A 57671-nucleotide genomic window follows, 5' to 3' on the forward strand; every position below is an offset into this window, starting at 1 on the left:
AGACCGTACCCGAGTCATAGACGGTGTCCGGCGTCTGGTCGCAGATCTGGCGCGGCGGGCACGGCGGCGCCGGAATGATCACCATCTGCTCGCTGCCGCCGATGCTCACGATCGCCGTGGCCGAGGTGGACACGGTGCTGGTATCGGTGGCCGCCGGAGCCGACGAGTCGCCGGGCTCTTCCACTTCGTACAAGCGCCCCAGCGCGTCGGCGCACGTCCGCCGCGCTTTGCCCGCTTCATCTTCGGCCAGCGTGCAGTTGTCCTGGTAGGTGACAGTAGCGAAGCTTCCGTCCTGCTTTTGCACCAGCACGGGACGGTCCAAAGCGTCATAGATGTTTTGCGTCACGCCGTAGGTGGCATCGCTGGTGTTGAAATACGGGTTGGTGACCGACGCCACGCGGCCCGCGGGGTCATACACGGTGTCCACCGTTGCCGTGCCGCCGGGCATGGGATGCTGGCCTTTGTTTCCGCGGCCCAGACCGTCAAACATGCTGGTGGCTGAATCAGTGAGCGCGCTGGTGATGGTCCGGGTGCGGGTGACCGACCAGGGCAGCGACGTAGTGGAGTAACTAAGACTGGTGGTTGCGCGCAGGCCGCCGTTGGCCGCGTCCACCGGGGCTTGCGCCGAGGTGATGCGGAACATTCGATCGTATTCGTAATTGCTGGTCTGGCCGTTCTGGTCGGTGAAGCTGGTTAGCACGCCGGTGTTGAAATCATAAGCCGCGATGACGCAGTGGGTGACCGTGCCTGCATTGGTGGTGGGCGAGCAGGTCTGGGTGACGTACGCGCCCACGTAGGCCGAATCGTAACTGAGCGTGGTGGTATGCCCCAGCGGATCAATCTTCTGATACGGTTCGCCGGTGTCATACCAGTTGGTGTGGCTGGAGACCAGGCTGCTCGCGTTGAGCCAGTGGCTGACGGTGGTCGGATTGCCGCGTACCGCAGCCGGAGGCGCGACGTGCTGCGTGGTGATCAGCGGCGAGGGCGACGTAAAGTAGGCTGCCTCGTCGTACAAATATTCCGATTGGGCTATGCACGACGCGGTCCCGCCCGTCGCGTTGATCGGGCAACCAGACTTGGTGTTGTTGGCTGCAACCGGATCAATCACCACGGTGGAGGCCGGCAGGTCCACCATGTTCGCCGTCAGGTAATTGCTGTTCTTCTGCCATTGGTAGACAGTGTCGGTCTCGCGCAGCAGCACCCAGGGGACGTTGGGGTTGGGGTCTTTCCAGTCGTAGACCAGCTCCTTGACCGTATTTCCGAAAATGGGCAGGCCCGCTCCCAGGCCGGGGTCGGGATCTTTGTGGACCTTCTTGACCTTGGTGGCCGTTCTGTTGGTGTAGAGCGTGGTCAGCACCTCAGTGGCAAAGACGTTGGTCAAACCCGGTGCGCTCGTGCTACCGGGGCCGCCATTATCAAGTACAGCGTTGGTGGCGACGTAGGTGGTGTCTGAGCGCTGCATCGGCTGGTTGGCGCTTTGAGCGCCTTGATACTGCACGGTGGCCGTCTCATAGAAACGGCACACCGGCGTCAAACCGGCGGGCAGCGCCACGCTGGAAATCTCAGAAAAAATGTGCTTCGTATCATTGCCGAGAGGATCGGTGACCACGTTGGTCTGTTGTCCCCCGGAGGGAGCTCCCCAACTGTAGAACCAGGTGGACGAGCGTCCCTGGCCGTCGTTCAGCGTGCGGCTGGCGACTGCCCGGCTCCGCTGCGTGTTGTTTTGGGGATCGCAAGCATTGAAGTCCACCGTGGTCCAGGCGTAGCTGATGGAACCGCCGGTAGGGAGAACGACCGAACTAAGTTCGCCGTAGCTGTCATAGTCGAACGTCCAATGACTGCCGTCGGCAAGCACCACAGAAACCACGGGAAAGGAATCCTGTGACGCTTCCTGCACGGTGATGCTGGTGTTGTACGGGTTGGGTTGATTGAAAGCCGTTTGCAGGTGGATAAGCGCGTTACATAGTTTGATCTGGCGGGTTACGCCGTTCGGATCCTGATAGAAATAGAGGGTCGCTGAAGTAATGGTGTGTGCGCTGGCGCAGCCGGTGTAGTCCGTGGTCGAGGTGCCGGTGAATAGCGGGTTCCTGCCCAACGTGTCCACCGTAGGATTCAGGTTCATTGGGCCACGGATTGATACCTGGTTCCCGTTGCTGTCAGTGACCAGAGAGGCAAAGGCGACTTGCGAGCAGTACTGATCGCCGGCGAGCGTGTCATCAAACAAGGGTGGATGGTTGCCGGGGGCGGAAAGGCCGGTAAGCGATGGGTGTCCGCAGCCGGTGGTAGGGCCGAAGCTTCCCTGGTATACGGTGCCGGAGCGATCCGTCACCGTGAACTGATCGCGTATGTTGGGATAGTCGCCGTCTGGAACGCTGAGGGCAAGGTGATATCCGGAGAGGTCAGCCGTATCAAACTGCGTGGCTTCGCCGTAAACGTCTTCCGTGCCGGCTGCGCCGTGCACCGGATGAGACGCGCCATCAGCATCAATGACTGTGTAGCCGTAAGCGGCAAACGTGGTGGTGCCCTGGCCGCTCATGTATTGTTTGTTGATGGTGCGATGGACGCTCAGGCTGGGAGTGATGTGAATGCTGACACCAGTGCCACCCTTTTGCCATTTGCATCCGATGGCGCCGCCAGGAAGTGGCCCGCAGACAGCCTGCCAATCCTTGGAGCTGCCATACAACGAGTAGCTGAAGGTAAGCGCGCCGCGCCCTGGTGCGCCCGGAATCAGCGGCGCGTGAAACATCAGGTTGCCGTTCATCACGTTGACCGTGTCCAGATGGCTGCCTTCATAGGACCCGAACGGCTTCCAGCCGTTTTCGAGGTTCGGTGGGGTCTGGGCCAGGCATACTTCTGCTACTAGACTCATCAAGATTGCCAATACGAGCTTTTTCACACACGCCTCCGCGATCTTCGGACACACATGGGTTGACGACAGATGGGCCTATCGCACAGCAACTGCGGCGTCCAGCAGCGGTACTGGACGGCTGACAAGGGGGTATCAGTACAGTTAAGAATTAAACTTCACAGGCTAGGACAGCTTATAGCAGCGGAGGATGAGAAAGGCAATTGTCCTTTACATAAAGTTGGTACATGAACCCAGCATGCCGCCTTGGCCGCCGGCGGTCATGATTTTGCTCTAGCAAAAGATAACGCTGCCACATCGCCCAGTGACCCCACCGGACTTCCTTTATAGGTCGCTCCATGCGCGCTGCGCGCCATCTTCAACCACCAATCAGGCCATGTTCGCGCGCCAGCTCCGGGATGGTGTCTATATAGCACGGCCAGCCCGGCAGATGTTAGCCGCGCTCGCCGTGATTCCGGAGAAGGGTTCCCGGTTCCTGGGGTAGCGCTCTTTGCATCACACCGCTCAATCCCAGACACGTATAGCGTCGGTGTTTCCGACGCTCCGTCGATTTGGATCGGGAGGGGCGTTCCAAAAGCCTCGGCTCAACGACGCTGCTAAGTGACTGAGTTTATGCTCCCCACGCAGGACATTATCTCCGTACCAGAATCAGCTGCGGAACGAGCATTCGGAGTCAGATCATTCTCTTTCTACGTTACAGAAACAGAATGCCTTGCCTGGTTTTCCACAGGCTGAGCTCGGACTTCACAATAATGGCCTCAAACGTCGACCATATATATAGAGGGCATAAGGTCGCGCATTAGGTGGGAGCCAGATTCCCCGCGCGGGCCCTTAACCGATTCTAAAACGAAACGTCAGCCGTCTCGGAAGAGACGGCTTTTTGTTTCCGGGACCGCTGTGTTCGGCCAAGAGCCGCCCTATCCCATGGAATCACCTCCAAAACCAAAAACTCACTATGGCTAAGTCAAACGGGAAGCCATGCTGAGCCTGCAAAAATGCCGATTGCTTCTCGGCATGGATTGCGAGCTCACCGACTCCCAAGTTGAGCTACTCAGAGAACAGCTCTACGCTCTGGCAAATTGCACTCGACGCATTTCACCAGGTCACTGAAACTCCATTCGATAGTGAACGGCAGCCGTCAGAGGTTCCTATAAGACATCGGCAGGAATCCGACGAACCGGTCACTACCAATCCTGGAGCTCCAAACGCCAATGCTGAAAGAAACAGCCGAGCGCGAAGGCACCGATTGTGTTCGACCCAAAAGCACGATTCAAGAAACATCCCTTGAATCGTCGCTAAGGGCGTGCCTTCAACGTGATACACACGTGAAGTGTGTCTTGCGAACGCGTCAGTAAGGCGCACCTGAGCGCAACAGGCTCACAATTTCTAGGCTGACAAGAACGCAAGTTGGGCTTTAGTGAACGGTCTACACCTCGGCAAACGCGCTATCGAGTGTGGCGCCATTGACATTGGTTCCTTGGTATGAGATAGGTATATATCACATGAAACAGCATTCAACCCGTGAAGCCGCAAGAATTCTCGGTGTGAGCATGGCCACGATTAACCGGTACGTCGCAGCTGGAACTATTCCCCTGCCGCCTTTGACCCGAGTAGGAGGCGTGACGGTTCGTCTGTGGAACCTTAAGGACATTGCGAAAGCCCAAGCAGTCATACGGGGCTTTACGGATGGCAGGAGAACCCGGCACCGCAAGACAGAGGTCTCTAACACGAGATCTCAGAGGTAAGCGATGGCAGAAAGAGTCGTTGTCTACACCCGCGTATCGACCGAAGAACAGGCCAAGGACGGCACAAGCCTTGCTGCTCAAAAAGCGGCATGTTTGGAATACTGCGAGCGGCAAGGCTACAGGGTCGCCAAGATTTTTGTGGAAGAGGGCGAATCGGCCAAGACCGCGAATAGGACGCAACTCAAGGCGCTGCTGGCTTACTGTCGCACCGAGAAAGATATTAAGGCCGTGTTGGTGCACAAGCTAGACAGATTTGCTCGCAACGCAACTGACCACACGCAAATGCGCGCCTTGTTGTCGGGGTTCGGCGTACACCTTCGCTCTGTCACGGAGCCGATTGACGACAGCTCGACCGGAAAATTCATGGAACACGTGCTGGCTGCGGTCGCTGAGTTGGACAACAACATCCGTACCGAGCGCAGCGTAAAGGGAATGACTCAGCGATTGAAGGACGGTCGCTGGACATTTTCCCCTCCCCTCGGCTATCGGGCTGGACGAGACGCGACAGGTGCTAAGACAATCATTCCGGACGAGCACTCTGCCCCATTGATTACCCAGGCGTTTGAGGAGTTCGCTACAGGACTGCACACGAGAGAACAGGTGCTCCGAAAGCTCACTCTGCTTGGCCTGCGGACAAAGAAGGGCAAGTTCCTCAGTTCGCAGACGTTCTCCCAAACACTGAGAAAGCCCGTGTACGCCGGTCGAATTGTGGTTCCCGAGTGGAACATTGATGTTCCCGGCAAGTTCCAACCTTTGGTGACTCAGGCTGTCTTTGACAACGCGCAAGCGATTCTCAGTGGCAGGGCTGTATCCATCACCCCGCGCGCCCGCAATCACGCCGACTTCCCTCTGCGCGGTTTCGTGAAGTGCGGATATTGCACTGAGCCCCTCACGGGAAGCTGGTCGAAAGGACGCAGCCGCTATTACGCCTACTATCACTGCGAAGATGGATGCAACCGCGAGACAAAGGATGTGATGGAGGCAAAGTTCGAGCAGTTCATTCGTACCCTGGAACCAAATGCCGCGTACATGCGCCTGTACCGTGAGATCGTGCTTGATGTCTGGCGCAAGAAACAGGGCGACAGCCAGCAGATGCAAGGCGTCGTTTCCCGCAAGATTAGCCAATTGCGCGAGAACAAGACAAAGCTGGAAGAGGCATTCGTTTATCAAAAGGCGATTGACGCAGACACGTACAAGGAAATGCGGGCAAATCTGATTGAGGAGCTGACCCTCGCGGAAATGGAGCTACGGGATGCCCAGGCCGAAGAGATCGAAATAGAGACCGTCCTGGATTTCGCAGACATGGTGCTAACGAACGCATCGAACCTCTGGAAAGCCGCTCCAGTAGAGCAGAAACAGCGTTTGCAGCAGGTTCTATTCCCTGAGGGTGTCACCTATTCTGATGGAAAATATCGAACCGCTGTAACCTGCTTACTTTTCAACGGAATGGGAACAAACAAGATCAAAAATGAACGTTTGGTAGCGCTACCGGGAATCGAACCCGGGTTTTAAGATTGAGAATCTCACGTCCTAACCCCTAGACGATAGCGCCACACATTTTTTCAGCGGACGAAGAAAAGTATATCAAAGGAATTTCGCGCTGCGAAGCCGCCGCCAGGCTCGTGTGGCACAGCCGGGGCCCCCGACACTCGTTTCGCGTGGTGGGGTGGAGGCGCCCTCTCGGCTGTGCGGACTTCTTTTTGCTAGACGACCGCTCCTGTGCCGATTTCGGGTGAAATTTACCACTACCTGCCGTGCCGGCTGGTCCGCGCCGGCGAAAGTTTCCCGCGCTCCGTCGCTCAGCAAGACCCTAACCCCTTCGTGCGCCCCGGCACGCGAGTCACGTTACCGTCGTACCCGCCAAGTCACGTCTTTTTTGCGCTGCGCGCTCCCCAACGCCCGCGGGATTCTCTATAATTCCTGATGACAGTGCGCCCACTCGTCGCATCATAATTTTGCAGGAAAGGGCAGGGGCACCAAGCTGTATGTCAACTAAGAATTCGGGCGCCTTCCGGAAGAATGCTTCCCCGGGAAAATCCAAGGGACAGACCAAGACCGTCACCCCCATCAACGCGGGAACGTCCACTACCTTTAATTTGACGCAAATTTATCCTGAAATCGTGGATGAAGTCCGCGTGCGCGCCTATGAGCTCTACGAGCAGCGCGGCCGCCAGGATGGCAATGACCAGGATGACTGGATCCGGGCGGAGGAAGAGGTCCTTTCCCGCTATCAAAAGGCAAAAAGCGCTTAGCGCCATTATGAAACAGGCTCTCCTGTTGGATGACAACCCAGCCCAGCTCACCATTCGTGAGCTGGTTCTCCGCAAAGCCGGCGTAGAAAGCCACGTGGCCACCAACGCGCGCACCGCGCTGGCCCTGCTGCGCAGCGCGATGGGAAGAGAAAAAATCGGCGTGGTCATCACCGACCATTTCATGCCGGAGATGGATGGCGTGGAGTTTGTGCGCCAGTTGCGCGCCTTTGCCCCGGAACTCCCGGTCATCCTGATTAGTGGGCAGCCCGACGCGGATTCCGAATATGCCGGCCTCAACATCATTTTCCGCTGCAAGCCTTGCGAGCCGGATGACCTGATTGCCACAGTCCGGTTTGCGCTTTCTGATCGTCCCCAACGGGCCTTTGCCTGATTTGCCGTATTGCAGTCCCCGGCAAAAAATACTAAGCTCAAATGATGCCATTATTAGGAAGCTTTTGTCTTCTATTTGCTCTGGCTCTTTCCGGCTACTGTTTCGTGGTCGGGGTGGTGGGAGCGGTGCGCAAGGACTTTGTCGGATACCGCCTGGCGGAAACCGCGCGGCGGGCCGGCATGGCCTCCTTCGCGGCCCTGACTCTGTGTGCGTTCGCGCTGGTCTGGTCGGCCCTGAACAACGATTTCACCGTTTCCTACGTCATGCACCACAGCAACATTGCCCTGCCCGTGCCGTACAAAATAGCCGTTCTGTGGTCCGGACAGGAAGGCTCGTTGCTGTTTTGGTCGTGGTTGCTGGCCTGTTACGGTTTTGTTTTGCGGCTGCGGCACAAAGTGGACCAGCGACTGGTGGCCACCAGTTCCATGGTTCTTGCCGGCATTCAGGTCTTTTTCCTGATTCTTAACAATTACATCGCCAACCCTTTCGGCATTGAACCCGGCCCCATGGCCGCCGATGGCCGCGGCTTGAACATCCTGTTGCAGTACCCCGAGATGGTGATCCATCCGCCCATGCTGTACCTGGGCTACGTGGGCTTCTCGGTGCCGTTCGCCTTCGCTCTGGCTGCGCTGATCATGCGCTATCCCGGCGAAAAATGGATCCACATCACACGCCGCTGGACCATGGTTACGTGGCTCTTCCTGACCGTGGGGATCTCACTGGGAGCGCACTGGGCTTACGCCGTTCTCGGCTGGGGCGGCTACTGGGGCTGGGACCCGGTAGAGAACGCTTCCCTGCTGCCCTGGATCACCGGCACCGCTTTCCTCCATTCCGTGATGATGCAGGAGAAGCGCGGCATGATGAAGATGTGGAACGTCTGGTTGATCTTCACCACGTTCATGCTGGCGATTCTCGGCACCATGTTGACGCGCGGCGGCGCTGTGAGCTCGGTCCATGCGTTCGCGCAGTCAGCCATCGGCACGTGGTTCGCCGGATCAGCCGGCTGGTCGGGCGCTCCGTGGCGGTCTCTGCCTTACTTTTATCCCGGCTTCCTGGAACTGGTGTTCGTGGTCTGCCTTTACTTCTTCATCAGCCACCGCGACCATCTGAAGTCAGACAACCTCCTGGAATCGATGGTTTCGCGCGAGTCCAGCTTCATGTTCAACAACCTGGTTCTGCTGGCAGCGACGTTCGCCGTGCTGTGCGGAACGCTCTTCCCCATTTTGTCGGAGTGGGTGCGCGGCTACAAAATTACCGTGGGTGCGCCGTTCTTTAACAAGGTTGTCATCCCCATCGGCTTGTTCCTCATTTTTCTTACCGCGGTAGGACCTTTGCTGGCCTGGGGCAGCACTTCCTGGGGAAGCATCAAGCGCAATTTCGCGGTTCCCGCCCTGCTCTCGGCCGTGGTGGCCGGCGGGCTGGTTGCGCTGGGCATGCGTCCGTTCTCGGACATGGCCCATTTCTATTCCTGGCTCACGTTCTCTCTGAGCGCGCTGGTGATTGGCACCATTGCTTCTGAATTCTTCCGCGGCGGACGCGTGCTGCAGGGCAAGCTGAACACCAACATAGTCGCCGCCATGTATCACCTCACCCGGCGCAACATGCGCCGTTACGGCGGATACGTGGTCCACTTTGGCATGATCGTGCTGTTCATCGGCCTTGCGGGACAGGCCTTCAACCAGGAAAAAGAAGTGCAGATGGCCATCGGCGATAAGCTTCAGATCGGCCACTACACGCTGACCATGGTCGCCGACAACCGCGATGACAACGCCAACTACGATTCCAAAGCCGCGATACTGGAAGTCCAGAAAGACGGCAAGCCTTTGACCACCATGTATCCCGAACGCCGTTTCTACAAGGCCCAGGGCGGACAACCCAACACTATTGTCGCCAACCACATTTCGCCTGCCGAAGACCTCTATGTGATCTATGAAGGCCCGGATGGAGCGCAGCAAGGCCCTCCCATCATCAAAGCGATCATCAACCCGCTGGTGATATGGGTGTGGATTGGGGTAATCATCGTGGTATTCGGTACAGGCCTGGCCCTGGTGCCCAACCTGGCCGCCGTCAAGGTGCCGGTGGCCGCGTCGGTGGCAGTCGCGGCGGTGGAGAAACAAAGCATGTATCCGGCGGGGGTGCGTAAATGAAGCGCCTGAGTGAAATTCTTCTGCTCTGCTGCGTCGTCGTCCTGCTGATGGGCGCGGACGCGACGCAAGCCCGCTTTGAAAACCTGGGCGGCAAGATCATGTGCACTTGCAGTTGCGGGCAAATGCTGCTCAAGTGCAACCACGTGGGCTGTCCGAATTCCGCCAAGATGATCGGCCAGTTGCACGCCCAGGTGGCGCAACAATCTGACGACGAAAAAGTCTTGCAGTGGTTTCGCGAGACCTGGGGCGTCACGGCGGTTGTCGAACCCGCCACCCACGGATTCGAACTGCTGGTTTGGGTGGTGCCGCCAGTGGTGGCAGCGCTGTTCCTGGCGCTGGTGATCGTCATTATTATGGTCTGGCGGTCGCGTGTGCCGGCGACGCTGCCGGCAGACCGCGTCCCCGACCCCCACCTTGATGCCCTGCGCGCCCGTGCCCGTCAGGAGACCGAAATATGAACCCGCAAACAGCCAGCGTGTTGTTCCAGATTTTTTGCAGCGTGTTTGCCGCCGTCGCCCTGATCTACGTCTTCCTGCCCCCCAAAGACACTGATACCGGCACGGAAAAGACGCGGCTCATCTATCTCTACGAACGCAAAGAAGTGGTCTATGAGAATTTGCGCGACTTGAATTTTGAATTTAAGTCCGGCAAGTTTACCCAGGCCGACTTTGACGGCATGCGTGTGGGCATGGAGTCCGAAGCCGCTCGCATTTTAGACGAAATTGAAAAGTTGGAATCCGCGCCAGCCTGAAGGAGCATACTCATTTTGAAGCGTACCGCCTTGGTTGTTGTCCTAGTTCTGTCTGCCACAATCTATGCATCGGCCCAGACCAGCACGCTCAAGGGCCTGGTCAGCAACGGAACCACGCGTAAACCGGCTGCCGGAGATGAAGTCATCCTGCTGCGTCTTGACCAGGGCATGCAGGAGGAAGCCCGCACCAAGACCAACGGCCAGGGTGAATTCACGTTTAGTCTCAAAGACGCCGTGCCGCGGCTGGTCCGCGTGCGCCATCAGGACGTGAACTACCATGAGCAGGTACCGCCGGGCTCCCAGAGCGTCCAGATCACGGTCTACAATACCGCCGCCAAGCTGCCGGATGTGAAACTGCTGGACCAATCTGAAGTCTATGAGGCCCAAGGGACATCTGTGCGCGTGATTGAGCTCTTCCGCTTGAGGAATACCTCGCGCCCGCCCATGACGCAGCCGACTTTTGAGTTTTATCTGCCGGAAGGCGCCACCCCGCAGTTGGGCCAGGCGGTTGCCGGCGGTATGCCCGTCAAGACCCCTCCCATCCCGCTCAAAGAGAAGAACAAATACGCATTTCTATTTCCGGTGCGTCCTGGCCTGACGCAATTCGAACTGGTCTATACCATGCCGTTCACCGGCTCTCTTCCCGTCAAGCCGAAGTTTGGGACGGTGGCTGACACCTTTTACGTTGTGCTCCCCAAGAGCATGACGTTTGCCCCGTCCGACAACGCAGCTTTCAAGCCCTTGCCGCAATGGCCGGTGGACACCTCGGTTACCGGCGTCAACGTCTATGCGGCGCAGAACTTCAAGCCGGCGCAGAATCTGGGATTCTCTCTCTCCGGCGAGGGCCTGCTGCCCGACGAGCAACCGGCGGCGTCCGCTGCTCCTCCGCAGGGCGGAGCCGAACCGCGAGGCGGTGTGGGCGGCGGCCTGGGGACCCCCAATGACCGCCCTGATCCTTTGCACTCCGGCCAGTGGCTCTTCTTGGGAGTTCTGTCACTCTTCTTGGCGGCTGGAGGCGTTTATGTCTACACCACCAGTTTACCGGTCGCCGCGGCCGCAGCTCAGGCAGCCGCCACGGGAGCCAAGCCAAAGAAGCCGCAGGCCGGCCCTGGCTTGCTGCTGGAAGCCATGAAGGAAGAGATGTTCCAGTTGGAAACCGACCGCCTTCAGGGCAAGATATCTCAGCCGGAATACGAAAGCGCCAAGGCGGCGCTCGACAAAACCCTGCAGCGTGCCATCCAGCGCCAGAAGTCAGGCAAGTGACGCCGCGCCTGCTGGCGGCCTTTCGGTATACTGCTGAGCAGAGCGTGCGCTGAATCACCAGCGCACAATTTTCCTCAGAGATATTGCGCACCTCATGGGCCTAATCGTTCGTTCTTCCCATCTTCATGGAGCAGGTGTGTACACCCAGGCGGCCATCGCCAAGGGGACCCACGTCCTGGAATACACTGGTCCGCGCATCAGCAGGAAGGAAAGCGAAGGCCTCTACCTGGACAGCGAGGTCACCTATCTTTTCACCATGGAAGGCGACCAGAGCTTCATTGACGGTTTTGGCATGGCCGCTTTCGTCAATCACTCCTGCGATCCCAACTGTGAAACCGACCAGTTCGGCGATCAAATATGGATCATCGCCATCCGCGACATCGCCGCCGGCGAAGAACTCACCTACGACTACCACCTTTGGGACGCTGATCCTGAGGACAAAGCGGATTGCTACTGCGGCGCGATCCACTGCCGCGGGACCATGTACTCAGAAGAAGAAATCGCCCGGCAGAAGAAACTCTTGCGACGCAGAGCGCTAAGGCGGAAAGCGAAGAAGACAAAAGCAAAAAGCAAGCGGCGTTAGTACGACAGGCTGGGGCGGAACCCTAAAGTTCCCGTCGCCCTTCCATGGCCTTGAGCATGGTCACTTCGTCGGCGTATTCAATGTCGCTACCGGCAGGGATACCGGTGGCAATCCGCGTGACTTTGAGTCCGGGGCGCTTGGTCAGTCCGGTCAGGTGGACGGCGGTGGCCTCGCCCTCAATCGTCGGGTTGGTGGCGATGATGATTTCGTCCACGGCGCCGCTCTCGATGCGCTTGAGCAATGACGGAATCCGCAACTGCTCCGGACCAACTCCGTGCAACGGCGAAAGCGCCCCGTGCAACACGTGGTAAACGCCGTTGTAGACCCTGGTCTTTTCCACCGACGCAATGTTGGTGGGTTCTTCCACCACGCACACCAAGCGCTGGTTGCGCGTGGCGCTGGAACAGTAGCTGCACGGATCAATATCCGTGATGTTGTTGCACACCGAGCAGAGATGGAGCTTTTCCTTCAGGTTGCGGACGGCGCCGGCCAGCGCCTCGGCGTCTTCCGTGCTGGCGCGCAGGATATGGAAGGCCATGCGCTGCGCGCTCTTGCTGCCCACCCCGGGGAGTTTTTTCAGTTCGTCAATCAGTTGAGCCATCGGCTCGGCAAATTTGGACACTTTTCTTTAGGCTCCCGGAATTCCCAAGCCACCCAGCATTCCGCCCACGGTGGACTGCACGGCCTCATCCACCTTTTTGCTGGCGGCGTTAAACGCTGCGGTGACCAGGTCTTGCAACATCTCCACGTCGCCGGACTTCACGGCTTCAGGTTCAATGCGCGTGGCCAGGACCTGCTTCTGTCCGTTCATCTTGATGGTGACCGTGCCGCCGCCGGAGGAAGCCTCCACCACGGTCTGCTGCATCTTCTCCTGCAGGTTCCGGGCCTGTTTCTGGGCCTGCTCCAGCATCTCCTGTAACTGGCGTGTATCAAAGCCGCCCATGCCTTCTCCTAGTTCTTGTCACGGTGATCAATGACCGTGCGGATTTCCGCTCCAAACTTTTCTTGCATGCGTTTCACCACCGGATCTTCCGCCGCGCGGGCGCGGGCGCTGGCGCCGCTGCCATTGCGGGCTTGCCGGACGGCAGGTATTGGCGACGATCCGTTGCCCGCCGTTGCCGCCCCGCTGCGAACATTTACCTTGATCGGACGTCCTGCGGCCGAACTGGCTGCCGCGTTGGCGATTCGCTTGGGCTCCGGGCCCATCATCACGTCCAGCACCGCCGCTGACTGCGCGACGGTGATGAGCAGCTCGTTCTCCTGCAAAGTTGCGCTGCCGCTTTCCAGTGCGGAGGCCAGCGTCTTGTGCCCGTTGTTCTCCAATTCGTTCAGCACATGACCCAGGATTTTCGCAGGATCGCCCGTCGGCTCCGCTTCAGCGACGGCGACTGCGCTGCTTACCGTCGCAGACTGTGCTTCCGGCTGGCCGGCGCTCGACATTTCAGGATCGTAGCCGCGGCCTTTGCGCTCGCGGTCGGCTTCAAACGGCGAAGTAAATCCCGGCTGCTTGTTGGCGGCAGGCGCCTGGTTTGCGGCAGGCGCCACGACAGCGGATGTGGTGGGCGTGGAGCTAACTTGCCGCGGCGAAGCAACATTCTTCGGCGACTCGACTCCCGCCTGGCTCAACATCTGCTCTAAGGGCAATAGCCGTTGCGCGTGGACCAGCTTAAGTACGCCCAGTTCCAGATGAAAGCGTTGCTCCTGGCGATATCCCAGCTCATCGTGCGTGCGCAGCATGATCTGCATAAAGCGCGCCAAGTCCTCTTCAGAGAACTTTGCTGCCACTCGGGCCGCGCGCGTGCGCTCGTCAGAGGAAATCTGCAACAGCGGCGACGCGTCGCCCGCCAGCCTGGCCACCAAAACGTTGCGCAGGAAGCGCACAAATTGTTTGGCGAAGTGCGCCGGGTTCTGGCCTTCGATCATCAAGCGGTCCAGCAAGCGCAAAGCCTCTTCACTGGAATTGTGCTCCACCGCACCCATGATCTCTTCCAGCACTTCTGAGCCAACGGAGCCCACCAGTCCGCGGACGGCGGCGCCTTTGATTTCCGTGCCGCAGCAGGCAATGGCCTGGTCCATGATGGAGAGCGCGTCGCGCATGGAGCCATCGCCGGCCTCGGCCAGGACGGCCAGGGCTTCCGCGTCCACCTGGATCTTTTCTTTGCGCGCGATGTCGCCGAGTTGTCCCACGATCTCGTCAAACTTCACCGCGTGGAAGCTGAAGTGCTGGCATCGCGAGCGAATGGTCTGCGGGATGTCTTCCGCCTGCGTGGTGGCCATCATGAAAATAATATGCGGCGGAGGCTCTTCCAGGGTCTTCAGCAGCGCGTTGAAGGCCGCGTCAGTGATCTGGTGGGCTTCGTCGAGAATGTAGATCTTGTAGCGGTCGCGCGCTGGACGATAGCGCGCGGCGTCGCGCAGTTCCCTGATCTCGTCAATGCCCCGGTTGGTCGCGGCGTCAATTTCAATTACGTCCACCGCGTTGCCCGCCCGCACTTCCACGCAGGAATCGCACACGCCGCAAGGCTCAGGCGTCGGCTTGTCCGATTTTCCATCAACGCCGCGGCAGTTCAAGGCCATGGCCAGGATGCGCGCAATCGTCGTCTTGCCGATGCCCCGGTGCCCGCTGAAGATGTAACCGTGCGCAATGCGCTGCTGCTCAATGGCGTTTTTCAGCGTGCGGGTCACGTGGTCCTGACCAATCACATCAGAAAAACGCTGCGGACGGTATTTGCGCGCCAGAACCTGGTAGGCCATGAGTTGAATCTCGATTATACCGCTAGAGGACAGGCGAGATTTTCACAGGGACCAGCAACCCGAAGCGGACGCCGGCGGAGAGACCAGTGAAAGACAACTATTGTTTGATCAGAGTCGCCTGGCCAAAGCCGCCGGAACATGTTCCGCTGGAAACTGCGAAGTTGGCGTTCAGGCGCTCACCTGCCGGGCCGGAAAGGTGCGAGGCTATGATCTGTGTTTGTCCTGAATCACTGGTATTCAACAAAATGTCCACTTCCAGGCCGCGCGGACTCCCGCCGGCGACGACGCCGGATGCAAAGCACGAGAGCCCGGTAAAAGTGAAATTCCCCGTCACAGGGAAGAACCCATGCGCGTCAGGCCCGGTCTGGGTGAGAGTAGCGGAAATTGTTCCGGTCAATCCGTTGGTGAAAGGGCCGCTCCAAGTTCCGCTCAAGGGCTGCGTGAAGAGCAAGGTACTCATGCCGCTGCTCGCGCACGTGCCACCCGTTAGACTCCATGTACCGGTGAGCCCTTGCACCGTCCCGGCAACCAAGGCCGGAGTCGCCGTGATGGAGAGCACCTGCCCACGAAGTGATGCAGTGTTCAAGGTAAAGGTATTTCCAACTACCGTTCCGCTTACGATCAGGTCGTCCAGGTTGTCATCGAAACACAGCGACCCTTGCGTATGAAGAATGCCAGAAATTGCCGTGCCGCTTTGGGAGAGCGCTCCGTCCACCAGGAGTGAAGAGCCTGCCGGGAATGGCGCCTGCGCCACCAGCGCCATGGCCCAATGACCTGGAACAAGGGCGAGTTGAGCACCAGGGAAAGGCGGCGTGCTCCCGGCGGAACCTCCGCACCCGCACAAACACAGGAGAAATGCTACAGCGACTACCAGGCATAGGAAACGCATCGGGACCTCCGGTCACACAACCATGGTAGAAACAATAGGAGCCTTATAGAGATTCGCATCAATTCTACTCTTCTCAGCATGGCTGAGGTACGGCAAACTACGACAGCCTTCCTTGTCGCACTTTGCCGCTTGGCGAACTTCAAGCCGCTGCTTACGCTGAAGCGCATCTATGCTTGACAAAAACTATCGAGCCACCCATGCCTTCCACGGCGGCCGCTTCTTTGACGCCATTGGCGCCGACTTTCGCAACCTTGAGCGCGCGCAAGACGTGATCAGCGCCGACGTGCTCGACGCCTGGTTTGATCCTTCACCCCGCGTGCTCGCAGCGCTGCGCGAGCATCTTCCCTTTCTGTCTCGCACTTCCCCGCCGGCGTATGCGGACGGATTAATCCGCGCCATCTCCCGAGCCCGTAACATTCCGCCGGCAAACCTGTGCGCTGCCGGAGGATCGTCGCAGCTCATCTTCACATGTCTTCCCATCCTGGCGTCAGAGAGAAGCCGCGTGCTGATTCTCGACCCCATGTACGGCGAGTATGCCCACGTTCTGGAGAACGTGTTGCACTGTGACGTCCACCGGCATTTCCTTCGCGAAGAAGATAGTTTTCGCGTGGACCCGGAATCGCTTCTGGAAGAAGTTCGCCGCGTGCAGCCGGACCTGCTCATCATCGTCAATCCCAACAGCCCGAGCGGCCAGCATTGGCCGAGGAAGGAACTCAGCCAATTTCTGCGCCGCATTCCTCATGTGCTCTGCCTGGTGGACGAGACTTACATTGACTATGTTTCCACGGACGAGTCACTGGAATCCGCGATTTGCGACTTCCCCAACCTGATGGTGATCAAGTCCATGTCCAAGGTGTACGCGCTGAGCGGACTGCGAGCTGCCTATATGGCAACCTCGGAAGAGTTAGTGCGCCAGGTTGCGCGCCGGCTGCCGCCCTGGTCGGTAAGCCTGCCCGCGCAAGTGGCCGCGATCGAGGCGCTCGCCGACCCGGATTACTACCAGGCGCGATACCAGGAGACGCACTCTCTCCGCGATGAAGCACTGCAGTCTTTGTACGATCTGCCCGGGATCAAAGTGTTCGATTCATGCGCCAGTTTCTACATGATCAAGAGCACGCAGCAGAGCGCATCTTCCATCCAGCAGCAGCTCGAAGAGGAGAACATTTTCGTTCGCCATTGTGAGTCTATGAGTACGCGCTTTCACGACAATTTCTTGCGAATTGCCGTAAAGTCCGAAGGGCAGAATTGCAGGATTGTGGCCGCGCTGACCGCGGTGCTTTCTCGCAAACTGGAACACGTCGGGTGAATTCTTGGCGAGCCATGATGCACAAGAAAAAAGACGCCGACGATGGCGTCTTTTATCCCTTGAAGCAAAGAAAGGTCACGGCGCTTCGATCAACTCCATCTTTCCGTCTTTCTTCCGGTGTAACACTTTGACTTTGCCCTGATGGTCGCGGAAGACGAAGACTTCGCGATCGCGGAACTCCGCTTCTTTTACCGCCTCTTCCACGGTGAGCGGCTTGTAACTCACCGAGTCCGTACTCTTGACGATGTGGGCCTCAGTAAACTTCACGGTATTAGGAAATGAATGCACTTTGACCGGCACGGCTGTGGCCCGGTCGCCGCCCACGGCCAGGGCCAGGGAAACTTCTTCCGGAACCGGCGCATTGGCCTGCCGTTTGTGGGCCTGGCGTTTCTTGCTCTTCCATTTGGTCTTGTATTTCACCGCCTGGCGCTCAATGCGTTCCAGCGCGTTGCTGATGGCCGCATTCATGTCCACGGCCTCCGCCAGCGCGACAATCGGCGGATAGTTGCGCACCGTAACGCTGATTTCCACCTTGTGGCGGCGCTTTTCCACTGAGAGGACCACGTGGGTCTCAAACTGATTGCCTAGGATTTTTTGGATTTTCTGGAGCCCGCTTTCGACCAGCCTGCGGCTCGTGGGAGTAACTTCAAACTGACGGCCAGTGTATTCGACGTTCATTGACTCCCTCCTCGAAATAAGATCGGCTTGCTGAGAGTTCGTCTGATAGTGCCCGGAAGAAACGGCATCCGGCATCCGGCACCGTTCAATGCGGCTTGTCTCATTTTGTTTCTTTCGCGAAGCAGCGGCCGATGCTGGCGCTTCCGCATCGCGTTAGCTCTTGGTCCTCCTTTGATGGGTACTGGGAATCTTCATGTCTTCGCGGTACTTGGCCACGGTCCGCCGCGTAACCTGGATGCCCTGCGATTGCAGGATCTTGGTGATCTGTTCATCGGTCAGCGGATGCGCCGCGTCTTCTTCTTCAATCAGCTTCTTCACCCGCCGTTTCAGGATCAGCAATGACGTGCCGGCGCCTTCCGGGCCTTGCACGCTCTCAGAGAAGAAGAAACGCAATTCGAACACGCCCTGCGCGGTATGCACGTACTTGCCGGCGACCGCCCGGCTCACCGTGGAAGGATGCACGCCAATCTCTTCCGCCACTTCTTTGATCATCATCGGCTTAAGCAGGTCAATGCCGTGATCGAGGAAGTCGCGCTGGCGTCCGATGATGGCGTAGCAGACTTTCAGAATCGTCTGGCGGCGCTGTTCGATGTTCTTGATCAGTTGCACGGCGGACTTGTACCGCTCCTTGACGTAGGTGCGGACTTCTTTCTCCACACCCTGGCCCTGGTTCAGCATCTTGCGGTAGGTGGGACTCACGCGCAACTGGGGCACGTCTTCGTCGTTCATCAGGACCAGAAATTCGTCGCAATGCTTCACAAAGGCCACGTCCGGCTCAATCAGCTTGGGTTCGGTCTTGTTGTAACGCAAGCCGGGTTTGGGATCGAGCGTGCGGATGAACTCATGCGCCTGGATCACCGACTCCATGGGCCGCGCGATGGCCTTGGCAATTTCTTTGTAAAGCTTGTTCTGCAGGAGGTGCAAATGGCCGTCCACGATGCGCAAAGCATCTTCCACCACCTGGTCATTTTCAGGATCGTCGGAGCCTTCCAGGTCGCGGGTCTTGAGAAGGTACTCCAGTTGGGCCATCAGGCATTCGCGCAGGTTGCGCGCGGCCACGCCCACCGGATCAAACTGCCGGATCAGGCCCGTGGCTTCCCGCAGGTCTTCACGGGTGAACTGCAGGACGGGCGAAAGCTGGGGCTTGGGCGGGACCGCTGCCGGCTCCGGCGAAGGCGTATGCGAAACCACCAAATGCAGCGGCTCAGGACTTTCCACGTCCAGCTCTTCCGTTGCGTCTTCCGTCGTTGGATCTTCGATTACCGCTGAGGGCGCTGCGTCGGCCAAGTCAGGCGCGTTTTGCTCGGCTTCAGCGCTGGCCAGGCCGAGCAGTTCGTCTTCCGACGCCGTGAGATAACCTTCGTCGTTCAGGTTGCCGATGACCAACTCCGCCGCGGCAATGACTTCCGGCCGCACGCTGACCGAGCCAAGTTGCCACATCAGATGATCGGTGAGGGTCCCGGGCTTGGAGAGAAAATTCTCAAACGACGGCCGGTCAATCTCTTCCAGGTCCGCGGAGTTGCGGTAGCCAGGGTCCAGGTAGTCGCGAAAGAACGAACCAAAATCAATTTCGTCAAACGGGTCTTTCTTTTCCGCCTCCGGCGCCGCAAGTTCTTCTTTGCTGGCTTCCAGCCGCTCCTGGCGCTCCTGCGCTTCGCCGCGCTCGCGCGCCTCTTCGCGCCCGGCCACTTCGTCCAGCAGCGGGACGGAGGAATCCAGTTCTTCCAGAACAGGGTTCTCCACCATCTCAGTGTTGATCATCTCGCGCAGTTCAAGCTTGTTGAGCGCGAGCACGCTCACCATCTGGACCAGCCCAGGCGTCAGGATCTGCTTCTGGGAGACCTTCAGGTTCAGTCTGTGTTGGAGTAATACCATCTGTTCTTTTTATCGCGTAGCAGAGCTTTTCCTGCTATTCCTACTTGTAACATTCCCGGGGACACGCTCTAAAGAGTACCCTGGTAATTCTGTTTACTGTCTTCCAGTGCCTTGCATTAATCACAATTTAATGATCGAGGCCGGAAGCAAAATGTGCGTCCGGCGGCCCTCAAACAAACGAAAAACTCTCTCCCAGATAGACTCTTTTCACTTCCGGGTCGTTACCCAACTGTTCCGGCGTGCCGGTACGGAAAATTCGTCCTTCGTTGATGATGTACGCGCGATCGGTCACCGACAGCGTTTCCCGGACGTTGTGGTCGGTGATCAGGACGCCGATGCCGCTTCCCTTCAAATCAAAAATGATCTTCTGCAGGTCCAGCACCGCGATGGGATCAATCCCGGAGAAGGGCTCATCCAGCAGAATGAATTTTGGGGCGATGCACAGAGCGCGGGCGATCTCCACGCGCCGCCGCTCGCCACCGGAGAGCGCATAGCCCATGTTGTTGCGAATGTGGCCCAGTCCCAGTTCATCAATCAAGCGGTCACGTTTGGCCCGCCGCTCCTGCCAGGTGATGGGCTGCACCTCCAGCACGGCCATAATGTTCTCTTCCACCGTCAGCTTGCGAAAAACCGAGGCTTCCTGCGGCAAGTAGCTGATTCCGTAATTGCGCGCCCGCAAATACATGGGCACCGTGGTGATGTCCTGGCCGTCCACCAGGACCTGCCCGCTATCAGGAGGCAGCAACCCTACGATCATGTAGAAAGTGGTGGTCTTGCCGGCGCCGTTAGGCCCCAGAAGTCCGACTACTTCAGCTTGATTGATGTGGAGGCTGACGCCATTTACCACCCGGCGGCCGCGGTACGATTTAGCGATGTCGTCCGTTGCCAGGGTTTGCATTACTTCTTGCTCGCGTCTCGGTTCCTAGTTTGGGCTTGGTGGGAGGATTCTCCGCTACCTACGAGCACCCTATCATCGTGGGTAAAGAAAGTCAACGAATCGCCCGAAATTTGACCGTGTTCGGCATCAAAAATGCTAGGGAGTTTCCCCGGAACGCCCGTCAGGACGAACTTCTCCTCCCCCGCGGTATAGACGGCCTGGCTTGCCGTGGCCCGTCGCTGAGGCTGCTGAATCCGTATATCTCCTTGTGCCACAATACGATCCAGTTGGCTGGCTGGCTGCGAGCCGGCCTGGCTGCCACGCGCAGTCAGCAGGATCTGGACGGTGTCCGCATCAATGGTGGAGTCTTCGACTTTGGCCGTCACCTTGCCAGTAAACACCGCTTTTCGCTCGGAATCCACATATGTGAGCTTGTCCGCCGTCACGTTGACCGGGGTGGATTTGCCCTTTTTGTCGGTTGTGACGAAAACCGTGGTCACCCGGGAGGTGGAATCGCCCTGGGCCAGCAGGCTGCGGTGCAGCTTGTCAAAGGTAATGGCCGGCGCGTCCACGATGTTGGCTCCCTGCCACAGCCGGGCATGGGCGTATTTTGCCACTCCTGCGCTGCGGCTGGCCGTAGCCGAAGTTCCGGTCACGTGGACCGGCTCCCCGGAAGCCAGCATCCCGCCAGCTTGCGGTTTCAAGTCGTTGTAGGTGGTCTTAACGTGGCCCGTAGCGACGGCGCTCTCGGTCTTGCGCAGAAGCTGGATGCTGTCCGCGGTGATGGTGGCCCCGGAATCCACCACGCGAGGCGAACCAATGAGGGTAAAGCTCTCGTCCGCCGGATTGTAGCGGCCGCGGTTGGCCGTTGCCGTGCGCTGGCCTTGCTCAAAGTGAAAGTCGCCGGTCAGGTCGCCCGCAGTGATTTCACCTTTATCGTTAAAACTGGCGTTGAGTTCGCGGCTGGTGGCCACCTGGTCGGGTTGTCCCGGGCTTGACGAAACGATTCGCGCGTCAGGGCTGCCAACGATGGACACCGGGCGGTTCTGGCTATTGAATCGCGCTTGCAGCCGCGCCGCGCTGATGGTGGTGACGGATGCCCCTTTGCTCAGGATGATCTTTCCCGGGCCGTCGGACGTGGTCGCCGACTGGATGAGCTTGCCGTCTTTGATCGCCAAATCCACTGCCGCAGCTTGAATCTGCCGCGACTTGCCCTCCGCTCCCTCTTTCAAATCCACCGCGTCTTCCGCCCGGGCTGAGGTCACACGGTTTTTGGCGCCAAAGGTGAGCAGGACCCGCCCGGCTTTGCCTTGCGCCGGCGCGTCACCGCGGCGCTGAAAGTCCACGCCGCCGGAGAGCGTCCCGGAACGGAGCTGGTTTCCCGCAGCCAGCACCAGTTCGCCTTGGGGCGCGGTCACATCAAAGCCCTTCGGGCCTCCCACGGAACTGCGTACGTGACCCGAACCGAGAATTCGTTCCACCGTGTTGTCCTGGGTCAGCACCACGGTGATTTTGTCCGCCAACAGAAGGCGCGGCGGTTGATCAATCCTGGCGCCGTGCAGAACAATGTTGCGCGGCTCCTTGCTGATGGTGGCGCTTTGTCCGGTGATGCTGGCTTTTTGCTTGTCCGTAGTGTCAATTTTCACGGCGGACTTCAGTGTAAGGACGCTGCTGTGCGAATCGTAAGTAGCTCCCATGGCCGAACCGCCGGCTTCCGGCACACGAAACTCGATCTTCTCTTTGGTCTGCGCAATTCCGCTGTTGCGGTTGAAGGTGAGACCGCGGGTCTTTACGTGGATCAGGTTCTGGGTCTCCCGCGTGGCGGCTTGATTGGGCTGAGCGACGACTTTGGTGTTGGCGTCCAGATCTATCTGTACTTCGCCCTCAGCGCTGATGTCTCCCGACGCTGGATCAAAGACGAAGAGCGATCCGTAGATGTGGTCTGAACGGTCTTCGTCGCGCCCGTAGATCACAATGCTTACGTCGTGCAACTCACCACGGCCGGAATCTTTGTAGCGCAGAAAGCGGGAGGCGTGGACGGTGAACAGCGTCTTGCCGCCCTCCGATTGGGCAAAAGTGAAGCCTTCCGCGCTCTCGGCCGTATTGGCCGGCAAGTTGGTGACAGGCCGCTGCACGCCATGGCCCGACTTCAAGATCCCGCGGACGTAGAACCCCGCTGCCACCAGCACGGCGATTACCGCCCCGGCGGCGAACAATCTTCGGAGTTTGTTGGTGTCCCAGGCCACTTAGTCTTCATCTTAAATGATGGGCTGGGGAATCGCCGGAATCGCGCGTGATCGCCGACATCCCACCCCAGCCAGCGCAAAACCGGCGCGGTCCGGGGACCCCGATCGCCGTGATCAGCGGTCTTCCCTTGACCAACTCTCGAGTGACAGATTAGCGGATGGGAACAAAGCGGATTGCCAGGGATTGCCAAAATCGCCGGAATTAATATCGCTGTAAAGACTTACGTGTAAACAGGAACCGCTGCCGGCGACGATTTCTTGAAATCCTCCAGCGTCAGTTCCAGCCCGCCAAACTCCGGATGCAGGTTCATGGTGATGGTGTAGGCCAAGTCCAGCAGCTCGCCGGGCAAGTAGGCGTCCGCCTGGAGCCGCTGTGCCATCCGCCAGCCGACCGCCTCATAACTAAAGCCGGCTTTGTCCGGCCGCTTTTGGTTCACGCGCAGCTTGATGTGCTTCTCTTTGATGATCCTGGGCGGGACCAGCAGGCTTACGCCCTGGCTGGCAAACACCGGCTCAGGATTGCCTTGGCCGAAAGGCTCCAGCTTGCCGACCTGCTCCAGCAACGCAGGCGTGACGTCACCTAGCGGAAGCTCGGCGTCTATATCAATCGACGGCACGAAATCATCTACTGTAAGAATGTTTTGTGCAAATTGGTTCAAGCGTTGCTTTAAGTCTGGCAAGCGATCGCTGGGAAGAGCAAATCCTACCGCGTGCGCGTGGCCTCCGAAGCGGGTAAACAGATCGTGGCAGGATTCCAGAGCTTCCAGCAGATGAAAGGCCTTGATGGACCGTCCTGACCCGTGGGCTTCTTCGCCTTCGCGCGCGATCACCAATGCCGGACGCCCGGTCTTTTCCACCACCCGTGACGCTACAATGCCCACCACGCCACGATGCCAGCCTTCGCCGTCAAGCACCATGCAGAACTTGCCGGAAAGATCAGGTTCCGCGGCAAGCTGGGCATCAATATCGGTCACGATGCGCGCCTCTTCATTCTGCCGCTCGGTGTTGAGCTCGTCCAACTTCGTGGCGATTTCCCGGCAGCGCTCCACGTCTTTCGACGTGAACAGCTCGATCACGTCGCGCGCCACGTCCATGCGCCCGGCGGCGTTGATGCGCGGACCCAGGCGGAAACCGACGTCGCCTGCGCCCAGCGCCCGTCCCAACCCGGACAGCCCGGCCACTTCCATCAGCGCTTTCAGCCCGCCGTTCACCGGGCGACGCAGACCTTCCAGCCCCAGTTTGGCGATGACCCGGTTCTCGCCCTTGAGTTCGACGGCGTCGGCAATGGTGGCCATGGCCAGCATCTTCAGAAACGATGGAACCAGCCGCGCCTGGTCGGATGAATCTTTGAATTTCGCAAACAGCGCTTGCGCCACTTTGAAGGCCACGCCGGCGCCGCACAGCGCTTTGTTGGGATAGTCGCACCCCTGCTGGTTGGGGTTGAGCACCGCCAGCGCATTGGGCACGCCTTCGTGCGCTTCGGGCAGATGATGGTCGGTTACGATCAGGTCCACGCCCACGCGCCGCGCGGTGTCAGCGGCCTGGAATGCGCGGATGCCGGTGTCCACGCTGATCACCAGCTTTACCCCGGCGGCCGCGGCACGTTCTATCACGTCATCCTTGATGCCGTAGCCTTCCTTGATGCGGTGCGGGACGTGGAAGTCCGCCGAGCCGCCGCACAACTCGATGGCCGTCTTGAGGATGACGACGGCGGTGGTGCCGTCCACGTCGTAGTCGCCATAGATAAGGATGCTTTCCTGGTTGGCGATGGCCGCGCTGATTCGCTCGACCGCCTCGGTCATCCCGCGCAGGAGATAAGGAGAGTGCAACTGGTCTAGCGATGGAGTAAGAAACTTGTGAGCTTCGGCCGCGGTGGTCACGCCGCGCAAGACCAGCAGACGGGCGAGAATGGCGGAGACGCCGGCTTCAGCGCGCAGTTTCTCGAGGACTGCCGGATCGGGATTGAGGTAATTCCAACAAGAGCGCATGTTTGTTTCAGGGGCTGAAGCCCGATCTTTTCTAAAACGCAAACGGGACGGCTGAAGCCATCCCCTGATACCTACAGGGGCTGAAGCCAAAACCAAATCAAACCCTGGTTTTCAACTCTCATTCTTCTTCCGTGTCCGTATCGTCAATCAGGATGCCGTCGTAATCGTCGGCCATGTTTTCCAGGCGCTGGTAGCTCTCATACCACGCGGTGGAGACTTCGTAGAGGAAGACCACACCCTGGCAGGGGAAACCGAGTTGGACGAATCCTAGCTTGCCGACAAAATTGCGCAGCCAGCGGGCCTCTTCTAGGTCTTCTTCACTCATGTACTCGATTTCCTGGAGGCGGTTCACCAGCAGGTCAACATCTTCCTTGTCCAGGTCAACATGGTGCATGGTGACAAAGGCCACGCCCGCGGCCTTGGCCAGTTCCACAAAATCTTTCCAGGCGTCGGGATGGTCTTCGTCAGCGGTCCAGGGGACGTTGGGGACTTCGTCGCTGATGAAGGCGTTGAAGCGGCGCAGGCCGTGGCCTTCAATGAAGGCCACCATGTCATCTTTCAGATTGTGCAGGTCTTGATCCATGAGGTAGAGAACATATGATAGCGCGTTCCTGAGGGAAAAGAGAAAAGCGAGCAGTGGAGAATCCGCTGCCGAGTAGAGCTGCTGAAACGAACCGGATATCGAGCGCCTGCGTTCTTTGGAGAGGCATCGCTGCGCTCCCGTTGGAAAATATCAGTTTTCTGCCCAGAGCAAGATGTACCACAACTCTGATTTGTCAACCCTTCTGGGGCTACTTTAGGTTAGCAATCTATTGAAATACTCGATTACCGCCATCGTGACTCGAAGAATAAAGTCCGCATCAGCTTTCTTGAAAACGTGCGCTGGCCCCGAGTGCAGTTGTGGACTTGCCACGTCCCAGATCAGTTGCATTTGGCCAGAGAGCAGCTTGGCTTCTTCGTTATCGATCGTCAAATTATCCGCGATAAAGGTCTCAACGCGTTGCCTGAACTTAGCAGCTTGGCCTAGAGATGACGGTCTGGAATCCAATATTGTTTCTATTGCTTTCCTGCAATGCACTGCGGACTTGTCGAACTGACCTCCGGACAGGCACTTCTTGGCTTCCTGTATTTCTTTTACAGATGCTGGGAGTGCCTGAGCGATGAGCCCGGCTCCGTAGCGGACTTCAAGAACCTCCAAGCCCTGGTATCCGAGTCCCGGCAAAAGGTGATCGACCCATTGGGACCGCGGGATCACAAAGTTTAGGCCATCAACGCGGCCAGAATGAAAGCTGGACAATCCGTTGTTCGTGTGTAGTGCGAACAGCAGCTTAAAGGTGAGCTGTATTCGGAGATCAGCCCCGGCGCGGTCGTCCTCAATTCTTGTAAGGGTCGTCAGATCAAGAGGAATTTCAAATGTGACTTGTGTTGTCCTGGGAAACTTTTCGTCATAGGCATCCAGGAGAATGTCTTCCTGGAATCGGGCCACAACTCGTTGTTCTGGTGAATGTAACTGGCCCATCGCGCGAATAAGGGAAATGGGTCTCAAGCGGATTCCCTCTTGGGTGTATTCTCGCCAAGGATGTAGCGCGATGTTAGTGCAAATTCTTAACAACGGAAAATCAGGTCCACCTGACGCATTGATATTTGTAAGCTCGAACTTCATGGTCCCCAGCTGATCGCTGAGGCTGCTCATGTAAATGTTGCCCTCTGGCATTCTGTCCACCCTCCGACAAGCCCGTGAGCTATTGTGCCGTTGAGCTTTGAATTCTAAAGATACCAATAGTCGGCTGGAATGTCCTGTGGCGTTTGGCCCTCTGAGTGACCAACCCACATTCGGTCGTTCGTCTGATTCCGGAAGAAGTGGCCCAAGCAGAAATTGCACCGGCGACACGATTTTGCTTGCGATAGCGAATGGAATACGATATACTGCGCTGGATTATTTGTCTTGGTGGGCAAAACTACGCTGCGGCACATGGAGCGCGCATCAGGCCTTGACAGCGATTCGCATGAACCTCCAAATTTGGCTGCGATTCTTAATAAACTATTCACAATCAATCGTTTACGATAAAACTGTACCTTCTAGTAAACACTTGGGTGACCGTTGGGTCGAATGCAATAACCCTTTTATTTTCAGTGCAAGCCTTAGGGGAGGGGTACCCCCTGGGTTATCGAAGTGGTTGATGACTTCTAAGTAAATCCCGAATCCGCCCAGGCGGTGAAAAGAAGATCTTTGAAAACTGATGCGGGTTCCTGCGAAGAAACTTCGACAGAGGCAGGAGTGCCTCCACCCCGCCACGCGAAGCGCGCGCCGGGGCCCCGGCGCCTGTGCCACACGGTTCTCCACGATCGCGGCATCTCGTGCTTTATCCGCGGTGGCTCGCCCTGCGGTATTTAGTACGGAGAATAGCTGACCGGCAAGGCGATCACGGCCTCGCAGCCGGTGCGGTCGGTGCGGTTGGCCAGTTGCAGAACGCCGCCGTGGGCTTCCGCAATTTGCCGGCTCAGGATCAGTCCAATGCCGCTGCCGCCGTGCTTGGTGGTGAAGAACGGGACGAAGAGGTTGTCACTGTTCAGGAGGCCCAGGCCTTCGTCGCGGATAAAGACCTCAACGCTGCGGGCGTTGGTCCGCCAGCCGACTTCGACTGAGCCGGGATGCTTCAACGACGGGTCCAGCGACGCGTCCACGGCGTTGCGAACCAGGTTGATGAGGACTTGCTGGAGTTGGTCGGGATCGGCGTCAATCATCACCGTGGGGCCTTCCAGCACGCGCACCGGCAGCCGCCTTTCCAGCGACGCTACCAGCGCCACCAGCGGGCCGATCTCAATCCGGCTGCGCGTGGGCGCGGGCATACGCGCCAGTTGCGTGTAAGCCTGCATAAAGCGGTTGAGCGATTCCACGCGATTTTCAATCACCTTCAGCCCCTGCTGCATGTCCTGGCCAACTTCCGCCGGCAGACCGGCGCGCGCGGTGAGCGACGCCAGCGTGCCGACGATAGACTTAATGGGCGCCAGCGAATTGTTCAGCTCATGCCCCAGGACGCGAATCAGGCGCTGCCACGCCTGGCGCTCTTCTTCGCGCAATGCGCGGCTCAGGTCAGAGACGATCAGCAACTGGTGCGGCACGCCGTTCTCGCGAAATGACGTCTGGCTGATGGCCCAGCGGCCGTGCTTGCCGGGAAAAGTCATCTGCAGCGTCTGCGGCCCGGGCGAGTTGAGAAATTCCTGGAGGCCAAGTTCCTCGGCGGTGAGTCCCAGCATACGCGGAGCGATGCGGCCCATGAGCTGTTCGCCGGCGCGGTTTACGATCCGCAGGCGCTGTTGCTGGTCAAAAGTGAAGACCGCAACGTCAATCTCCATCATCACTTTCTTCAGCAGGGCGGTGGCTTCCAGCGCGCTGACTTTTTCCACTTGCAGGCGGTTGGCCAGCGCGTTGATCTCAAAGATCAGGTCAGCCAGCGAATCTTCCCGGCTGCCGCCGCGCAGGCGAAAGGAGAAATCATCTTCGCGAATGGCGGCCACCATGTTGGAGAGAGTTTGCAGCGGGCGGATCACCTGGCCGTGCAGAGCGGAGGTCCCAATCAGCCATCCTACGGCGATGAACAACGTGATGGTCCACTTCAGTTCCAGGGAATGGCCGCCGAACCACAACAGCAGTTCCGCCACCAGCACGCCGGGCAAGCTGATGAGCAGCGCCATCAGAGTCATGCGGGTATCAAACTTCAGCCTCTGTTTTACCGGGGGGCGGGGCGGGCCGGTGACGGAGATGGATTCGAACTGCGGATCAGAGGCCATACTTTTGCATGCGGCGGTACAGAGCGCTTCGGCTCAAACCAAGCGCCTCGGCTGCATGGCTGATGTTGCCTGCATGACGCGTGAGCGCTTTGCGGATGAGCAGGCATTCTACTTCTTCCAGGCCCATATCTTCTATTTTGGCCGATCCGGCGCGCTCGGCTTCCAGGCCCAGGTCTCCGGGGAGAACCTGGTCGCCCACGCTCATCAGCACCGCGCGTTCAATCGAGTGGTCAAGCTCGCGCACGTTGCCGGGCCAGGGATGCTCCATCAGTTTCTGCAGCACGGCAGGCTCAAACCCCTTGAGCGGCTTGCGATAACGCTGGGCATAAAGTTTGAGAAAGTGCGCCGCCAGCAGAGGAATGTCTTCCTTGCGTTCACGCAAAGGCGGAATATGCAGCTCCACGGTGTTGAGGCGGAAGAGAAGGTCAGAGCGGAAGCGGCCCTCGGCGCATTCCAGCTTGAGGTCAGCGTTGGTTGCGGAGACCACGCGCACGTCAACCTTGTGGGTCTTGGACGACCCCACGCGCTCCATCTCGCCGATTTCCAGCACGCGCAGCAGCTTGGCTTGCTGCTTCAGGGGGACGTTGGCGATCTCATCGAGAAACAGCGTGCCGTGGTCGGCCAGTTCGAAGCGGCCAACGCGGTCAGCCCGCGCATCGGTGAAGGCGCCTTTCACGTGTCCAAAAAGTTCGCTTTCAAACGTGCCTTCCGGCAAGCCGCCGGTGTTGACGGTGATCATGGGCCGTCCGGAGCGGGAAGACAGCGCGTGCAGCGTCTGGGCGACAACCTCTTTGCCGGTCCCGTGCTCGCCTGTGATGAGCACGTTGGCGTCACTGGGGCCGATGCGGCTGATCAGCGTGAGCAACGGCTGCATGGCGTTGGACTCAGCGATGAATGTGGGACGGTTCTGCGCGCGGAGCAAACTGTTTTCCGCTTCCAGGCGTTCGGCCCGGCGCATGGCGCGATAGAGATCAACCTGGGTACGAATGATGGTGAGCAGCCGGGGATTGTCCCAGGGTTTTTGGATGAAGTCGCGCGCGCCGCGACGCATGGCTTCCACGGCAAGTTCCACGCTGCCCCAAGCGGTCATCACCACGATTGGGAGCCGGCTGTCCGCCGATTGCACCCGGCCCAGCAGCTCCATGCCTTCCTGGCCGGACGTGGTGTCACGCTGGTAGTTCAGGTCCATGAGCATCACGTCAAACTCGCCGCTCTGGACCGACTCCAGCGCCGCGGCGGGGTTGCTGACGGTCTCAATCGCGTAGCCTTCGGCTTTCAGCAGCAGGCGCAGGGCTTCGCGCACGTCGGCCTGGTCGTCCGCGATCAAGATGCGCGCCGGGCCGGCCTTGGCGACGGCCGGAGCGAATTCAATTTCCTGTGCTTTGGTTGGCACCCTTGACACTCTCCAAATTCAAACTGCTAATTCGTTTGCGACATATGTTTCTAAGCGGTGGCGCTGTCTGGCGGAGCGGACGTGTCCGAGACAATCCAGCCGTCTTTGAGCTGGATGACGCGGTTGCCGTAGGCCGCGTTGGCTTCCGAGTGCGTCACCTGAATGATGGTTGTCCCGGCGTCATTCAATCTGCGGAAGAGTTCCATGATCTCTTTGGCTTGCGCCGAATGCAGGTTTCCCGTGGGCTCGTCGGCCAGGATCAGTTTGGGATTTCCAGCCACGGCGCGGGCCACGCCCACCAACTGCTGCTGTCCGCCGGAAAGCTGGTTGGGATAAAGATCTTTCTTGCCGACGATCTGAAAGCGGTCAAGAATGTCGGCCACCATGGACGCCCGCTGCGGCCGCGGGATGTCGCGATACGAAAGCGGCACGTCAATGTTTTCCTGCACCGTCAGATTGTCCAGCAGGTGATAGCTTTGGAAAACAAAGCCGATGAACTTGCGATTCAGCTCGGCGCGCTTCTTGCGGTCCAGTTTGTGGACCACGTGGTCGCCAAAGACGTATTCGCCGGCCCAGCCGTCGTCCAGCATGCCGACAATGCTCAAGAGCGTGGTCTTCCCTGCTCCGGACGGCCCCATGATGGTGACAAATTCGCCCTCTTTCACGTTGAGGTTTACTCGGCGCAGCAGCCACATGGTGCCCGCCGGGCTTTTGATGGTTTTCTCCAGATTGCGCAACTGAATCATGTGTTTCCTTTGACGACCGTCCGGGAACAACACGTTTTGGCGTTGATTAAAAGCTTGTGAGTCCCCTTCAATTACCAATTTCTTCTATTCTCTCATTCATACCGCAATGCAACCATAGGATCAACGCGAGTGGCGCGCAGGGCCGGGATCCAACCCGCAATAGCGGCGATGGCGCCCAGCGTCAGCACCACGGCGCCCAATGAGAGCGGATCGGTGGAACGGAGCCCGACCAGCATAGACGCAAACACCCGCGACCCCAGCAAGGACAAGGGGATACCGGCGGCCACGCCAACCAGCACCACTTTCATGGATTCCATCAGGACCAGCGTCATCACCTGCGACCGCTGCGCGCCCAGCGCCATGCGCAGTCCAATTTCGCGCGTTCGGCGGCTCACGGTGTAGGACATGACGCCGTAGAGTCCCAGGCACGCCAGCAGCAGCGCCAGCAGTCCGAAGAAGCCGGTGAGCTTGGCCAGAAGAATATCCAGGGAGATATTGCCATCCACTAGTTCGGGCAAAGTTTTCACGCGGTTCAACGGCACGCTGGGGTCGTCGGCGGCAAATGCCTTACGCACTGTCTCAGTCATGGCCGCAGGATCGCCGGCCGTCCGGATCTCAAAGTTGACGGCGAACAGAGCGTCGGGCGCCTGGCCCAGCGGCACATAAAAGCGGCGGGGCACGGGTCCGCGCAGATCGTGGTCGCGCATGTCGCGCGCGACTCCGACGATTTCCATGGGCTTGTCTCTCGACTCCTGGTCATCAATCCACAAGCGTTTGCCCAGAGGGTCCGAGTTGCCGAAATAGAACCGCGCCATAGTCTCATTGATTACGACCACTCGCAGGGCGGTGGGCGTATCCTGCGGGCCAAATTCGCGCCCACGAAGGACGGGGACCCCCAAAGCCTTGAAATAGTTGGCGCCAACCTGGTCCCAGTACACCAGCCGGTCTTCGTCCCGGCTGCTGGTATAGCCTTCAATCTTCACTTCGCTGGCGGACTCGGTGCCGCTGAACAGTCCATTCTCTGAGCCGGTAACACTGCGCACGCCGGCCAGCGCGCTCAAGCGGTCGGTCATCTCACGCTGAAAGTTGATGAACGGCTGGACTTTGTAACCCGCCGCCACGGGATCGGCGCGGACCATGAGCAAGTTCTCGCGGCTGTATCCCAGATCAAGTTTCTGCAAATTGTTGAGGCTGCGCAGCAAGAGACCGGCAGAGAAAAGGGCCAGCAGGCAAATGGCCACCTCAACCGCCACCAAAATTTTGCCGATGGGAAAGCGGCCGGATTGCCCCTGAGCAAGCGTGCTCTCCTTGAGTGTGGGAGCCACGGCCACGCGGGTGGCGCGCAGCGCAGGCGCCAACCCAAAGATGAGGCCAGTCAACAGACAAAGCCCCGCGGTGAAGCCCAGCACTCTCCAATCGAGCGCCACTTGCAAACCGTCGCTGGCGCGGGCGCCCACGCTGAGGGTCAGCAGGGCTTGGGTCGCCCATCTCGCGGCTAAAAGTCCGGCGACTCCGCCGAGCAAAGCCAGGATCACGCTTTCCGTAAGAAGCTGGCGCACCAACCGCGCGCGGCCTGCGCCGATGGCCAGGCGAACGGCGACTTCTCTTTGCCGCACGGCAGCCCGCGCCAGGAGCAGGTTGGCGACGTTGACACACGCGATCAGCAGAACTAATCCAACAAATCCCATCAACAGGAGGAGCGGCTGGCGATAGTCGCCGCGCACCGCGGAAAATCCCAGCGCGCCGCCGGTTGCCACAGGAACTTTAGACCTCTGGAGTTCGGCCTGATCGCCGGGATCAATGGCCTTGATCTGGGGGCTTTGCAGCCATTGCTTGAAAACCACGTTGATGTTGGCTTCCGCCTGAGCCGCGCTGACGCCGGGCTTCAACCTGGCGATGCACCGCAACCACGAGGCGTGGACTTCTTCCAGCCATGGCCGGCCGCGCAGCATTTGCTCCTGCATCATCATGGGCACCCAGAAATCCTGCTTGTCGCCGACGGTATCGCCGATGAATCCGGGCGGAGTGACTCCCACCACGGTGTACGAATAGTTGTTCAGCTTCAGGGTCTTGCCGATGATGTTGGGATCCTGCGACAGCTTGTTCTTCCAGAAACCGTGGCTGATGACCGCCAGAGGATGGGCCCCTTTGGCCACGTCATCCTGCTCGGTCAGAGTGCGGCCCATGATGGTACCCACGCCCAAAACCGAGAAATAATTTCCGGTCACCAGGACTCCGGTTGCCTCTGAGGTAACCAGGCCGTTTTCATTTTCAACTTTAGAGCGGTTGACCTCGCCGGAGGCCATCATGCCTGAGAAAACTGTATTGCCGTCGCGCAGCACGCGGTACAGCGGATAGGAAAACAGATCGGCTTGCGGCGTCCCAAGATTGCGGGAGTTTGCCCTGGCGGGATCGCCCACGAAAACGAGCTGGCCAGGGTCCTTGACCGGCAACCTCTTGAGCAGCACCGCATTGATCAGGCTGAAGATGGCCGTATTGGCGCCGATGCCCAGCGCCAACGTCAGGACGGCCACCGAGGCAAAAGCCGGGCTCTTGCGTAACATGCGCAGACCATAGCGAAGATCTTGGATAAGCGTTTCCATTTAACTCTCTTGACTCCGTATTCTTTGAACTTCGCAGCAGGACTTCTTGCCGGACACCACGCACGTGTCCCTGCGCATCGCCGGCCGTCCGACGCTGATGTCAACTTTGGTCTTTGTCGAAATCCTAAATCTGGCTGGTGGCCCCGGTATCATGCAGCGCGCCCAGCGCCCAGGCTGCATTCTTGCGCGCTGCTGGAATGGGTGAATTCTTCAGCACGCGCAGAAGCGGTTCAATGGCTGGATGCCCGATATTGACCAGAGCCGCGGCTGCTTCTTCCCCCAGGGTCATTTTCTGGATGGCCCGGCTGGTGCGGTATCCGGAAGGATCAACCGAAGTTGTATCGCCAAGCAAATTCACCAGCGGATCCACCGCGGCTGCGGCTGCCGAATGCTGCTGGCCGAGCCAGTAAGCTGCCGCGGCTTTTTGCTGCGGTTTGCCGGACTTGAGCACCGCCACGCGATGGCCAATCGCCTGTTGGCCTGCAGCCGCGCCGTTCGAAGGAGTGGGGCTATGTTTGGGCCCGAACCCGGTGGCCGCCAGCAGAGACACTCCCATTACCACAAAGAGGCCCGCTTTCTTCGCTTCACGCATAGCAGTTCCTCGGTTTCCCGGCAGCCGAGTCCGGATCAGCCCGGCCTGCTCGTCCGCACAACTCTAGGGCAACAAGGGAGATATGGCACTTTTTATGCCAAGCAGGATACGAGTTAACTTACTGAAAACATGAGTACAATTAGACCTGCTTTGCCTGATTGAAGACACTGCGGTGTCCGCAAACGAATCCGGCTGTTCGAAATCGAACAGCATCTGCAAGACCTATTCGCAGCGCAAGGCCTCCAAGGGATCTACCTTGGACGCTTTGCGCGCCGGACCGTAGGTGGCCAGCAGCACCACCACAAAAAGCATGCCCGCCACACATAAGAAGATGACCGGGTCTCTTGCGGCAACGCCATAGAGCAAACTGGACAGCAGCGCGGTGGCCAACAGAGCGCCAAATACGCCGACGGCGAGCCCAAATAGAGCGATCTTTGCTCCTTGCTTTAGGACCATGCGCAGCACATCATCCCGGCCGGCGCCCAAGGCCATGCGAATACCGATCTCATGCGTGCGCTGGGCCACGGAGTAGGCGATCACGCCGTAGATTCCAATCGCCGCCAGCAGAAGGGCGAGTCCGGCAAAAATTCCGAGCAGCAAACTGCTGAACCTCTGCGGCGCCAGGGAAAAGTTGAGGCGGTCAGCCATAGTGCGCACGTCGTAGACAGGCTCGTCCGGCGCAACTTCACTTACGGCTTTACGCACGGTGGGGACCAAGGTGGAAACTTCCATAGGGCTGCGGACAACCAGGAAGGTCCACGGAGGCGGGTCGGCTTGCAGAATTGGAACGTACATTTCGGCGTTGCTTGAGGCCCGGAGACTCTGCAGTTTCACGTTCGCCACCACACCAACAACTTCAAACCATTGATCGTGGATCCTCAGCTTTTGGCCCACAGGGTCCTTGCCGGGCAGAAACTTCTTACTAAAGGCCTGGTTGATAATGGCCACGCGGGGAGCATCCTGATTGTCATGCGAACTGAACTCGTGGCCTTCCAGCAATCGAGTTTGCATGGTCCTCATGTAGTCAGAACTCACGCGGCGGTAGTCTGAGTACAAAGCCACTCCGGGAACCGACGGCTGGCCTTCGATTTCGAAGGACGTTCCAGTCCGCGAACCGCTGAAGGGCAAATCGTTGGTCGCGCCCGCGGAAACCACGCCGGGAATCGCCTCCAGCCGTTCGACGATTTGCTGATAAAACTCTCCCCGCTGCAGAGCTTGCGGATACCGGGCCTCAGGGACGGAGATGCGCAGACCAAGAACATTCTCCGCCTGAAAGCCGGGATCAACATGCTGCAACTGCCACAGAGTCTTGCTGAGCAGCCCGGCACAGACCAGAAGGACGAGAGCCAGGGCGATCTCCAGCACAACAAAAGCACTGCGCAGGCGGAGGCGTTCGGCGATCCGAGTTGAGTGTGTGGCCGCTTCCTTCAAGGATTCATTTATGTCCGGCCGGAGCGCGTGCAACGCCGGAGCAATACCGAACAGGATACCGGTGACCACGCACGCCAGTGCGGTAAACGCCAGGACCCATCCATCCATTTCAAAGGTACGTAAGCGCGGCACGGCGCCGCTGCTGCCGGCAATCACCAGCTTCCCCGCTGCCAACGAGAGCAACAAGCCCAAAGAGCCGCCGATGGCCGCGAGCAGACTGCTTTCCGTCAGGAACTGGCGGACGAGCCTTGCGCGGCTGCCTCCCAGCGCCAAGCGAATGCCAATCTCTTTTTGCCGGGAAAAAGCGCGGGCCATCATCAATCCAGCGACGTTGGCGCAGGCAATCAGCAGGACCGCCAGCACCGAGCCCCAAAGCACCAATAGAGTGCGGCGCACGCCGCCTACCATTTCGTCCTGCAAGCCAACCAGGCGAAAGCCGGTGGTCTTGTTTTGGGGATATTGTGCGGCAAGCCTGGCGGCGATGGTGTTCATCTCCGTTTGCGCCTGGTGGAGCATAACGCCGGGCTTCATCCGCCCGACGGCAAATAGGCCGCGGCTGCCGCGTCCGGGTCCTGCTCCCTTGAGGTCAAATCCCGGCAAGCACCATGCCTCGATTCCGGAAGTTGGAAACTGAAAATCGGCCGGCACGACTCCGATCACTGAGTAGGAATCTCCGTCGAGCGTGATGCTCTTGCCGACAATGCTCTGGTCACCGCTAAAATAGCGCTGCCACGCTCCGTAGCTCAGCACCACGACGCGGTCTTTGCCGGGGGCGTCTTCATTGGGCAGGAAGGTGCGCCCGCGCAACGGCTTGGCCTTGAATACTGCAAAAAAGTCTGCCGTGGTATGGACGGCATTGATCAGCGTGGGGATTTTCTGGCCGCTGAGGACCGGTTTACCGAAAATATATGTAGCAGTAGCTTCCAGAGTCGCGCTTTGCTTTTGCCAGTCAAGAAAGTCGTAGGGTGAAATTGGCCCTTGGGTTTCGCCCCGAGCCGAGTCGGTCTCCCAGATCTGCAGCAGGCGATCAGGTTGGGTATACGGCAACGGACGCAGCAGCACGGTGTTCAACACGCTGAACATCACTGTGTTAGCGCCCATGCCGAGCGCCAGCGTCAGGACGGCGGCTGCGGCAAATCCGGGCGACCGGCGCAGCATGCGCACGGCGTAGCGAAGATCGTGGAAGAGCGTATCCATTCCATCCGCCTCGGTACTTCTCGTCTCTCCAGGAACGTCCGACGGCGTCGATTCTTGCACAGACGAAGGCAAGCCGCGGGACTTTTCCGCCGAACATTTTCTCACCATTCGGCGATAGCAGTTGCGTTGGGGCCGCGTCTTGCTGTGAAATGAACTGCTGCACAAATCCTTTTCCCCCAGGAACCTTGTGGCCTATCTGCAATTTCTCGGCGCTGCCGGTACGGTAACCGGCTCCAAACATCTCATCAACACCTCCGGCGACGGCGACGGCAAACGCGGTATGCAGGTCCTGATTGACTGCGGGATGTTCCAGGGCCAAAAAGAATGGCGTCTGAAGAACTGGACAGATACGCCCGTCCCAGCGCGGGAAATTGACGCCGTGATCCTGACGCACGCGCACCTGGACCACTCCGGCTGGATTCCCCGTCTGGTGAAGGAGGGCTTCAAGGGACGGGTGTACGCCACGCCTGCAACCATTGACCTGTGCGGCGTGATCCTGCCCGACTCCGGCCACCTGCAGGAGGAAGAAGCGCGCTTCCACAACCAGAAAGGAACTTCCAAGCACTCGCCTGCTCTGCCGCTGTACACGTTGGAGGAAGCACAGGAGTCCTTGAGCATTTTCCAGCCGGTAGACTTTGGCGAACTCAAGCAGTTGAGCGACGAACTTTCATTTCGCTTCGTCCATGCGGGGCACATTCTCGGCTCGGGGATGGCTGAAGTTTTTCTGAAGCAAAATGGCAGTTCGCTCAAGCTGCTATTCACCGGCGACATCGGCCGCGTTCCTCAGGTATCGGAGGCGCCTGGGCGCGTGGTCCACGCCGGCCCCGATCCCAATGAAGATCCTGAGTTTCTGGTGATGGAGTCTACTTACGGCAACCGCAGCCATCCCCACGATGACGTCCGGCCGCTGCTGGCGCAGTTGATCAACGACACGGTGCATCGCGGAGGCACCGTGGTGGTGCCGGCCTTCGCGGTCGAACGGACGCAGAAATTTCTTTTTCTCCTGAAAGAGCTCATGGAAAACAACCGGATTCCACGGGTCCCCGTCTTCGTGGACAGCCCCATGGCCATCAAGGCCGTGGAGATTTGCATGAAATACACCAGCGAGTTCAACCAGGAGGCCCAGGACCTGGTGCGGAAATACGGTTCGCCGCTCAATTGGCCGGAGTTTACCTTTGCCTTGAAGCAAGAGGAGTCCAAGAAGATCAATGACGTGGTTTATCCCTGCATCATTGTGTCTTCCAGCGGCATGGTCACCGGCGGACGCATCCTGCACCACCTGATGCACCGGCTGCCCGATCCGAAACACCAGGTCATCTTCATCGGCTTTCAGGCGCCGGGAACGCGCGGGGCCATCATCAAGAGCGGCGCCAAGTCCGTGCGGATCTTCTCCCAGGAAGTTCCCATACGGGCCCGCGTTGCCGCGCTGGAAGAATTCAGCGACCACGCTGACACGGAAGAGCTCCTGCGCTGGCTCAAGACGTTTAAGAAGAAGCCGCGGACAACGTTTCTCGTCCACGGCGAAGCAGAAGCGACGTCCCAGTTGAGGGAAGCCATCACCAGCCAGTTGGGCTGGCAAGTGAACATTGCGCAGTGGCTGGAAAAAGTGCCGCTGGTTTGATGTCCGGCGGCTTTACGAAAGGCTTATTTTGACGAGGGTATCCCAAGGACACTCCAAGTTGAGCCAGTAAAGAAAGCAGTCAGGAAAGGACGGCCCGTCATGTTCCACGACTCTTGTAGCTCTTCGCGCCGAAAAATCCTGCCGATAATGGCGGCCGCGGTATGCGTCCTTTCCGTCCTTCCGCTCGAATCGCAAAACACGGATTCTGCTCAAGCCGTAATGCACATCCATGTGACTGTTGTTCCCGTCGTGATGGCTCCAGCTGCGCGGCAAAGCGTAGGCGCAGAAAGCTCGATCACGTACAACGTACCGGCGCGCCCCGCCAAGATCTCAATCACCGAAGAACTGCGCCTTCCCGGACCCAATGATGGCATTCCGCCGGCAGCCAGCAAGGCCATGGTGCGCGTCACGACGGTAGTGGTCGACTAACGCAGTGAGCGCCGTCACGCCCCCAGACTTTGGGCTTCGGCTAAACTTTAGCTGCTCCCATGGTTGAATGAACACATGCCAGAAGCCAGCCTCCAAGGCGCCATCTTTGTCCTCAACCTCTATGACGTTGCGGATGAGATAAACCTGGAGAAGGTACGCCAGATCATCGGCGGGACAACGGTTTCACCCACGTTCAAGCATCCTGCGCCCGAATATGTGCGTTTTGAACGCCCACCGGTGATTGAGCCGATTCCGCCGGTGTTCTTGCCTTCAGGTGAACGCTTTGATGCGACCCTGCAATATTACGACTACGGCGTGGTGAGCGTGCTCCTGCGTTTTGCGTTCAGCGGCGACTGGCGCGCTCTGCAGCAGCGTTCCGCAAGCTGGATTTCCGGCAAGCTCTTTGACGAACTTTCCCGGGAGATGATCCGCCAGAAACTGGACCTTCTGCAGTCGGCGCTGGTGAAGCCCTACGAGAACTGGCTGGCGGAGGACTACTACATCTTCCACTTGCGCACCATCGCCGGATGCGCAAGCGGGTCAACAGTCCTGCAGCAGTTCGGACAGGAGATCAGCCAGATTGTCCGCGGTGAACCGGTACAACTGGCCGACCTTGAGCGGGCTGAAGTGCTCCAGGGCGCCATGTCTTACTATCCCTACGACCTCAACGTAGTGGGATGGAATGCAGCTTTCATTTTTGACACCGAAGCGGGCGCCGAGACTACGATACGCCTGCTCGAGTACGCCAACTCGCAGCTTATCCAATTCCGCCACTACGACGAGGTTCTCACCCGCGAACTCAGAGACGTATACCGCTTCCTGGAACAGCACCGCACCGGGCTGCTTGCCGGATGGCGGATGAGACCGGCCGCCGGGCGCCTGCGAACCATGCTGCTGGAAGTAACCGAGCTCACGGAACGCACCCACAACGCGCTGAAGTTTGTGGGCGACATGTTCTCCGCGCGGCTGTATAAGCTAAGCGCGGCCAAGATCGGCGTGCCTGATTACCAGACGCTGGTGCAGGAGAAACTTCGAGCAGCCGACGAGCTCTATGACTTTGTGATTGAGCAGTTCCACCAGACGCGCGCCTTTGCCCTGGAGTTCATTGTGGTGTTGATCCTGGTGATTGAGCTGTTCTTTCTATTTACCGGGAAGAGGACGTAGAGTGTCGGCGGCTCAATTCTTCTGCGAGCTTACAGCGGCGGAATCCGTCAGGTACGGCGCTAGTTCAGGATTGGCGATGACAATGGTCGCGCCTTGCACCTGTATGGGCTCCGCCGGCATGTGCACCACACCCGACGGAACTTTCAATCCAGCCGCCAGCGGCTTGACCGGGACCATTGTGATGGTCATGTCGCCCGCGGGAAGATCACGCAGCAGGAAACTTCCGTTGTCGTCGGTCTTGACCGTGCCGCGACCGGCGGTAAGCTGGACTCCGGCCAGCGGAACAAGATTGTAGTCCGCAGTCGCACCGGCCTGGCCGCCTGCTCCCTGGGCCTGTCCGCGACCCGCTTGTCCGGATTTGCCGCCTCCCTGCCCTCCGCGCTGCGTGCGCGTGGTACCGGCGGGCATGCCCCCGATCTTCAATTTGCTGAGGTCCGATTTGGCTGAGTCAACAGCCTGTGCAGCTGGTTCAGCCAGGACTCTCACGAAGACCCGTCCGGCGATGGAACGTAGCGCGCGCGCTGGTACATCCGCTACGACGGTGGAAACCGGCGCGATGTGCACCGGGAACGAATCGGTCGGCAATGAGTAGTTCGAAGGCAGACTGGCGGCGTCCACGGTGAGCGTGTAGTCGCCGGGAGGAACGTCGTCCAGCTCAAAGTCGCCGCTGCTTTCCGTAATGATTGTACGTTTCTGCTTGTCTTTATCTTCGGCTCCCGCTCCGGCATTGACGGCGGTCAGGACCAGGCGAATCGCATTCATGCCGGCGGAGTCGGGCTGGCGACGGCCTTCAAAGCGCAGATCATTGAATACGTTACCGACGAGACGCGCAAAGTTGACCACGCCAAAGTTCATTACCGCCACGTGGTCGCGGAGCAGGTCCGCATTGAGCTGGCTGGGCGTGGTCATGCGCACCGGGTCGCGGAACTGGGTAAGAGCAATGGTCACCTGGTGTTCATCCGCGGAAACTCCATTGAACTTGTAGCGGCCCTCGCGATCAGTCAGCACGCTGTCGCCGTTCTCAAGCTGCACCTGCACGCCAGGCAGGCCGGGCTCGCCGGCGTTGTACGTGCCGTTGAGGTTGTTGTCGCGAAAGACGCGGCCCTCGATCACTCGCGTGCGGTGGCCGGGAATGAGGCGGTCGGGCGCGGTGACAAAACTCTTCACAAAGCCAAACGACAGCAGCGTGGTGCGCTGCGCTGAGCTCAGCGAATTGCCCAACAGCCACACGTTGGTCAAACTGGAATTCAACTGGAAGGTGGGGCTGAGCTGATACACCAGGCCGTAGCCGGCAAACGGCGTCCAGGATTCGCGGCCGGATATGCTGGCGCGGGCGAAAGAGAAATTCGGGTTCACGCGCAGTTTGTTGCCCACGCGGAACTGGCCGGCGGCGGACACCGAGTCGCTGATCGGGTGCTCGGCTTCCAGCAAGGCCCGGATTTCCGGCGGCAGGTTACTGGACTCAACAAACGATACCGGGTCCTGCAGGAAGAGCTGCTGCAAAGCGGGCGAGAGCAAACTGAGCTCAGAACTCAGCTTGGCCGCCAGCGAAGGATTGCGGCGGTCATGCTCGTAAGCCACGAACATGCTGTCGGACGCGCCAACAGGAAAAATCAGCGACTCACGGAAGGCCATCTGGTCTTCAGAGTTCAACTGCAGCGGGTCCTGCACGGACCCAATCGTGAATTGCGCGGCGTTGGAGACCCGCGGCGTGATCTGGTAATGCCAGTTGGTGTCAAAGCGATTCCCCGTGGACGACTGGCTGGTAAAGCCGCCGTTGTTACGGCTGAAGGTGTATATGAAACTCAGGTCGTTGGCTTTGTTGATCCGCCAGGCGATGGTGGGCGAAAGATAATCAGAGCTGCCTGCATGCAGGACTGTTCCAACCGCAGCGGTCTCAGAGTGCTGGTAGTAAACCGACTCCGCCACTGATGCGCCGCTGCGAAACGACGCGGCCGCTTTGATTGACGTGGTGCCGGAAAACAGCGAAAGCACCTGGTTCAGCGGGAACATGGGAGCGGACTTGGAAACCTGGGCATACGCTGTGACGCCGCGGCCGGTGTAGCCGACTTCGCCCCGTCCCATGCTGCCGTGATTGCTGCTGCCGCCCAAGGCCCGCAACGTCCACTTCTTGTCGGGCAAGTAAGAAAAGCCGGCGGTCTGCATGAAGTCGTTCTGCCGGACCGAACTCTGTCCCAGGAAATCCAGCGGCGTATTGATAAAAGTGGTGGTGGTAAACAACGCCAGCTTGTCAGACTGGTTGCGCTCAAAGGAGAAGCCGGCGACGTCGCGGGTGGCGCCCAGCGTCAGATAAAAGAAAGGAATCGTGGTGCCGCCAAACAGCGAATAGCGATTGCGGCCATGCTTCACGCCGACTTCAGCGCCGCGCAGCTCGATGGCATCGGAAGTACTAAACGGGCTGGCGTACTGATAGGTGTTGGCTCCGGTCAGGCTGGTGATGAAATCCATGGCACGCACTTCGCGCACCGGATCGTGATAGTAGATGGAGGCATGGCGGACGTTGAACGGATGGCTGCCTTCCGCCATGTTGTCTTCCATCTGGCTGACCATGTCCAGATGTCCTTTGTCGCCCACGGGCTGCGCCCAGGTCACGCCGTTGAGAATGGATGTGGTGGTCACGCCGCCGGTGTTGGCCAACTGCACGGTAGAACCAAAAGTTCCCTGCGCCATTTCCGACATTCGCCGCAATGAGCCCGGCGAAAGCACCAGCAGCGGCCGCTCGACTACGCGCAGACGCAGGCTGACTGCCTTGCCGCCCATGTACCCCAGAGCCACCGTCTCTCCGCGCGAGAGCCCAAAGAACTGGATGACGTCGCTGGAGGTTTGCGCGCGGGCAATCTCTTCGTCCAGCACGATGATGTTGGTGATCCCCGGGGCAACCACGGTCTTGGAAGAATGCCAATAGATCTCAACCAAAGACGGGACACCGGCCGCGGACAGCGCGCCGGGCGATTGCGCTTCCATCTGCGAACACACCGCAATCGTCAGCGCGATGAGCGCTGTTGCGAGAGACGCGGGGTGTCTGCGATCTTTCATCCGTTATCTATTGCGGCCCTTTCACCGTGAATGGAAGCTGCTGGGTATCAATGCGATCTTCTCCGTACGACACGGTCACCACGGCGGTGTAATCGCCCGGTGGCAAATTGCCGGTCCAGCCCACGTGGACGCTGTTTTTCTGTCCTGGCAGGAACCGCTTGACCTCTTCCTGGTTGTCGGCTTTGGCGACCAGCTTGTGGCCGGCATCCAACACCGCGACGCGCGCCAGCGGGAAGATGTGCGTATTGCCGGCGTTGAGCAGATCAAAATCCAGGCTGAGGCCCTGGTTCGCCGAGGGCGGCGCCAGCTTCACGTTGCTGAGTTCAATCTTGAAGTCTTCCGTTTTTTCCGCGCTGAGCAGCACCAGGCAACCCAGGCGCATTTTGGTGAAGACCTGTTTGCCGTCCTTCTGATCGTTGAAAGAAAGCTCCGGCTTGGAATTGATGAACAGGACCGCGTAGTATCCGCCGCGAGCGTCCGCCGGAGGCGTGACAATGGCCTTCATCTTCTGCGTTCGGCCGGCAGCGACCTGGAACTTTTCCGGAACGAACTGGATCCAGTTGGCCGCGGAGCGGGGCGAAGTGCCGGGAGCGGAGAAGGTCTTTTCGTTGCGGTCGTTGTACCAGAGGTCAGTAATCTCCACGCTCATCTCCACCGCCTGGCTCCCGCTGTTCACGGTGGAGAGATCAAGCTGGAAAGGCACGCCGGGCTTGAAGGTTTGTACGATCTGGGCGGGGGCCAAGCCGACCGACTGAGCTTGAGCCATGGCGCCAAGCACAAACCAACAACCTAGAGCATAAATAACGAGTTTGAGAGGGAGTTTAAAGTAATACATCAAGGCACCGTGAGAGTAAAAGTTAGAGTTGCGGAATCAGTTCCGGCAGCAGCCCCAAGCACGTTGGTTGCGGAAACGAACAAGCCCAGAAACTGGGTAAGAGCTGCGCGATTGGCGGCGGTGCTGGTGATGCGCGTTGCCGCGGCGGCACTTTTGGAGATGGCGGCATACGGTCCGGCGCCGCTGGCCGCGGTGTTCAACTGCAACGCTGTGGCATTCACAAAGTCCGTGCTCACAAACACGGAGATGGTCGCGGTGGTGGAAGTGAAGTTGGAAAAGGCAGGCTGCAGCAGGTAGGGCGTGGAATAAATCACGCCGCCGGTGGCGGTCACTATCGTCAACCCCGGCGCAGGGCCAATTCCCAGCCCGTTGACGGTTCCGAAGTTCATGGAAAAATCCGCAGCCGGGTTGATGGTCAGCCCGCCCGTGGCGGTGGCCAGGGTCAGCCGCAGGGCATTCTGCACGATCTCATTGGGATTCTCCAATCGCAGTTCGGCGGTGCTGGTTTGGTTCGTCGTCAAGTCTGTGGCGGTGAAGACCATACGGGCCGTATCGTTCCCGGCAAAAGCGCCAGGGCCGTTGTTGTCAGGCAGAAAGATTGCCAAACCCGCGGTAACGATTTGATTATTGAGCACGCCGGGCGCGGCAACAAAGGTCGTGGGAGCGCCTGGGTTGGTGGACATAACGGAAAAATCTCCCGGCGAAGAGCAGGCCGAGGATGCGGGACAACTCTCCAGGACCAGCGCCAGAGGATGCGCGAAACTCCGTGTCACCACTCCGGTGATGATCGCTCTGTGAGTGCCGAGTCCGGTAACGCTAAGCTGGAAGTGTGTGAAGTAAAGAGCGCCGTTGCTGAGCGGGACCACGGTTACACCGGCCGCGGGCGTCCCGACGCCGAGGGCGTTCATGGTCCCGAAAGAGCCTTGCCAGTGTCCTGCTTGGATGAGAGGGATGCCGCCGGGCGCCGTTGAGAGCTGAAGGACCTGCCCCGCCGCGGTTTGACCAGCTACGAGAATAGCCAGAACCAGAATGACGAGAGTGGCCCGCTTGCGCAAAAACACGTTGCCACGCAAGTTGGCTTGCAGCTCATCCGTTTGAAGAGTTGGGCGTGGATTGTTTTCATTGCTCCGCACTCTCATCATTCCGATTCATGGCCATTTCAATAACCGTCCGGACTGCGCTACTGAACGGTCAGAGTAAAAGTAACGGTTGCCGTCTGGGCGCCTTGCAAAACGGTGGCGCCGTTGTCTGGTTTCACCGCAACGCCGATGAAGCGCGTCAGGGGCGTGCCGCTTACCGTGCCCGCGCCGCTGATGGTGTCAGCCGAGGCCACACCCATGGCGGTAAACTGCGCTGCGCCCGTGGGTACCGTGCTGCTGTTGGCGCTGTCACGCACGATCAGGATGTTGTTCGGGGCGCCGAAGTCGGTGGTTACCTGCGCCGAAATCGTGGTGCCGGCGAAGGTCTTGTGGCTGGTGAAGACCGGAGTCACGGTGTAATCGGTCCAGTAAACCGCGTTGTCCACGCCGGGAGTCGTGGGATTGAATTTATTGCAATTGCCGTTGTTGATGCCCAAGGCGTCAACGTTGCCGAAGTTCATGGTGTAATCCGTCGGGCCGCCCGAGGGTGTGACCGCGCAATGGTTGATGCCGGCGGTGGCGCCCGTGCTCAAAGTAAGAGATACCGCCTTCTGGATGGTGGCGGAAATCTGCAGGGTCGGTGAGACGGTGTTGGTGTTAACGTTATTTGTTCCGGCGAAGGCAGCTGTAGACGCGGTCATCATCGCCGCCGCCAATGTAAGAACAACGATACTTCTCTTCATGATTAGGCTCTCCTAACAAATTAGCCGTCTGGTGATGACCTTGGGGGTATCAGGAGGACATCGTCCTGACGTACATGTACATTGTTAGGGTCTTCTCACTTGCACGCAACGGTACATCGGTAATCAGTAACTTGCAGGAGATTTGACCATCACATTTCGCGTGTGATCTTAGGAAACCACCATCGCAATCGCAAATTCGGTTTTAGCGGAAAAAAGCACTAAAACCACCTTGGGAAGCGATTCGGCGAGATGTGTTAAGAATCGTTGGTTCTTCGCCTGGCCTGGTTCTCTGCTTAAGTCATTTTGCATCTAACGGAACAGAGGGTAAGGAGAAGCTAATGAAAATGAGCAGTCTAAAGCGGTGCCTGCAGGTGGTTCTGTTGTCCGTGTTGGCGGTATCAAGCGGCTGGCCGTCGGCCGCAAGCGCCCAATCGCAGGAAGCGACGCGGCGCATGCAAGAGAGGATCAGCCGGGAGGTTTACCACGAGTTGGTGATGCTCCCCGAGTTGAGTATCTTTGACCATCTGGCCTTTAAGGTGGACGGTGGCAACGTGACGCTGCTGGGTGAAGTTCGCAACGCGTTCCTCAAAGACAGCGCGGAGAAAGCCGTCAAGCATATCGAAGGCGTGGAAAGCATAAAGAACGAAATTGAGGTCCTCCCGGCGTCCATCAATGACGACCGCATTCGCCAGCGTGTGGCGCGCGCGATTTTCAGAGACGACCGGCTCTTCCATTATTCGTTGGGTTCGGTCCCTCCCATCCACATTATCGTGAAGGGCGGCCACGTCACGCTGAAGGGGGCGGTGAACAACCAGGTGGACAAGGACGCAGCGGGCCTTCGCGCCAACAGCGTTTCCGGAGTCTTCTCCGTGACGAACGAACTCGAGGTGACTCGCTCCGAGCGCAAGAAATAAGCAGTTCGAAACGCAAAACCAAAGCAAGACGCGAACCAGGGACGTGAGCTCTCTGGTTCGCGCAGTTTCTTGGTTGATGTTTACTGGCGGGCCAAAGTGCCTGAGGCCAGGCAACTGGTTCCCTGGCCGTCGTCAGAAGAGCGCAAGTTGTGGCGATCATCAGAGCAGTAAGCTTTGCCTTTACTGTTGACCGGCTCGGCCATTACCTGAAACGTCTTGGCCGGATTGCCCTCGCAAGCTCTCAGCGCGAACCGGTAGCCGTTGTAAACGCCACCGGCAAATGCTGGATCCATGAATCTATAAGTTTCGCCGTTGTCCAGGCCTTTGCCGATATTGACCAGCTCCGAGAGCTCACAAGTGAACCCAACCAGCGGATGCTTTTGCGCATAAAGGTCTTCCGCCAGAGTGATCATGCGCACGGCGCGCATGGGTTTCATTTTGGCTGGTTCGTTCAGCCCCGCTGTTTCGGCCGGATGCAAAGCGCCTGCGCCGGCCGTCGCCAGAGAAGCCTGCGTCCAAAAGGATTTGTCGAAGATCCGCGGGTCGCCGAACGGCAAGCGTGCGCTCACCGTCAGTGCGGTCAATCGCCAGAGGCCTTCCTGCAGTTTCATGCTGACCAGAAACCGCAGCGCCACGGGCGTGGGATCTTCCACCCCGGACTGAAACCTGTGGATGGACAATTCCATGTCATCTTCGTTGCCGCGCTGGTCTTCGCCCACCACGTGGACTTCAAGCCGCTCATGTTTCTCCGCATTGTTGACGGCGAAGAGGATCCGCCCGGTTTCGAAGATATCCAGCTTTTCGCCGTTGGCGCTTCTTATCATGTTGACCCACTGCCCGGGATTCAGCCCGCCGGTTGTTGAGTTCCGCGCGATGTCGGCCAATTTCTGCTGGACTTCCGGAGTGAGGTGCTTTTGGAATTTGTCTTCGTTACCGCTGAGCATTTCCAGGATCGCCTGCCGCGGGGACTGCTCGGGATGGGGCGAAGCCTGGGGCTGCGCCGCGGAAAGCGCAGCGGTGCCCAGAATCGCGATAAGGAATTTGAATCTGCTGCCGGGCGTCATGGTACATCTCCTGAGGTCCGTCTCCTGAGGCTCTTTCCAATCCGCACTTTGATCTTCAAGGCGAGTGTCTCCAGTGTGCACCGTAAGAATGGGCAGAGAAAGTGACCTTTGGACAACGCTGGATTTCCGTTGGGACGCTGGCCCACGGGAAGGCGTTGAGAATCGGGAGGTTGGTCGCCGGCAAAAAGCTGATTATTTGCGCCGGGAGGCGCGCAGTTCGGCGACGATTTCGCCTGCAGCCTGGCGCGCGGTTTCAGCTTGGTTCGGCGGGAAGGAAATGGCGCCTACGCGGGCGTGCCCGCCGCCGCCGTAGCGCTCGCAAATCTTGGCCAGGTTGACCATGTTCTGCTCGGTTGTCCAGGGATTGGAGCCGACGGAGACTTTCGTCCGGAAGCTGCTGCTGCTCAAGCCCACGCTATACACGGACTGAGGATGCAGGTAGTACGGAATGAATTTGTTATAGCCTTCAAGGTCCTGGTCAGCGATGTCGAAATAAACGGTGCCCTCTTTGCACTCTGACCGTTTGCGCAGAATGTCTATGGAAAGGCGATGACGCTGCAGCAGCGGGGGGACCAGCGCCGCAACGAAGGGCTCTTGAATCACCTGGGCCAGCGGTTCCCGCACCAGGCACGGAATCAGTTGGGGCGGAAGCAGCGGGTCACTGGTGGATTCAATCACCATGGTCAGCTTCATGGCCGGCTCGGCCATCTCCACTGCTTGCTGGGGCGAATCAAATTGGGCGCCGTCAATCACGTCAGCCCACTGGATCAATTCAGCCACCGGACGCGGATCAAAGCCGAATTTCTCCTGTGCGATCTGGGACAGGAACTTGGTGCAAGACTTGAATTCGGGATCGTAAAACTTTTGCGCCTGGCTATTGCGGCGATAGTGGTCGGCGTCCTGCGGGGTGAGAAAAGCGCTCTGATGATGGTCAAACCACCAGGTGATTTTGGGCGAAGCCGAATACTTGAAATCAACGATGGCGTTTTCATCGCCGGTGAAGTCGTTTTCATCGAACAGGGCGCCGGCGCGATGCACCAGCCCGGTGAATTGAAAGTCAGCGCCGGGGTGAATTCGTTCCGCATAAAAACGGGAAAACAAAGCAGCCGAAGCCGTCCCGTCAAAACACTTGCCGTGATAAAAAACCCTGACTTTCAATGGAGCCCTCATTCCCTGTCCGACTCACGCCCAAAGGTAAAACTACTAGAAATGCCATTTCCCCAACAGTTCTGTCAAGGAACAGACGGCTGCCCCGCGCGTCCGCGCCACCTTGCAAGCTCGCCGGCGCCGCTATTTGTAGATGGAGAACTGGTCTTGCGGCTTTTGTAGTTTGATGGTGATCTCCAGGCTGGGCTGGCTTACCACGTAGTCTTCGCCGTACGTGCGGAACCCGCGGGCAATCACTTGGATCCTCACCTTGCCGTAAGGAATACCCGTGGCCTCGGCTTTGCCGTCGTCGTGGGTCTTCAATTCCAGACCTTCCTGCTTGGCGTTGCCTTCTTTGTCCACCAGATGCAAAACCACTTCAGCGTTCTTCACCGGCTTGCCGTTGGCTTCCCTGAGGATGGTGAGATTGACCCGGGCGGTGGTGGGCTGCTCTTTGGGCGGCTCCTTGGACTGGTCTTGCTGCGCGAACAGCGCCAAAGACAGCAACAGGGTCCAGGAGACTGACTTGAGGCAAATCATAAGCCCCATTCTAAACCGAAATTCGCTCCCGTTCGAGGGGGATGGCTTGGCGGCTGAACAAGTTACACCGGGTGCCGAGAGATTCGCGGAGGCTTTGCCCCAACTCTGAAGAGGCCGGGCAACCCGTTAGTTCAGTTACTTTAGTAAGCGGTTTGTTGCTTACTGTGGTATTGACGAGGTCCCTTGAGCGAAGTACTTTTGTCAGCAATAGGTTCCCCAACCAGGTAGAAGCAGCGACGTCCCCACCCAGGTTAAGAGTAGCAAGCCTTTTGCGCCATAAGTTGCAGCGCCTGAGCAACATGGCAAGGAGGAGCGTTTCTCTTACTTTGAAAATACGGGGGCTGCGGCCCTTGAAGTAACCGCAAGAGCGAACTTCACGGTCGGGCTGTAGGAGGGTTTATGTCGGAAAACCAAGTCGGCGGACCGCCAGCAGTGACGGCTTTCGCCGAGAGAGATAACCGGGCGCGCGGCATGCGCGGGTTCAGCATGGTCGAATTGCTGATAGTGGTGGTGCTGTTGGCCATCATAGCCGGCATCACGTTCATCTTCGTGACCCCGGTTCTCAAGCAAATGCGCGTGGACAGTGCCTACAGTACGACCATGTCGGCGATGGACACAGCGCGCTCGCGCGCAACGACGATGCGGCGAACCTACGCCGTCACCTTCACGTTGCCGGGCACCATCACGGTCACCGACGCGCAGGATGCAACCGTACCGCCGATTCTCACGGCCACGCTGCCCGACGATGTTGCTTTTGACGCGGAGAAAGGCATTCCCGCCACCACCGCGACGGCGCCCGACCGGTTGGGCAACGGACAGCCTGACGGCCCGGTGTGCTTTGACATCGGCGTAACCGTGAACTGCTCCTTCACCTTCCTTTTTTATCCTGACGGCTCCGCTCGTGATGCCGCCGGGAACGTCAACAACGGAGTGATCTACATTGCCCGGCCCACGGAACTGATGAGTTCCCGCGCCATCACCTTGTTTGGACTCTCCGGCCGTATCCGCGGCTGGCGGCTCGCCAAGACGGTCCCCGCGGGCGTCACATACTGGAGGCAACAATGAGAGTGCGGCGAGCGGTTGCAAGAATTTCGCGCGGCAACTCAGGCATTTCCTTGGTTGAGGTGCTGTTCGCCATGGTGATCCTCACCGGCGGCCTGATCGGATTGCTGAGCACACTGACCTTCGCCATGGCTGCCACCCACTCGTCCGGGCAGGACATCATTGCCAAACAACTGGCATCCGAAGCCATGGAAAACATCTTTACCGCGCGGAACTCCAATCAGCTGGTTTGGCTGCAGATTCAAAACCAGGGTGCGGGAACCGTCCCTGATGGAATCTTTGTGCCCGGACTCTGGCCGATCAATCAAGTCCCAATCGCCGGCAACAATGCCGGGCTGATCAACACGCCGGAATATCTGGCGGGGGCGCCCAAGGTCCTGACAGCCCCCGGACCCGACGGGATCCTGGGTACCGCCGACGATGTCCAGATGCCGTTGACCAACTTCAAGCGCAGCATTTCCATTGTGACCGTCCCCGGCACCAGCGATCAGTTGCGCACCATCACCGTGAATGTGCAATACACGGCGCCACCCATCTACGTAGTCAAGAATTACACCCTGCAAGGGTATATCTCGCAGTTCCGGTAGAGGCCTGCTATGCATCGTGCAACTTCAAATTCGAGCCGCGGTTTCACCTTGGTAGAACTGTTGGTTGCTTTAGGACTAGGCGTGATGGTGGTGGGCGCGGCCGTGTCCTTGTTCAAAAAGGGCAGCGACGTAACCACCGTGACGTCGCAACGAAGCCAGTTGCAGACCGATCTGCGCGCCGCTGAGGCCATGTTAGTCAGAGATATCAGCATGGCCGGCGCGGGCATGCCTTCGGGCGGAATCCCGGTACCGAGCACGGCGCCATTGCCGCGCTATGGCTGCGACCTTACCGCCGTATGCTACGTCGTCGCCAACTTCCCAAGTTTCGCTACGGTCCCGGTTACTCCCAATACTGCGTATTACGTGCTTCCCGGGCCGGGCAAGGGGCCAGTGATCACACCTGGACAGCCAGCGACCGATACCATCACCGTCATCTACGCCGACAACGCCTTTTTGCTGAACGACTACAACGTGACCTTCAATGCGGCAGGAACCGTGGCCACCTTTGCCCCGCCAGTGCCGCTGCCCGCCCCGCCGCCGCAGGCCGTCAATGATCCGGTGGTTGGATTGAGGACCGGCGACGTGGTGATGTTCCAAAATACAAAAGGGACGGCGCTGGCGGTGGTCACCGGAAACGTTGCGGTGGCCGGGCTAAACTTCACGGCGCCTTTTGCCAACGGAGATGTCCTGCGCCTCAACAACAGCGCAGCCGGATCGCGCAGCATCCCCAGCATTCTGGCCGGCACCAACACGCAGGCGTCGCGCATCTGGATCATCACGTATTACCTGGACACCACCGTGGACGCCGGCGGAAGCGTCACCGCGCGTCTGATGCGGCAAGTCAACACGCAGCCGCCCGTGCCCCTGGCTGACAATATCGTCAATCTGAAATTCACCTACGACGCGTACGACATCAACGGCGTACTGCAAGCCGAACTTCCGGATGCGGGCGCGAGCAACGTGCCGCCGGTAACTCCCAACATGATTCAGAAAGTCAATCTTGCCGCCCTGACGGGGCGCAGCCCGTTCCGCGGGACGCAAGGGTTCCAGGGCTTGAGTCTGCAAACCCAGATCAGCGTACGCAATTTGAGCTTTAAAGACCGGTACCAGTAAGAGTAAGAGGAGGAAGCAAAATCATGGATCTCGTGAAGGCGAAGAAAATCAACAACACCGGGAAAAGTCCCTCAATGAACCATGCTGGCCTCCGTTCACGCGGATTTGCCCTGCTCGCGTGCCTGTTGCTGGTTTTGCTGATGTCGGCGATCTCGATTGGCTTGCTCATGATGGTCAACTCCGAGGGCAAAGCCGGCGGGTACGACACCCAGAACAACAAGGCCTACCACGCCACCGAAGGCGCCATCGAAAAGATGACCACGGACCTGGCCAATGCCTTCACCACGATTCAGGCGCCGCAGCCTTCCGACATTACGGGTTTGAGCGTGCTTGCGCCGCCGAGCACGCCCACGCTGCAATACATTGACTACAGCTTTACGCCCAACGTGGATCCGGTGACGGGAAAAATCTCGGCAACGTACCGGCTGATCGCCAGCGGAGCCAACCAGGGTCTGTATGCTCAGATCATCCCCATCCAGCTTAAAGCCACGACCCAGACCGGACTGAACGCGCAGGTCACCATGATCCGCAACGTAGAAGTGGCGCTGATCCCTGTGTTCCAGTTCGGCATCTTTTGCGATATGGACTGCGGATTCTACAGCAGTCCCAACCTGACGTTTAACGGCCGCCTGCACACCAACCAAGACTTGTACGTGGGAGTGTCCGCGGGCTCTACCGTGACCTTCAACGACAAAATCACGGTGTTCGGCAACGTGATTCGCCAGGTCCTGCCGAATGGACTTCCATCGGCCACCAATAACAACACCGGCACGGTGGACATTCTGTCGGCGCCGAGCGGTTGCACGGGTGGCGCCGGTCCAAGCTGCATTGCCATGAGCATGACACAGGGGAGCGTGGTTAACGGCCCGGCCTCTGCCCAGAACGGCGCCTGGAAAGGCATTTCAACCGGCACGTATGCCGGCTGGATCGTGGACGGAAACTATGGCGGGCCCAATGGCACCGGCGCCGTGAAGCTGGTGATGCCCTTCACCAACTCCGGTCCGGTTGGCGGGGGAGCCGCTGGAGCCTTGCCGAAAGCTTATGAAATCATCCGGCACCCTTTGGCTGGCGATTCGCCGGCTACATCGCAAGCCCGGCTATACAATCAAGCCGAGATTCGCGTATTGCTGGAGGATGACCCGGCGGATCTTCCCGGCGGCGTGGCCGACCCCGGCAATATCCGTTTAGCCAATGTTCAAACCAGCCCGGGCGCGCCCGATTACAGCCGCGGTGTGCCAACATCCACACCTTTGTTGCCGGTTTTGGGCGGCCTGGCCACGTACAACACATATTTTGCTGAAGCCAATACTGCCTTTCCCGACCCCACAGGAATGATCCTGAACACGACCAAGGTTGCTTTGCCATCCGACTGGCCAACGCCGCCGGCGGCGGTGCCCGCAGGGCATGCCACTCTGGTGCCTGCCGGAGCGCCAGTACCTGCCCCGCCGGGCGCCGGTACATGGAACCTGATTGACGGCTACCTGCGCGTGGAGTATCGCGACGCAGTGGGTGTGTACCATCCGGTTACGAAGGAATGGCTGGAGCTGGGATTCGCCCGGGGATTGCTCCCGCCAACCCCTGCTGCTCCGAACAACGTTAATCCCAAGGCCATTCTGCTTCTGCAGAAGCCCGCAGACCGCGATGGCAACGGAGTCTTGGACCCCTTCGCCGCGCATAGCGTGGCCTGCACCACGTGCGTGGACCATCCCGCGGAAACACCGGCCGACGCTGCCACGCTCCGTCCGGAATTTGGCTCCAGCGCGCAGGCCACCAGCATCACTCGCAACAACTGGTATCCCATCAATTTTTATGACGCGCGCGAAGGCGAAGCCCGCGACCAGGACGTTGCCGGCCCAAGTTGCACCGTCAACGGCGTGATGAATGCAGTGGAGCTGGACGTCGCCAACCTGAAACGGTGGCTGCTGGATGCAACCGGCAGCGGTCCCAACGTGGCCTTCAACGATCACAACGGTTACATCCTGTACTTCTCTGACCGCAGGGGCATGCAGGTGAATCCCTTCAAGGGCTTCAAGACCGGTGACGCCGGCCTGGAAGACGTAATCAACGCCGCCAGCGCAGCGGGCGTGCCGGACCAGAAACTGGAACCACCGCCGCCGGCTACGCCGGGCCACGATCCAACGCTGTCACCGGAAGACGTGAACCTGGACGGCAATTTCGACAACTGGGGCGCCTGGAACATGGGAGCGGGGTTCAACTTGAACACCTCGGTCCCCCTGAGTCCGTATGGTCCGGCCCGCATGCCGAATTGCTTCAACAACGCCGGATTCAACGCGGCCGGGACCGTGGCTAACGCAACACTGGCGAACCCGCCGGGACGCAAGAACCGGGTCAGCGGGGCACGGCACGTGATTCGTCTGGTGGACGGCGCGATGGTCGGCACCACGGCGGCCACCGCAGTGACTCCTCTCCCGGTCAAGCCCGATGGCACCGGCGGCGGATTCACCGTTGCGTCAGAGAACCCGGTGTACATTCTGGGAAACTACAACACCAACGCCTCGGACACCATCTGGCCTACTTTGCCCAGCGCAGCGGCCGGTATTGCCGCGGAATGGAAACATGCGGACTCCGCGGTGATTGCTGACGCGGTTACCCTGCTTTCCAACAACTGGTCCGACTATGCCAGCCTGAAGACTCCCACGGGAGCAACCACGAACCGGCCCGCAGCCACCACCTACTACCGCGTGGCCATTGCCGCGGGCAAGAACATCACATTCCCCAACCCGGCGTATGCCACCGGCGTTATGTACGGTTTCGGCACCGATGGCGGTGTCCACAACTTCCTGCGGTTCCTGGAAGATTGGACGGGGCAAACGCTCAACTACGGCGGCTCCATGGTGAGCCTGTTCTACTCCACCTACAACACCGGCACTTTCAAGTGCTGTAATGACGCGGTCTACCACCCGCCAGCCCGTAATTATCAATTTGACACGGACTTCCAGGACCCGGCCAAGCTTCCGCCGGGGACCCCGATGTTCCGCGACATCAACAACCTGAGCTTCCGCCAGGACTTTACGCCAAGCGCGCTGGCAGCTCCGAAAAATAGCTTCTGAAATACTGAAAATTCGGAATGGACGAGGCGGCTCGAAAGGGCCGCCTTGGTTTTTTGCGGTGACCTGGGTTGCACGACGGAAGACAACGACTTTGACGCTCTTGCGCCATCGGCTAAGATATGAACTGCGCCATCAGTGAGACAAGAGGAACGCACGATGAATATTGAAATCCGCGATGCGGCCCTAGAGGCCAGAATCCGCAAACAAATCCAGGCGACTGGCTCGGGCAGCGTGGAAGAAGTGTTGCTGCGTTTGCTTGAAACCCAGGAAGAACAGGACCGCTGGCTTTTGGAGAACCGAGAAACCATCACCGTGAAAATTCAGCATGGTCTGGATCAGCTTGACCGGGGCGAAGGAATCCCCGAAGACCAACTCGATGCGTACCTGAAGGACCTGAAAGCTAAACCTGAATGAAGCGGCGCTACGTTCTTGCGCCAGAAGCCGCACACGATCTTGCCCAGATCTGGCGATATATCAAGGAACAAAGCAACAGATCAATCGCCGACCGGGTTGAAGGTGTCATTCGAGACAGGATCGTCTTTCTGTCAGAAAACCCCGGCGCCGGACATTCGCGCAAGAATTTGACAGACAGCGCGGTGAAATTCTTTCCAGTCTATTCTTACCTCATCGTCTACCGGTCCGAGAGCAAGCCGTTGCAGGTGGTATCCATTCTCCACGGCCGTCGGGAGTTGGAGAGGATTTTGAAAGATCGTCTCTGACGACCCATCTTCCCTGTCGCCATTTCTCGTTATTAGCGCCTCGTGCAAATATCGCTTGACCTCAGAACTCTCCCCTGCCGGGGCTTGAGTTTTGTCCGGCAGACTGGGTAATCTTGGTGTCCCGCATTGCGCTCTAGGGCAGACGTGGGACGCCCGTGACCACCGCGGTGAGTAGACTCTTTGGGCTTCAGTCGAAAGGAAAATGAATGAAAATCGTAGCGCTGATCGCACGAATTCTGCTTGGGTTGGCCTTCTTTGTGTTCGGACTCAACGGCTTCCTGAACTTTATGAAGGCGCCTCCCCTGCCGCCTGGATTGGCAGCCCAGTTTATTGACGCGCTGGTCAAGTCGCACTACTTTCTACCGGTGGCGGGGCTGCAAGTTCTGGGCGGCGCGCTGCTGTTGATCGGCCGCTACGTTCCGCTCGGGCTGACGCTGCTTGGCCCGGTGATCGTGAACATTCTCTTGTACCATTTGCTCATGGAACCCAAGGGCCTGCCCGTTGCCATCGTTGTGGCGATTCTTTGGGGCATTGTGGCGTATTACTTCCGGCAGAATTTTTCCGGCCTGTTTGCGCAGAAGATGGCATGAGGTAAAGCTGGCATGTGCAGAAACATCAAAACGCTTTTTAACTTCGATCCGCCGGTCACGGACGAAGAGGTGCGGGCGGCTTCGCTGCAGTTCGTGAGGAAAATCAGCGGGTTCAACAAGCCGTCAAAGGCCAACGAAGCCGCGTTTGAGGCGGCCATTGAGGAGATCGCCGGCGTGGCAGGCCGGCTTCTCCGTTCATTGGAGACGACGGCGCCGCCGAAGAGTCGCGAAGAAGAAGCTGCCAAGGCGAGGGCGCGGGCGGCAGAGAGATTTGGCGGAGCAAATAGCAATTAGCAGTTGGCAATTGGCCAAAGGCAGAGGAAGCAAATAGCGAATAGCAGAAGGGCCTTTGGCTTTTGGTGTTTGGCAGAACGGTTTCCCAATTCTGGTGTCGCACCTGTGGCGCTGGGCTCGAACGGCGCACAGCTTCGGAACCGTACAGGACATCGTGGTTCGTATGGCACAGGCACTCTTGCCTGTGCCTCTTCGTCTTGTGTCGCCCCTCCGGGGCTTGAATTCTTTCTTCACCTAACCCAGGCCTTACGGCCTGGGCTACCATTATTCCGCGCCTGCGGCGCTCAAGCGTGACTGAATTTGGAGAGCGCTTTAATCCTCAAGAGATTCTTGCAGATCTCTCTTCGGTCCGATGAGCGCGGTGCAGAAGCTGCTATTTGCTAGCTGCCAATTGCCAGTTGCTATTTGCTATTTGCTATTTGCTAGTTGCCAGGTGCCAGTTGCTAGTTGTTAGCTGCTATTTGCCAATTGCGTCCTTCCCACCTGCACCATTACCGTCGCCGAGAGCACGGCTAGAATCCCCAAGATCTGCAAGGCGCTTACGCCTTCGTGGATGAAGATCGCCGCGAAGATGATGGCGTAGACCGGCTCCAGACAGCTGGTAACCACGGCGCGCGTGGGGTCGAGATACTTGAGGCCGGTGAAGTAGAACACATACGGCAAGAGAGTTGAGAGACAGCCGAAGAGGAACAGGAACGTCCACTGCGCCATGCTGTAATGTTGCGCGGCCACGCGCCACGGCGGGTTCAAGACCGCCCACAGCAGCACTGAGCCAAGCAGGGTATACGCCATGACCTGCAACTGATGATGGCGGGCGACCATGGTCTGACCGCCGATGTTATAGAGCGCGAAGGAAAAAGAGGCCATCAGAGCGGCCAGCGCCCCGGGGACGTTGAGTTTGGCGCCGGAGTGAAACAGCCCGATGGTCAGCGCAATTCCCAGCAAGGCCATCAGCACGGCGGAGACCTGCCAGGCGGTGGCGCGCTGGCGTCCGCGGAGGACCATGTAAAGCAGGACCCACACCGGGCAGGTGTACTGCAAAGTGATGGCGATGGCCACGGTGGCCTTTTGAATCGCGTAGTAGTAGAAGAAATTCGAACCGGCCAGACCCAAAATGCCGATCAGCCCGCACAGTATTGCATCGCGACGGCTGGTGCGAAAAAAACCTGGTCCCTTGCGCGCCAGCAGGAAAAGCACCAGTACGAGCAAAGCAAACGTCGTGCGCGCTTGAGAGAGCATGACGGGAGAGATGTCCGCGGCCCCGGGGAATATCTTGCC

The 57671-nt window shown here is 58.9% G+C and carries 47 protein-coding genes and 1 tRNA gene (1 of these 48 running past the window's edge); 21 read left to right on the top strand and 27 right to left on the bottom strand.

Features of this window, described 5'->3' with window-relative positions; genetic code table 11:
• Nucleotides 1-2869 (bottom strand): hypothetical protein (locus LAO20_20265; GenBank protein ID MBZ5533771.1); only part of this gene is annotated, 2869 nt, incomplete at its 3' end.
• A gap of 1745 nt (nucleotides 2870-4614) precedes the next feature.
• Here LAO20_20265 and LAO20_20270 point away from each other — a divergent pair.
• Complete coding sequence (locus LAO20_20270; protein ID MBZ5533772.1) at nucleotides 4615-6123, top strand: recombinase family protein; 1509 nt, start codon at nucleotides 4615-4617, stop codon at nucleotides 6121-6123.
• On the opposite strand, the gene LAO20_20275 is transcribed toward LAO20_20270, so the two are convergent.
• Nucleotides 6089-6163 (bottom strand) — tRNA-Glu (locus LAO20_20275). The two genes, LAO20_20270 and LAO20_20275, sit on opposite strands and share 35 nt — an antisense overlap.
• 433 nt (nucleotides 6164-6596) lie before the next feature.
• On the opposite strand from LAO20_20275, the gene LAO20_20280 reads away from it, so the two are divergent.
• The 7 genes from LAO20_20280 (at nucleotide 6597) to LAO20_20310 (ending at nucleotide 11998) form a co-directional block, all read left to right on the top strand.
• Nucleotides 6597-6863, top strand: a complete 267-nt coding sequence (locus LAO20_20280; protein MBZ5533773.1) for a DUF2934 domain-containing protein — start codon at nucleotides 6597-6599, stop codon at nucleotides 6861-6863.
• A 7-nt stretch (nucleotides 6864-6870) separates the two neighbouring features.
• Nucleotides 6871-7254: a response regulator gene (locus LAO20_20285; GenBank protein MBZ5533774.1), complete on the top strand. Its 384-nt coding sequence runs from the start codon at nucleotides 6871-6873 to the stop codon at nucleotides 7252-7254.
• 44 nt (nucleotides 7255-7298) lie between these two features.
• Nucleotides 7299-9401, top strand: a complete 2103-nt coding sequence (locus LAO20_20290; protein ID MBZ5533775.1) for a heme lyase CcmF/NrfE family subunit — start codon at nucleotides 7299-7301, stop codon at nucleotides 9399-9401.
• Nucleotides 9398-9859 (top strand): cytochrome c-type biogenesis protein CcmH, encoded by a 462-nt coding sequence (locus LAO20_20295; protein MBZ5533776.1) that lies wholly within the window; start codon nucleotides 9398-9400, stop codon nucleotides 9857-9859. Before LAO20_20290 ends, LAO20_20295 begins: the two co-directional genes overlap by 4 nt.
• A complete protein-coding gene (locus tag LAO20_20300; GenBank protein MBZ5533777.1) occupies nucleotides 9856-10152 on the top strand; it encodes a hypothetical protein in 297 nt (98 codons plus the stop codon). Before LAO20_20295 ends, LAO20_20300 begins: the two co-directional genes overlap by 4 nt.
• A gap of 15 nt (nucleotides 10153-10167) precedes the next feature.
• A complete protein-coding gene (locus LAO20_20305; protein MBZ5533778.1) occupies nucleotides 10168-11415 on the top strand; it encodes a carboxypeptidase regulatory-like domain-containing protein in 1248 nt (415 codons plus the stop codon).
• 94 nt (nucleotides 11416-11509) lie between these two features.
• Nucleotides 11510-11998, top strand: coding sequence for an SET domain-containing protein-lysine N-methyltransferase (locus LAO20_20310; protein ID MBZ5533779.1), 489 nt, complete (start codon nucleotides 11510-11512; stop codon nucleotides 11996-11998).
• Nucleotides 11999-12020: 22 nt separating this feature from the next.
• Here the strand turns inward: LAO20_20310 and recR are convergent, their stop codons facing one another.
• The 4 genes from recR to LAO20_20330 all read right to left on the bottom strand — a co-directional run bounded on the left by recR (nucleotide 12021) and on the right by LAO20_20330 (nucleotide 15641).
• Entirely contained in the window at nucleotides 12021-12599 is a 579-nt protein-coding gene (recR, locus tag LAO20_20315) for a recombination mediator RecR (protein ID MBZ5533780.1), read from the bottom strand.
• A 27-nt stretch (nucleotides 12600-12626) separates the two neighbouring features.
• Nucleotides 12627-12941, bottom strand: coding sequence for a YbaB/EbfC family nucleoid-associated protein (locus tag LAO20_20320; GenBank protein ID MBZ5533781.1), 315 nt, complete (start codon nucleotides 12939-12941; stop codon nucleotides 12627-12629).
• Between the two features lie 8 nt (nucleotides 12942-12949).
• On the bottom strand, nucleotides 12950-14752 hold the full coding sequence (gene dnaX / locus LAO20_20325; protein ID MBZ5533782.1) for a DNA polymerase III subunit gamma/tau: 1803 nt from the start codon (nucleotides 14750-14752) through the stop codon (nucleotides 12950-12952).
• A gap of 97 nt (nucleotides 14753-14849) precedes the next feature.
• The gene (locus LAO20_20330) at nucleotides 14850-15641 is read right to left on the bottom strand and encodes a hypothetical protein (protein MBZ5533783.1); all 792 of its coding nucleotides are present in this window, start codon (nucleotides 15639-15641) and stop codon (nucleotides 14850-14852) included.
• A 169-nt stretch (nucleotides 15642-15810) separates the two neighbouring features.
• Here LAO20_20330 and LAO20_20335 point away from each other — a divergent pair, with 169 nt between their 5' ends.
• On the top strand, nucleotides 15811-16947 hold the full coding sequence (locus LAO20_20335) for a histidinol-phosphate aminotransferase family protein (protein MBZ5533784.1): 1137 nt from the start codon (nucleotides 15811-15813) through the stop codon (nucleotides 16945-16947).
• Between the two features lie 75 nt (nucleotides 16948-17022).
• Here the strand turns inward: LAO20_20335 and raiA are convergent, their stop codons facing one another.
• The 13 genes from raiA to LAO20_20400 all read right to left on the bottom strand — a co-directional run bounded on the left by raiA (nucleotide 17023) and on the right by LAO20_20400 (nucleotide 36365).
• Nucleotides 17023-17625 (bottom strand): ribosome-associated translation inhibitor RaiA, encoded by a 603-nt coding sequence (raiA, locus tag LAO20_20340; GenBank protein ID MBZ5533785.1) that lies wholly within the window; start codon nucleotides 17623-17625, stop codon nucleotides 17023-17025.
• Nucleotides 17626-17778: 153 nt separating this feature from the next.
• Nucleotides 17779-19500, bottom strand: a complete 1722-nt coding sequence (gene rpoN, locus LAO20_20345) for an RNA polymerase factor sigma-54 (protein MBZ5533786.1) — start codon at nucleotides 19498-19500, stop codon at nucleotides 17779-17781.
• A gap of 169 nt (nucleotides 19501-19669) precedes the next feature.
• Complete coding sequence (gene lptB / locus LAO20_20350; protein ID MBZ5533787.1) at nucleotides 19670-20398, bottom strand: LPS export ABC transporter ATP-binding protein; 729 nt, start codon at nucleotides 20396-20398, stop codon at nucleotides 19670-19672.
• Nucleotides 20398-22623, bottom strand: coding sequence for an LPS export ABC transporter periplasmic protein LptC (gene lptC / locus LAO20_20355; GenBank protein MBZ5533788.1), 2226 nt, complete (start codon nucleotides 22621-22623; stop codon nucleotides 20398-20400). Before lptC ends, lptB begins: the two co-directional genes overlap by 1 nt.
• Before the next feature lie 221 nt (nucleotides 22624-22844).
• A complete protein-coding gene (gene recJ / locus LAO20_20360; protein ID MBZ5533789.1) occupies nucleotides 22845-24611 on the bottom strand; it encodes a single-stranded-DNA-specific exonuclease RecJ in 1767 nt (588 codons plus the stop codon).
• Between the two features lie 118 nt (nucleotides 24612-24729).
• Complete coding sequence (locus LAO20_20365; protein MBZ5533790.1) at nucleotides 24730-25194, bottom strand: hypothetical protein; 465 nt, start codon at nucleotides 25192-25194, stop codon at nucleotides 24730-24732.
• 213 nt (nucleotides 25195-25407) lie between these two features.
• Nucleotides 25408-26325, bottom strand: a complete 918-nt coding sequence (locus tag LAO20_20370) for a hypothetical protein (protein MBZ5533791.1) — start codon at nucleotides 26323-26325, stop codon at nucleotides 25408-25410.
• Nucleotides 26326-27002: 677 nt separating this feature from the next.
• Nucleotides 27003-28403, bottom strand: a complete 1401-nt coding sequence (locus LAO20_20375; protein ID MBZ5533792.1) for a PAS domain-containing sensor histidine kinase — start codon at nucleotides 28401-28403, stop codon at nucleotides 27003-27005.
• Entirely contained in the window at nucleotides 28393-29733 is a 1341-nt protein-coding gene (locus LAO20_20380; GenBank protein ID MBZ5533793.1) for a sigma-54 dependent transcriptional regulator, read from the bottom strand. Before LAO20_20380 ends, LAO20_20375 begins: the two co-directional genes overlap by 11 nt.
• A gap of 113 nt (nucleotides 29734-29846) precedes the next feature.
• Nucleotides 29847-30542 (bottom strand): ABC transporter ATP-binding protein, encoded by a 696-nt coding sequence (locus LAO20_20385; protein MBZ5533794.1) that lies wholly within the window; start codon nucleotides 30540-30542, stop codon nucleotides 29847-29849.
• Between the two features lie 92 nt (nucleotides 30543-30634).
• Nucleotides 30635-33145 (bottom strand): ABC transporter permease, encoded by a 2511-nt coding sequence (locus LAO20_20390; protein ID MBZ5533795.1) that lies wholly within the window; start codon nucleotides 33143-33145, stop codon nucleotides 30635-30637.
• Between the two features lie 124 nt (nucleotides 33146-33269).
• On the bottom strand, nucleotides 33270-33737 hold the full coding sequence (locus tag LAO20_20395) for a hypothetical protein (GenBank protein ID MBZ5533796.1): 468 nt from the start codon (nucleotides 33735-33737) through the stop codon (nucleotides 33270-33272).
• A 222-nt stretch (nucleotides 33738-33959) separates the two neighbouring features.
• A complete protein-coding gene (locus LAO20_20400; GenBank protein MBZ5533797.1) occupies nucleotides 33960-36365 on the bottom strand; it encodes an ABC transporter permease in 2406 nt (801 codons plus the stop codon).
• Between the two features lie 187 nt (nucleotides 36366-36552).
• On the opposite strand from LAO20_20400, the gene LAO20_20405 reads away from it, so the two are divergent.
• The 3 genes from LAO20_20405 (at nucleotide 36553) to LAO20_20415 (ending at nucleotide 39579) form a co-directional block, all read left to right on the top strand.
• Nucleotides 36553-37986, top strand: a complete 1434-nt coding sequence (locus tag LAO20_20405; protein MBZ5533798.1) for an MBL fold metallo-hydrolase — start codon at nucleotides 36553-36555, stop codon at nucleotides 37984-37986.
• Between the two features lie 99 nt (nucleotides 37987-38085).
• Nucleotides 38086-38415, top strand: coding sequence for a hypothetical protein (locus tag LAO20_20410; GenBank protein ID MBZ5533799.1), 330 nt, complete (start codon nucleotides 38086-38088; stop codon nucleotides 38413-38415).
• A 75-nt stretch (nucleotides 38416-38490) separates the two neighbouring features.
• Nucleotides 38491-39579: a hypothetical protein gene (locus LAO20_20415; protein MBZ5533800.1), complete on the top strand. Its 1089-nt coding sequence runs from the start codon at nucleotides 38491-38493 to the stop codon at nucleotides 39577-39579.
• A gap of 12 nt (nucleotides 39580-39591) precedes the next feature.
• Here the strand turns inward: LAO20_20415 and LAO20_20420 are convergent, their stop codons facing one another.
• The 4 genes from LAO20_20420 to LAO20_20435 form a co-directional block, all read right to left on the bottom strand.
• On the bottom strand, nucleotides 39592-42636 hold the full coding sequence (locus tag LAO20_20420) for a hypothetical protein (protein MBZ5533801.1): 3045 nt from the start codon (nucleotides 42634-42636) through the stop codon (nucleotides 39592-39594).
• Between the two features lie 7 nt (nucleotides 42637-42643).
• On the bottom strand, nucleotides 42644-43402 hold the full coding sequence (locus LAO20_20425) for a hypothetical protein (protein MBZ5533802.1): 759 nt from the start codon (nucleotides 43400-43402) through the stop codon (nucleotides 42644-42646).
• Nucleotides 43403-43470: 68 nt separating this feature from the next.
• Complete coding sequence (locus tag LAO20_20430) at nucleotides 43471-44613, bottom strand: hypothetical protein (protein MBZ5533803.1); 1143 nt, start codon at nucleotides 44611-44613, stop codon at nucleotides 43471-43473.
• A 38-nt stretch (nucleotides 44614-44651) separates the two neighbouring features.
• A complete protein-coding gene (locus tag LAO20_20435; protein MBZ5533804.1) occupies nucleotides 44652-45293 on the bottom strand; it encodes a hypothetical protein in 642 nt (213 codons plus the stop codon).
• A 344-nt stretch (nucleotides 45294-45637) separates the two neighbouring features.
• Here LAO20_20435 and LAO20_20440 point away from each other — a divergent pair, with 344 nt between their 5' ends.
• Nucleotides 45638-46207: a BON domain-containing protein gene (locus LAO20_20440; protein MBZ5533805.1), complete on the top strand. Its 570-nt coding sequence runs from the start codon at nucleotides 45638-45640 to the stop codon at nucleotides 46205-46207.
• Nucleotides 46208-46287: 80 nt separating this feature from the next.
• Here the strand turns inward: LAO20_20440 and LAO20_20445 are convergent, their stop codons facing one another.
• The 3 genes from LAO20_20445 to LAO20_20455 all read right to left on the bottom strand — a co-directional run bounded on the left by LAO20_20445 (nucleotide 46288) and on the right by LAO20_20455 (nucleotide 48957).
• On the bottom strand, nucleotides 46288-47271 hold the full coding sequence (locus LAO20_20445) for a hypothetical protein (protein MBZ5533806.1): 984 nt from the start codon (nucleotides 47269-47271) through the stop codon (nucleotides 46288-46290).
• 192 nt (nucleotides 47272-47463) lie between these two features.
• Entirely contained in the window at nucleotides 47464-48429 is a 966-nt protein-coding gene (locus LAO20_20450) for a phosphoesterase (protein MBZ5533807.1), read from the bottom strand.
• A 132-nt stretch (nucleotides 48430-48561) separates the two neighbouring features.
• The gene (locus tag LAO20_20455; GenBank protein ID MBZ5533808.1) at nucleotides 48562-48957 is read right to left on the bottom strand and encodes a hypothetical protein; all 396 of its coding nucleotides are present in this window, start codon (nucleotides 48955-48957) and stop codon (nucleotides 48562-48564) included.
• Nucleotides 48958-49356: 399 nt separating this feature from the next.
• Here LAO20_20455 and LAO20_20460 point away from each other — a divergent pair, with 399 nt between their 5' ends.
• The 8 genes from LAO20_20460 (at nucleotide 49357) to LAO20_20495 (ending at nucleotide 56393) form a co-directional block, all read left to right on the top strand.
• Nucleotides 49357-50022, top strand: a complete 666-nt coding sequence (locus LAO20_20460) for a prepilin-type N-terminal cleavage/methylation domain-containing protein (GenBank protein MBZ5533809.1) — start codon at nucleotides 49357-49359, stop codon at nucleotides 50020-50022.
• A complete protein-coding gene (locus LAO20_20465; GenBank protein ID MBZ5533810.1) occupies nucleotides 50019-50606 on the top strand; it encodes a hypothetical protein in 588 nt (195 codons plus the stop codon). Before LAO20_20460 ends, LAO20_20465 begins: the two co-directional genes overlap by 4 nt.
• A 9-nt stretch (nucleotides 50607-50615) precedes the next feature.
• Nucleotides 50616-51719: a prepilin-type N-terminal cleavage/methylation domain-containing protein gene (locus LAO20_20470; GenBank protein ID MBZ5533811.1), complete on the top strand. Its 1104-nt coding sequence runs from the start codon at nucleotides 50616-50618 to the stop codon at nucleotides 51717-51719.
• A 23-nt stretch (nucleotides 51720-51742) separates the two neighbouring features.
• Nucleotides 51743-54790 (top strand): hypothetical protein, encoded by a 3048-nt coding sequence (locus LAO20_20475; protein ID MBZ5533812.1) that lies wholly within the window; start codon nucleotides 51743-51745, stop codon nucleotides 54788-54790.
• Nucleotides 54791-54946: 156 nt separating this feature from the next.
• Nucleotides 54947-55204: a hypothetical protein gene (locus LAO20_20480; GenBank protein MBZ5533813.1), complete on the top strand. Its 258-nt coding sequence runs from the start codon at nucleotides 54947-54949 to the stop codon at nucleotides 55202-55204.
• Nucleotides 55201-55509, top strand: coding sequence for a type II toxin-antitoxin system RelE/ParE family toxin (locus LAO20_20485; protein MBZ5533814.1), 309 nt, complete (start codon nucleotides 55201-55203; stop codon nucleotides 55507-55509). Before LAO20_20480 ends, LAO20_20485 begins: the two co-directional genes overlap by 4 nt.
• A 206-nt stretch (nucleotides 55510-55715) precedes the next feature.
• Nucleotides 55716-56099, top strand: coding sequence for a hypothetical protein (locus LAO20_20490; protein ID MBZ5533815.1), 384 nt, complete (start codon nucleotides 55716-55718; stop codon nucleotides 56097-56099).
• A 12-nt stretch (nucleotides 56100-56111) separates the two neighbouring features.
• Nucleotides 56112-56393, top strand: a complete 282-nt coding sequence (locus LAO20_20495) for a DUF2277 domain-containing protein (protein MBZ5533816.1) — start codon at nucleotides 56112-56114, stop codon at nucleotides 56391-56393.
• 450 nt (nucleotides 56394-56843) lie between these two features.
• On the opposite strand, the gene LAO20_20500 is transcribed toward LAO20_20495, so the two are convergent.
• Nucleotides 56844-57671: the 3' portion of a DMT family transporter gene (locus LAO20_20500; GenBank protein ID MBZ5533817.1), read on the bottom strand. Its footprint extends 156 nt past the window's final position; only the last 828 of its 984 coding nucleotides appear in the window; its start codon lies beyond the right edge, outside the window; it ends in the stop codon at nucleotides 56844-56846.

The organism is Terriglobia bacterium (genome assembly GCA_020072815.1).
Taxonomy (GTDB): Bacteria; Acidobacteriota; Terriglobia; order Terriglobales; family Acidobacteriaceae; genus Angelobacter.

What these genes read in the sequence shown, in the direction of transcription:
- recR (MBZ5533780.1), bottom strand. Translation starts at nt 12,599, where the DNA reads ATGGCTCAACTGATTGACGAACTGAAAAAACTCCCCGGGGTGGGCAGC.
- LAO20_20455 (MBZ5533808.1), bottom strand. Translation starts at nt 48,957, where the DNA reads ATGATTTGCCTCAAGTCAGTCTCCTGGACCCTGTTGCTGTCTTTGGCG.
- LAO20_20470 (MBZ5533811.1), top strand. Translation starts at nt 50,616, where the DNA reads ATGCATCGTGCAACTTCAAATTCGAGCCGCGGTTTCACCTTGGTAGAA.
- LAO20_20415 (MBZ5533800.1), top strand. Translation starts at nt 38,491, where the DNA reads ATGCCAGAAGCCAGCCTCCAAGGCGCCATCTTTGTCCTCAACCTCTAT.
- LAO20_20430 (MBZ5533803.1), bottom strand. Translation starts at nt 44,613, where the DNA reads ATGATGAGAGTGCGGAGCAATGAAAACAATCCACGCCCAACTCTTCAA.
- LAO20_20485 (MBZ5533814.1), top strand. Translation starts at nt 55,201, where the DNA reads ATGAAGCGGCGCTACGTTCTTGCGCCAGAAGCCGCACACGATCTTGCC.
- LAO20_20370 (MBZ5533791.1), bottom strand. Translation starts at nt 26,325, where the DNA reads ATGCCAGAGGGCAACATTTACATGAGCAGCCTCAGCGATCAGCTGGGG.
- LAO20_20410 (MBZ5533799.1), top strand. Translation starts at nt 38,086, where the DNA reads ATGTTCCACGACTCTTGTAGCTCTTCGCGCCGAAAAATCCTGCCGATA.
- LAO20_20365 (MBZ5533790.1), bottom strand. Translation starts at nt 25,194, where the DNA reads ATGGATCAAGACCTGCACAATCTGAAAGATGACATGGTGGCCTTCATT.
- LAO20_20285 (MBZ5533774.1), top strand. Translation starts at nt 6,871, where the DNA reads ATGAAACAGGCTCTCCTGTTGGATGACAACCCAGCCCAGCTCACCATT.
- LAO20_20300 (MBZ5533777.1), top strand. Translation starts at nt 9,856, where the DNA reads ATGAACCCGCAAACAGCCAGCGTGTTGTTCCAGATTTTTTGCAGCGTG.
- LAO20_20495 (MBZ5533816.1), top strand. Translation starts at nt 56,112, where the DNA reads ATGTGCAGAAACATCAAAACGCTTTTTAACTTCGATCCGCCGGTCACG.
- LAO20_20425 (MBZ5533802.1), bottom strand. Translation starts at nt 43,402, where the DNA reads ATGGCTCAAGCTCAGTCGGTCGGCTTGGCCCCCGCCCAGATCGTACAA.
- LAO20_20375 (MBZ5533792.1), bottom strand. Translation starts at nt 28,403, where the DNA reads ATGGCCTCTGATCCGCAGTTCGAATCCATCTCCGTCACCGGCCCGCCC.
- LAO20_20320 (MBZ5533781.1), bottom strand. Translation starts at nt 12,941, where the DNA reads ATGGGCGGCTTTGATACACGCCAGTTACAGGAGATGCTGGAGCAGGCC.
- LAO20_20465 (MBZ5533810.1), top strand. Translation starts at nt 50,019, where the DNA reads ATGAGAGTGCGGCGAGCGGTTGCAAGAATTTCGCGCGGCAACTCAGGC.
- rpoN (MBZ5533786.1), bottom strand. Translation starts at nt 19,500, where the DNA reads ATGGTATTACTCCAACACAGACTGAACCTGAAGGTCTCCCAGAAGCAG.
- LAO20_20460 (MBZ5533809.1), top strand. Translation starts at nt 49,357, where the DNA reads ATGTCGGAAAACCAAGTCGGCGGACCGCCAGCAGTGACGGCTTTCGCC.
- LAO20_20295 (MBZ5533776.1), top strand. Translation starts at nt 9,398, where the DNA reads ATGAAGCGCCTGAGTGAAATTCTTCTGCTCTGCTGCGTCGTCGTCCTG.
- LAO20_20270 (MBZ5533772.1), top strand. Translation starts at nt 4,615, where the DNA reads ATGGCAGAAAGAGTCGTTGTCTACACCCGCGTATCGACCGAAGAACAG.
- raiA (MBZ5533785.1), bottom strand. Translation starts at nt 17,625, where the DNA reads ATGAACGTCGAATACACTGGCCGTCAGTTTGAAGTTACTCCCACGAGC.
- LAO20_20330 (MBZ5533783.1), bottom strand. Translation starts at nt 15,641, where the DNA reads ATGCGTTTCCTATGCCTGGTAGTCGCTGTAGCATTTCTCCTGTGTTTG.
- recJ (MBZ5533789.1), bottom strand. Translation starts at nt 24,611, where the DNA reads ATGCGCTCTTGTTGGAATTACCTCAATCCCGATCCGGCAGTCCTCGAG.
- LAO20_20440 (MBZ5533805.1), top strand. Translation starts at nt 45,638, where the DNA reads ATGAGCAGTCTAAAGCGGTGCCTGCAGGTGGTTCTGTTGTCCGTGTTG.
- LAO20_20390 (MBZ5533795.1), bottom strand. Translation starts at nt 33,145, where the DNA reads ATGGAAACGCTTATCCAAGATCTTCGCTATGGTCTGCGCATGTTACGC.
- LAO20_20280 (MBZ5533773.1), top strand. Translation starts at nt 6,597, where the DNA reads ATGTCAACTAAGAATTCGGGCGCCTTCCGGAAGAATGCTTCCCCGGGA.
- LAO20_20385 (MBZ5533794.1), bottom strand. Translation starts at nt 30,542, where the DNA reads ATGATTCAGTTGCGCAATCTGGAGAAAACCATCAAAAGCCCGGCGGGC.
- lptB (MBZ5533787.1), bottom strand. Translation starts at nt 20,398, where the DNA reads ATGCAAACCCTGGCAACGGACGACATCGCTAAATCGTACCGCGGCCGC.
- LAO20_20480 (MBZ5533813.1), top strand. Translation starts at nt 54,947, where the DNA reads ATGAATATTGAAATCCGCGATGCGGCCCTAGAGGCCAGAATCCGCAAA.
- LAO20_20445 (MBZ5533806.1), bottom strand. Translation starts at nt 47,271, where the DNA reads ATGACGCCCGGCAGCAGATTCAAATTCCTTATCGCGATTCTGGGCACC.
- dnaX (MBZ5533782.1), bottom strand. Translation starts at nt 14,752, where the DNA reads ATGGCCTACCAGGTTCTGGCGCGCAAATACCGTCCGCAGCGTTTTTCT.
- LAO20_20310 (MBZ5533779.1), top strand. Translation starts at nt 11,510, where the DNA reads ATGGGCCTAATCGTTCGTTCTTCCCATCTTCATGGAGCAGGTGTGTAC.
- LAO20_20400 (MBZ5533797.1), bottom strand. Translation starts at nt 36,365, where the DNA reads ATGGATACGCTCTTCCACGATCTTCGCTACGCCGTGCGCATGCTGCGC.
- LAO20_20290 (MBZ5533775.1), top strand. Translation starts at nt 7,299, where the DNA reads ATGCCATTATTAGGAAGCTTTTGTCTTCTATTTGCTCTGGCTCTTTCC.
- LAO20_20475 (MBZ5533812.1), top strand. Translation starts at nt 51,743, where the DNA reads ATGGATCTCGTGAAGGCGAAGAAAATCAACAACACCGGGAAAAGTCCC.
- LAO20_20335 (MBZ5533784.1), top strand. Translation starts at nt 15,811, where the DNA reads ATGCTTGACAAAAACTATCGAGCCACCCATGCCTTCCACGGCGGCCGC.
- LAO20_20490 (MBZ5533815.1), top strand. Translation starts at nt 55,716, where the DNA reads ATGAAAATCGTAGCGCTGATCGCACGAATTCTGCTTGGGTTGGCCTTC.
- LAO20_20395 (MBZ5533796.1), bottom strand. Translation starts at nt 33,737, where the DNA reads ATGCGTGAAGCGAAGAAAGCGGGCCTCTTTGTGGTAATGGGAGTGTCT.
- LAO20_20420 (MBZ5533801.1), bottom strand. Translation starts at nt 42,636, where the DNA reads ATGAAAGATCGCAGACACCCCGCGTCTCTCGCAACAGCGCTCATCGCG.
- LAO20_20435 (MBZ5533804.1), bottom strand. Translation starts at nt 45,293, where the DNA reads ATGAAGAGAAGTATCGTTGTTCTTACATTGGCGGCGGCGATGATGACC.